Genomic DNA, 48,784 nt, shown 5'->3' with positions numbered 1-48,784 from the left:
ATATTGACAGTTTATAAACAAAAACCGCCTCAAGGAAAATGAGACGGCTTCTTTTTTATTTCTTATCCATCCAGCTTTTCATTCCGATTTCCAAATACCGGTTTTTAAAAATAGCATAAAGATTCCTGCGGAGTGATAAAGGTTTTAAAGAAATTATGGAGGTAAAATAAATCAGGTATCACAAATGAAACGTTCTCGGATCCGGATACTGAAATACATAGTTCAGCTCTGAAACCAACTTTGAAGACAGAACCTTCTTCCCTTTCACCTCAAGCTCTTCATCATCCGTTATATTTTTCTGAGCATTAATCACCTGACTTTTTGCCGGATGAATGGGAGCTGTAACATTATATAGTTTTGATTGAGTTTTCTTTTCAATCATTTCAGAAATAATACCGCTGATATCGGCATAATGAATATGATTTACCACATGATCCAGATTACCCACATTATAGTTTTTCAAAAGTCTGTTATCTCCCATCAGACCACCAAGCCTTAAAATATTAAGCTGCGGATATTTATTTCTCAGCATTCTTTCACCTGGTACACTCTCCCAAGGAACATCTTCTTCTGTAAATTCTTTGGAAAAATCTGGATAAACGCCCGTAGAACTCATGAGGAACATCTGTCCTTTAAAATCTCCGACAAATTCTGACAAATTCTGAATTCGGTTGTACAAAGAGCTTACACAGCATCTTTTTTCAGAAATATGGACTGTAATAATCAAAACATCAATATTTTCAATATCTGACCATTGAGAATGAGGCTCTGTGAGCTGATAATCCGGGAAAGAAGCCATTACCGTATGGATTCCTTTATTATTCAGCTGATCTGCTTTGTTTTCTGTTGTGGTTGTTGCTGATAAAGCGTATTTTCCGGATAAGGAGGATGCTATTCTCTCACCCAGCCAGCCATACCCTATAATTCCTATTTTCTTCATATTTCAGAGAATATTTTCATTTTTTAATAACACAAAAATAGTCTATTTACCCGTGTACAATATCTTATTCAAACAAAATTCAAATAAGTAATCCCCGGGGCAAGCCCACGAGGTATTCATATGCTTTTAATTATTAAAATTATATAATTAACAATAAACTTTACTAAATTCTGAATAAAAAGCAACTATTTTTCCCGGGTAAAACATTCTTGTATGTGATCATTGACCATTCCGGTAGCCTGCATATGGGCATAAATAACTGTAGATCCAACGAATTTGAATCCTCTTTTTTTAAGCTCTCTGGAAATAAGATCAGAGATCTCTGTTGTGGCAGGAACATCGGACAGTTTTTCAGGGTAATTATCAATTGGTTTTCCACCAATAAAATTCCAGATATAATTGGAAAAGCTTCCAAACTCCTTCTGAACTTCCATAAATCTTTGAGCATTGGTAACCGCTGCAAGAATTTTAAGTCTGTTTCTTATAATTCCTGGGTTGCTCATTAATTCTTCAATCTTTTTGTCAGAATAGGCAGCTACTTTTTTATAATCAAAATGATCAAAGGCCTTTCTGAAATTTTCCCTTTTGGATAAAATGGTATACCAGCTCAGGCCAGCCTGAAAGCACTCCAGAATCAGGAATTCAAATATTGTTTCATCATCATAAACGGGTCTTCCCCACTCTTCATCATGATACTTTCTGTAGAGATCATCTTTTTCGCACCAGCCACACCGGATTTTTTCCATAATTATCATATTTTACAGGTTAAAGTTACTACCGATTTTGAAAGAATATAACAAAAGATTATGAAAAGTTTAACACAGGTGTTTAGTTTTAGGAATGGTTATTGTTTATTTATTGATACCAAACTAAAATTTATACTATTATGAACAATTCAGAGTACAACAAAGCGGAAAATGCAGTAAACAATGTAGAAGATTCTTTACAGAATGCAACGGACAAAGCCAAATGGAAAATCAATGAATTGGCAGACAAGGCTAAAGATTATATCAATGAGAAGAGGAACAATGATCAGGAAGCCAGCCAGGAAGACTGGCTAGACAGGGTAAAAGCTAATGTATCAGATGCCTGGGAGGATATCAAAGATAAAGCAGATGAAGCATGGGAAAAAACCAAAGATGCGGCGGAAGATGTAAAGGCAGAATGGAATAAGAAAACCAATTAGTATTTCAGTCATATAAATATTTTCAATAAAATGGAGTCTTAAATTGATAAGGCTCCATTTTTATTATGCCATAAGCACAATTATTGTTACATTTGTAGTATAATAAACATTAAAAAATTATGTCATACGGTTTACTTAAAGGCAAGAAGGGAATTATTTTTGGAGCCCTTAATGAACAATCTATCGCATGGAAAGTTGCTGAAAGATGCCATGAGGAAGGTGCTGAATTTATTTTATCTAACGCTCCTATTGCTTTAAGAATGGGAGAACTTAATGGTTTAGCAGAAAAAACAGGTTCTGAAGTAATAGGTGCTGATGCTACTTCTATAGAAGATCTTGAAAAACTTTTTGATGCCGCTGTTGCAAAATTTGGAAAAATCGACTTTATCCTTCACTCTATCGGTATGTCTATCAACGTAAGAAAAGGAAAACACTATACAGAAATGAATTACGACTGGTTGGAAAAAGGCTGGGATATATCCGCTGTTTCTTTCCATAAAGTAATGCGTGTAGCCTGGGAGAAAGACTGTATGAATGAATGGGGAAGCATTTTGGCACTTACTTATATTGCAGCTCAGAGAACATTCCCGGATTACAATGATATGTCTGATAATAAAGCGTATCTTGAAAGCATCGCAAGAACTTTCGGAAACTATTGGGGAGAAAGAAAAGTACGTGTAAATACGGTTTCTCAGTCTCCAACAATGACTACTGCTGGTAGTGGTGTGAAAGGTTTCGGAGGATTCCTTGGATATGCAGAAGATATGTCTCCGCTAGGAAATGCTACCGCTCTTGAATGTGCAGACTACTGTGTAACTTTATTCTCTGATCTTACTAAAAAAGTGACCATGCAGAACCTGTTCCATGATGGAGGTTTCAGCAGCTCAGGAGTTACTCAGAGAGTAATTAGTAAATATGATGCTGAATAGTCATTCATTAAAAATATAACGAACATACAAAGTTCCGTTCAAAATAAATAAAACCCATGAAGCTTTTCATGGGTTTTCTGTTTTTATCATCCGGGAACTCTTCCTTTACAAATAAATCCGGCGGCCTCTTCGAGGCCGCCGGATCTGTCAAAAATAATGTTGATATGAAATTATAAAATTACGGTCTGTATAGAGTGTGCGGGGGCATTCAGTTTGGCAGCCATTCCTTCTATCCATAGATTCGTTTCAATATCATTATCTGAATCGTTCATGATAACGGTTACCAGCTGGCCGTTTTCGTTCATAAAAGCAGAAGATGTAAGCGCTGCTCTGTTGGATGAACTTCCGATTCTCTGCGCATTTGGCTTGATATATTTTGAAACGTGGCCTATATAATAGTATTCATAAGTGTAGAATACCTCGCCTGTTTTGGTATCAGCAATAATTGGGGCAAAGCAGAAATTTCCTTTATGATTAGGTCCTCCGGTTTCATCCAATAGAATATTCCAGTCTGTCCATAATGCATTTCCTTTATTGAAGTCGTTCAGCATATTTTTGCTGTATAATTCTCCCAGGCTTACATCATAGATTTTATCCATACTGAATTGTTCTTTACATCCTTCAGTAAAAGCCAGGAATTTATCAGGAAAAGCTCTGTGTGTTTCTGCTAAATTATCAAAAAGCTGAGTTTTGTTATTCCATGTTTCATACCAATGATAGCCAATTCCGTGAGCATATTTTGATGTTTCAGGATCACTCAATGTGGTGGTTGCTCTTTGGTAGATAAGATCTCTGTTATGATCCCAGATCATTACTTTTTTATCTTTATATCCGTTTTTCCAAAGGGTTGGTCCAAGGTTTTTTCTCAGAAACTCTCCTTCTTCTTCAGCGGTATAGATACATGATTCCCAGCTTTGGGTAGCCATGGGTTCGTTCTGAACGGTCAATCCCCAGATATTGATTCCTCTTTTTTCGTATTCTTTAATGAATTTGATATAATAATCTGCCCACGTCTGATAGTACTGATTTTCCAATCTTCCTCCCTTGTATAAACTTTTGTTAGATTTCATCCATGCCGGTGGACTCCATGGTGAGAAATAAAATGTAAAATTACTCCCAATAGCTAGCTGAGCTTCTTTAATCATTGGAATTTTATATTTCTCATCGTGAGCCACATTAAAAGTCTTGAGTGAAGCATCATTATCCTCTACATACGTGTAAGAATCACTGGAGAAATCACAGGAATTCATATTGGTACGAACAACGGTATATCCCAATCCGTTTTTCCCAAAATAGGCATCAAGAATTTCCTTTTGCTTATTCTTTGGCATCTTATAGAAAGTCTCTGCTGAAGCATCTGTAATAGCACCACCAATTCCTATCAGTTTCTGATATTTAAAATTAGGAGCCACAAAAATACAGGCTTCAGTTTCTTTAGGCTGCCCGAATTTTTCAAATGTAACGGCTCCTTTATCCACCATTTTCTCATTCACTTTCGAATTGGTAAGGATTACTTTAGCTGTTTTCCCTGCATTTTTCTTCCAGTAATTCTGAGCATTGACATTGATGGCAACACCTATTACAAAACAACTTACAATTAGTTTTCTCATGATTTTTTCTGTTTCCGGACCCTTCTGGTCCTCATTTTCATTATTTATTCTGGTAGACTCTTACGTAGTCTATATAATACTTCTGTGGAAAAATAGAATCATCAATTCCTTTTTGTCCTCCCCACATTCCACCTACAGCGAGGTTTAAAATGATATAGTAAGGTCTGTCAAAAGGCCATGCTTCATTACTTTTCTCTTTATTTTCATAGGTGAAAAATTTCTTATCATCGATGTAAACATCAATCTTTTCGGGAGTCCAGTCTGCTTTATAGACATGGAACTTTTCGCTGGCATCTTTTACAAACAAGGTATCTGTTTTCTGTGTTCCCTGGATATGGTTGTATTTTTTGGTGTGGACAGAAGCATGTATAAAACCCTGATTGTATCCTACATGTTCCATAATATCCAGTTCACCGTCATCCGGCCATTTCTTCATATTTTCGCTCATCATCCAGATGGCAGGCCATGTTCCGCGGCCTTTGGGAAGTTTTGCTCTGACTTCTACTGTTCCATATTGAAAGGCAAATTTTCCCTTGGTTAAAAGTCTTGCAGAAGTATATTTATTATGTTCCCAATTTTCTTTTCTGGCCTCAATAATGAGATTTCCCTTTTCCATTCTGGCATTTTCAAGCCTGTTTCTGGTATAAAACTGAGCTTCTTCATTCCCAAAACCGTTTCCTCCGGTATCATAATTCCATTTTAATGAATCCGGAAGTCCTTTACCATTAAATTCATCATTCCAGATCAGGGTTCTGTGAGAATCAGGTTTGTGTGAGACACAGTTTATAACAGAAAGGAAGAAAGCTCCTGCTGCACATATTCTGATAATATTTTTAACTTTTAAATTCATGTTTATTAGGTTTTGGCTGAAGCCATTTTCTAACTTCTTTATTAAGCGGACTAAAGTCCGCTTCTATTGAATTCAATGCAAATCAATTATTTTGTCCAGTTGATTCTTTTGGTCTGAACATGTTGAGAATCGGTTCCAATCATAATCTCAAATTCTCCGCTTTCCCAATCAAAATTCAGATTATCATCAAAGAATTTCAGATCTTCCGGTGTCAATTTAAAATCTACTTTTTTGCTTTCTCCTTTTTTGATGAATACCTTCTGGAAACCTTTCAACTCCTTCACCGGTCTTACTACTTTTCCGAAAAGATCTCTGATATAAAGCTGCACCACTTCTTCTCCGTCATATTTCCCTGTATTGGAAATCGTAACGCTGATGTTCAGAGTCTGGTTTCCTGTAAGGCTTGCAGAACTTAAGACCATATCAGAATATTTGAAATCTGTATAGCTTAAACCATATCCAAACGGATATTTAGGATCATTATTAAGATCTATATACGCTGAAACATAGTTTCTGTCTGTATTATTTTTTGCCGGTCTTCCGGTATTATAATGATTGTAGTATACAGGAATCTGACCTTCTGTTCTCGGAAAGCTCATAGGAAGTTTCCCTCCGGGATTCACAGAACCAAATACAACATCTGCAATAGAGTTTCCTGCTTCCGTCCCAAGCCACCATGTGTACATAATGGCAGGAATATTGTCGGATGCCCAGTTGAAAATCAGAGGTCTTCCGGCATTGATCATCAGAATGATAGGCTTACCTGTTTTGGCAATTTCCTTCAATAAATCTTCTTGAACACCTGTAAAGCCAATGCTACTTCTGCTTTTTGCTTCCCCGCTCATTGCATGGCCTTCACCCAGCGTCATGATGACAACATCTGCTTTTTTCGCCGTTTCTATCGCTTCTGCAAACTGGCTTTTATCCTGATCATCAACATTACAACCTTTTGCATATAATAAAGTGGAGTTTTTATCCAGCTGGTTTTTAATTCCGTCAAATTGAGAAACAATTCTTTGATTGTCATCTTTGAAAGCAACAGACCAAAATCCATGGTTCGCTACCGTTTCTTTCCCAAAAGGACCGATCAGTGCAACTGTTTTTGTAGTTTTTGAAAGAGGAAGAATATTTCCCTGGTTTTTAAGAAGAACAATACTTTTTGAACCGAATTCTCTTCCGAATTTTCTGTTTTCCTGATTATCAGTCTGCTCTTTTTGTCTTTTTTCATTGCTGAATCTGTAGGGATCATCAAAAAGTCCCATTTCGAATTTCTTCGTTAAAATTCTACCCGCTGCATCATCTACCAGTTTGGGATCTACTTTTCCTTCTTTCACCAGTTTAGGAAGTTCTGCTATGTATACACGGCTTTCCATATCCATATCACTTCCCCCCTGTATTGCTTTTTCAGCGGCTTCAGCACCATCTTTTGCATAACCGTGAGAAACCATTTCTCCGATGCTTCCCCAGTCTGAAACAACAAAGCCCTTATAATTCCATTTTCCTTTTAAAAGATTTCTCTGGATATATTGGTTGGCCGTTGCGGGAATTCCGTTAATATCATTGAAAGAATTCATGAAAGTGGCCACTCCTGATTCTGCTGCAGCTTTGAACGGAGGAAGATACGTTTCATTAAGCTGTCTTAGACTCATATCTACAGAATTGTAATCTCTTCCACCTACGGCTGCTCCGTAGGCTGCGAAATGTTTCGCACAAGCCATCACGGCATCAAGACTTCCCAAACCTCTACCCTGAAATCCTTTGATTCTGGCTAAACCTATTTTTGTTCCAAGGTAAGTATCTTCACCTGAACCTTCCATCACTCTTCCCCATCTCGGATCTCTGGCAATATCCACCATCGGAGCAAACGTCCAGTGAATGCCATACGCAGCAGCTTCCGTTGCAGCGATTCTTTCTGATTTCTCAATCATTCCAAGATCCCAGCTCGCTGCCTGCCCCAGATTTACAGGGAATGTGGTGCGGTATCCATGGATAACATCCTGCGCGAACAATAAAGGAATTTTCAACCTTGACTGCATGGCCAGTTTCTGAAAAGCTCTGGTTTCTTCGGAACCTGCTACATTCAGCATAGAACCTACTTTTCCCTTCCTGATTTCTTCTAAAACAGCTGCGGAATTGGATTGCTGTGGTCCTGTGGCATATTCAAAACCACTATATTGTACCATCTGCCCTACCTTTTCTTCCAGGGTCATTTTAGAAAGGAGCTCTGCTACTTTCTGATCGATTTTTTTTTGTCCGTAAGCATTCAGTCCCAATGCGGAAAATGCCAGTAAGAAATATACTCTTTTCATGGTATCAAATTAAAAAATGTAGGTTGCTGTAGAACGCCCTGAAATTGTTACAGCAGCGGTTTTACCAGCAAATTTAATATTAAAATTCTCATCGGCCTGATTATCGTTCTGTACAATTAAAACTATTTTCCCAAATTGAGTCTTAAAGGCAGCCGTAGAAAGTTTATCTGTTTGTGTGGAAGCGATGCGTTGAGATCCCGCAGGAATGAATTTCGAAGCGTGGGCAATAATATAATAAGAGACATTTCTGGTGAAGTTTTCACGATCAGAAACTGTAATAGCGCCTTTACATTCCGTACATCCGCCATCTGTATGCGGTGCAAATCTCGGATCATTGGCAAGATTCCATTCTAAAGCTATCTTGCTCCAGTTTCTCATAGAGCCAATAATTACATTCTTCGTATGCCAGTTGAGGTCTTCAGTAAAAGTCCCTTTTGAACCTGTCCACTGTTCAGTAAAGTATAAATTTTTGTCTGGGAAAGCATTATGTACCGTACTTAATGCAGAAATATCACCTTCATACAGGTGAAAAGCAGATCCGTCTACATATTGGTTGGCTTCGGCATCTTTTAAAATATCAATCGCATATTCAGGTTTATTGCAATTGTGATCATAGACAACAATTTTGGTGATAATTCCGTTGGCTTTAAAAACCGGACCCAAATGATTTTTGATAAAATCTCTCTGTTGCTCGGAAGGCATATATAAACTAGGGTTATTTCCCGGATGCAAAGGTTCATTCTGCGGAGTTACAGCATCAATGGTGATCCCTTCTTTTTTCATTCCCTGGATGTATTTTACAAAATATTGAGCATATGTTCCGTAGAATTCGGGTTTTAAACTTCCTCCTTTTGACTTTCCATTGTCCTTCATCCAAACCGGAGCAGACCACGGTGCTGCAATGATTTTAATTTTCGGATTGATTCCTAAAATTTCTTTCAACATAGAAATCAAAGCTTTATCTTTTGCCAGACTGAATTTTGAAAGAGAAACGTCAGTCTGTCCTTCGGGAAGATCATCATATGAAAATACTTCACCATCAAGATCGGAAGCTCCTATGCTCAATCTTAAATAACTGATGGAGATTGAATTTTTATTATTTCCAAAAAGTTCGTTAAGCAGTGCTTTTCTTTTGGAGGGCGATAACCGGTTGATTACCTCAACACTTCCTCCTGTTAATGTATATCCAAAGCCATCAACATATTGAAACTTTTCAGTGTCATCAATTTCAATATTCTGAAAGCTGTTGGTCTTATTTACAAATTTAACAGAGGTCTGCTGCTGTAATTTCACACTTTCATTACCTTTTGTAAGCCAGTACTGCACTTCATTTCCTTTATTGGATGCCATTGATGTGCATGATAAAGAAAAAAGGGCCACACCACTAAGCAGTGCGGCACCTCTAAAGAAACTATATAAGTTGTGAAACTTCATATTTAGTAACCAGGATTTTGTTTTAAAGCTGTATTCGGCAATTCATTGAACGGAATTGGAAGAATTTCATTTTTATTAGCTTTAAATCCTTTGAAGGCAAGCTTAGAAGGCGCATCTCCCCATCTTACAAGATCAAACCACCTGTGTCCTTCACCAGCAAGCTCTCTTCTTCTTTCATCTTTAATAGCCTGCAAAGAAACAGGAACTGACGGTAAGCCTACTCTTGTTCTTACTGCATCTAATAAAGCCTGAGCTCTTGCTCCTGAAGCCCCTAAAGCTTCAGCTTCCATCAAGTAAGTATCCGCAAGTCTTATAACGATATAATTTTGTCTGAAATTAAGTTCTGTTGTTCCGGGAAGTGAGCTTTTTAAAGCATTCGTTGGTAAATATTTATTAAGAAAATATCCGGTATCTGCAAAAGCAGGACTATAAGAAATTTTTCCTTCTGCCACCAGCTTTTTCGCATTAAAAACGGTCACGTTCAGCCTTGGATCTCCCTGCATAAAACTGACCAAATCCTCTGTCACTGTATTGAATGACCAACCGGAATAAATATCCGGTGCATCATTATTCTTAATATTTTTTAATGAGTAAGAACGAGGACCTACCATTACATTGATAGAGTTTCCTTCGTCTTTGCCCTGCCCCCAAAATCCCCAGTCGGAGCTTCCTTTATTGGTATGCATTACTTCAAGGATAGATTCTGATAAAAATTTGTATTTGTTTGGCTCCTTGTCAGTTTCCAGTGCAACTTTAAATAAATCTGCATAATCTTCCACAAGCTTATAGCCATACTGGCTGGTTCCTCCAGGCGTGCCATTCACCTGGGCAAATTGTGCAGCTGCTTCAGGCATTTTTTTATCGTAAAGATAGATTTTACCCAATATAGCTCTGGCTGTTCCCTGGGTAATTCTCCCTTTATCATTAATACTTGGTGTCATCATCAGATCCGGAATAGCAGCATTGATATCGCTTTCTATCTGTGCATAAACATCGCTTGGCTTGGCCTGTGGAATATTCCAGTAGTCATCATCAAACTTTATGGTTTTAAGAATCAAAGGAATATTTCCAAACATTCTTAATAATTCAAAATAATATAATGAACGAAGAACTTTAGCTTCTGCGATATATCTTTTTTTGAGATCTTCATTCATATTCGCTCCCGGAACTTTTTCTATTAACAGGGTAGCACGCGCAATTCCCTGGTAGTAATCTCTCCAGTAGCTGGCAGGCATTGTATTTGGATTAAGTGAATAATTATTAATCCCTTGTATACCTGGCCCGTCATTAGAACTTCCTCCACCGGAATAAAAATCATCAGATCCTGCATTAAAAAATGTAACTGTATTCTCAAATCCCGATGAATATTTTCTTAAAGCATCATATACAGAAATCAGTGCACTGAAAGACTGCTGCTCATTCTGAAAATATTCTTCACTCTTAAAAGCTCCTGAGTTTTTAACTTCATCCAGATAGGAATCACTACAGGCAATATTACTAAAACTTAGCCCTGTCAGAAACGCAACGGCAAGTCCTTTATATATAAAATTCTTATTTTTCATTTTGTTGGGTATTAAAATTGAATATTAGCTCCTATAAGGAATGTTCTGGCTTGTGGATAATACGCTCTGTCGACACCGATAATATCCTGTTCAGAGTTATTTCTTCCTGCAATTTCCGGATCATATCCTGTATATTTTGTGAAAGTAAGCAGGTTTTCTCCTGTGATATACAGTCTTACTTTACTCATTCCAAAACGTTTGGTAACATCCTGTGGGATAGTATAGCCTAACTGAACAATTTTCAGACGTACATAATCTCCTTTCTGAAGATAATAATTAGACATCCATGAATAGTTATGGTTAGGATCATTACGGGTAATTCTTGGATTATCATTGGTAGATCCTTCACCTGTCCATCGGTCTAAGATTCTTGTCTGATAATTGGCATCAGGTAAATCCAATCTTCTTAACCCCTGAAAAATTTTGTTACCAGCCTGCCCTTGTGCAAACATCATCAGATCAAAATTCTTATAGCTCATATTCACGGTAAGTCCAAAAGTATATTTTGGTATAGAGCTTCCTAAGTTTACTTTATCATTGTCATCAATTTTACCGTCTCCATTATTATCCTGCCAGATAAAATCTCCAGGTTTTGCATCCGGTAATAATTTCACACCGCTGGCATTTACATAATTATCAATTTGTGCCTGATTCTGGAAGACTCCACTATAGGTCTGTCCGTAAAATGATCCGTAAGGCTGTCCTACCGCTACTCTGGATACTGCTCCCATGGTCTGGAAAGAAGCTAGGTTGAAGTATTCAATATCATCTTCTAATCTAAGAACCTTGTTTTTTATGGTTGCGAAGTTACCATTAACCGAGATGCTGAAATCTTCCCAGTTCTTTTTGTATCCCAGTTCAAGTTCGAGTCCGGTATTTTCCATATCTCCTACATTTGACCAAGGTAAATTAGGAACTCCTACATAACCTGGAATATTGAATTGTCTGAGGATATCAGTTGTTTTCTTTTTGTACCAATCTGCTGTCAAAGTAAAATTGTTGAATAATTTTAAATCCGCAGCAATATTCAGCTGACTGGTTTGCTCCCATTTCAGATTTGGATTTGCCAGGGTGCTCGGAGCATAGCCAATGATGATATCATTACTGGAGTTGGTATAATTACTTCCGGAAACCATAAAATTCGCAAATCTGAAGTTTTCCATCTCATCATTTCCCAGCACTCCATAACCTCCTCTTAATTTTAAATTATTAACCACTTTATTCTCCGGCCAGAAGTTTTCCTTATGAACATTCCATCCCAGGGACATCGATGGGAAAGTTCCCCAATGCTGGTTGGTTGCAAATTTTGAAGATCCATCTCTACGAATCGTTCCTGTAAATAAATATTTATCTGCGTAATCGTAAATAATTCTACCAAAATAAGATGCTTTACGGGTTTGAATCCCATCCCATCCTCCTGCAGTAATATTATCCTGAGAAGTATTAAAATTGAAGGAAGCATCCTGCCAATTGTCTATAGGCAGATTACTATAGGTCAAACTGGTTCCCCCGGCAATGTTGTATCGGTAAACTCCCTGGCCTATCATGATGTTCACATTGTGATCACCAAACTTATTCTGATAGGTCAATGTATTTTCCATACTCCATTCAAATTTATTTTCGTCCACCTTATTCAGACTGTTGAAGTTGGTATTGCTATAATTAGGACTTAAATAATATTTCGGTGTAAAAGAGCGGCTTCCCCAATAGGATTTTTTGCCATTTAAACTTGTTTTGAATGTAAAGTGATCAAGAAACTTTAATTCCGCAAAAACATTCCCCACAAAATCATCTGACCAGTTATAATTTCCCTGTTGTATGTGACGGAAAGCCTGGGGATTGGTCATTTCCTGATTTACATATCTTGAAATTCCATAAGGATTGCCATTGGAGTCCCTAATAATGTAGGGATTTGTATAACCACTCGGATCTACCATAGACCAATCTGTTACAACAACCGGCGTGGTAGGATCCAGGTTTACTGCTGAAGCTAACGGTCCTCCAAATTCTTCGTTTGCACTTACCCCCTGAGATTTTACGTGTGTATATGCAAAGGTTTGCCCAATCGTCAGGTAATCTGTAACTTTATGCGTTGAATTAAATCTCGCATTGATTCTTTTGTAATAAGAAATATCACTCAGTACAATACCTGACTGATCAAAATATCCGAAGGATGTATAGTATGTTGATTTTTCGTTCCCTCCTGTAATGCTTACTTCATGAGAGGATTTTTCACCAGTTCCGAAAATGGCATCCTGCCAGTTTGTCCCTTTTCCAAATGATTCAGGATTTGTAAACCTGGGTGCTTGTCCATCATTAACGAAACCTTCATTGATGATTTTAGCATATTGTGTGGCATCTAAGAGATCCAGTTTTTTGGAAGCATTGGAAAAACCATAAAATCCATTATAAGAAAGAGTAAGTTTTCCTTTTTTCCCTTTTTTGGTGGTAACCAGAATTACTCCCTTCGCAGCAGAAACTCCGTAGATGGCAGATGAAGCACCGTCTTTTAAGACTTCGATACTTTCTATATCAGACTGGTTAAGCCATCCGATATTATCAACAACGATACCGTCTACTACCCACAAAGGGCTGTTACTTCCCGCCCCAAAACTGGTAATCCCTCTTACACGTACAGTGGCAGCAGCTCCTGGCTGTCCGGAATTGGTTACCACAGAAACTCCTGCGGCCCTTCCTTGTAAAACCTGTTCCGGCTTACCAGACGGAATATTTTCAATGTCGCTGGCTTTAATACTCGCTATAGCTCCGGTTACGTTACTCTTTTTCTGAGTACCGTAACCAATGACTACCACTTCGTCTATTTTGTTTTCTTTAGTAAGTGTGTCCTTCGCCTTGTTGGTCTGGGCACTGAAGTTGGCCGTAAAATAGAGGACGGCAACCACTCCTACGCTTCTTGATATTCTTACATTCATATACAGCTATTGTTTATTCTCAAATTGAGACAATAAAAATATATTTTTTTTCAATTAATTAACATTCTATTCACAAATATTTTAATTTTTCTTTTATTTCTAAGGGTTAGAAGCCCTATATTCGTACCATTATTTCATAAAAAATCATAAAAAAAACAATAAAGAATCTCCCAAAATGATCCTCAGGCTTTCAAAAATATCTCTTCCCTTAAAGCTTACTTTTCTTATTTTCTCAATGGTTTTAAACTGTATGGGATTAATCATCCTGCAACTATCCGAAGAGAAAATCACCTATGGAGAATTGGGGTTTTTAGAATCTTTTAAAGACTTACCGATTGCCTTTATTTCTCTTTTTGCGGTACGTTTTATTAATAAAACAGGAACAAAGAGAGCGTTAATTTCGGCTTTGGTCATTGTCGGATGCTGTTCATGCCTTCTTCCGTTTGTAGAAGTTTTCTGGTTTTTTAAACTCTGGTTTGCCATCATTGGTGCCTGCTTTGCCATTGGAAAAATATGTGTTTTCGGGATTATCAGGAGTAATATTTTGGATGAAAAATCACTGGCAAAGACTATGAACAATGTAGAAGCTTCTTTTATGATCGGAATCTTTGTTGTCAATACCTGCTTTGGCTGGGTGCTATCCAGCGAATATTCCGGATACTGGAAATTTTGTTTCTTATTGATCGCTTTTTTATCTGCACTAACGATATTCCTGCTTTCAAAAATTACAATTTCCGAATCCAGCCCCCTTGAAAACAAAAATATTTTTACTGAGCTGTCCGGATTTATAACTCCAGCAATAGCTTTATTCCTTGGGGTTATATTTTTCATTGTTTTCGTAGAGCAGGGATTCAATTCATGGCTTCCCTCTTTTTATAAGAACCACCTGAAAGTCAACTCATTTTTTGCCCTCCAGGCAACATCATTACTTGCGTTATTTTCTTATGCAGGCAGAACAATAACAGCCACTATCATCCAAAGATTTTCGCTGCCAACCTACTATATTGTATGCATGGCTTTCATTATTGCTTTATTGCTGGCTATTATAGGAGTTCAGTATTTTGAATCAGCGGATTCGAGAGTAATTCTTTTCTTATTTCCGGTGATCGGTTTGTTTTTGTCACCACTTTATCCTGTTGTCAACTCAAAAATGATTTCACAGATCGATAAAGAAAAAGTGAATCTTTTTACCTCGCTTATTGTTATCTTCTCTTCTTTAGGCAGCTCTGTCAGCTCTATTATTATGGCAATACTGTTTGAAAAACAATTGTTAAATTTCTATACTATATATATATTATGTCCTATAATTCTTCTTTTTGGGATTAGTTTGGTATTTTTTAATGTTTCAAAAAGAAAATAGTTTTATTTTTACAGCCATGAAAATCAAAGACACAAAAAGTAAAGAAACGCTACAGGAACTTATTGACACTAAAGATTTCGTAGCACATATTTCTGTTGACTGCACCATATTCGGCTTTCATAATAACATTCTGAAAGTTCTGCTTTTAAAATATCATGATCTGGATCTATGGTCACTTCCGGGAGGTTTTGTTTTCAATGATGAAGATTTAAGAGAAGCTGCTGAAAGAGTTTTGTTTGAAAGAACACATCTTAAAGGATTATTTTTAAAACAGTTTCACACCTTTGGAAGAATAGACCGTACAGAGAATAATGTACATCAGATTCTCCTTAAAAATAAAGGGATAACCGTTCCTGAAGATCACTGGATCTTTCAACGATTTGTAACGGCAGGCTATTGCAGCCTTATTGATTTTTCACTGGCTGACACTTTCCCTGACGCGTTTAATGAAAGTTGTGAATGGTTTGAGGTCAGCAAATTGCCCAAGATGGCATTTGACCATGATAGGATAATAGAAACCGGGTTGGAGTATCTGAGAATGAATATCAATACAGAAGTAGCGGCCAGCAATCTGCTTCCGGAAAAGTTTACCATGAAGGACCTTCAGGCTCTTTATGAAACCATTTTAGGTCAGAAATTCAGAAGAAATAATTTTCAGCGAAAAATTTTAAGTTTAAATATTCTGGACAGAATGGAAAAACTCTATGATGGTTCTGCCAATAAAGCACCTTATCTGTATAAATTTAAAACTGAAGTTCATAATTCTACCAATCAGTATCCCATCTCTAATGATGAGGAGTCATAAAGGACCAAATTTATCTTAATAAATAAAGTAAAAAACCATTATCTGTCTGAAAACCAATACCAAGATAAGATTTCAAAAAAATTTTCAGGACACCACGAAAAATGTTACTTTTAACCAAATCAAAAAATCATGTCATATTATCCTCTTACAAGCATCCCTGATTATTATGGAATTGATGCTTTACTTACTGAAGAACATAAACTAATCCGCCAATCTGTAAGAGACTGGGTTGAAAGTTTTGTAATGCCACAGATAGATCAGGCCGCTCAAAATCATACAGATCTTCCTAATCTTATGAGAGAATTGGGGAAAATCGGAGCATTGGGACCTTATATCCCGGTTGAATATGGCGGTTCAGGTTTAGACCAGATTTCTTATGGTTTGATTATGCAGGAGTTGGAAAGAGGAGATTCTGCAGTACGTTCTGCAGCTTCGGTACAAAGTTCATTGGTGATGTTTCCTATCAACGAGTTCGGTTCTGAGGAACAGAAAAAAAAATATCTTCCTAAGCTTGCTGCCGGAGAAATGATCGGATCTTTTGGATTGACTGAGCCTAACCACGGCTCTGACCCGGGTTCAATGGAGACTTATTTTAAAGATATGGGAGATCATTATCTTTTGAACGGGGCTAAAATGTGGATCACCAACTCTCCTTTATGCGACATCGCAGTAGTATGGGCAAAAAATGAAGAAGGAAAAGTACAGGGATTAATCGTTGAAAGAGGAATGGAAGGTTTCACTACTCCTGAAACCCACAATAAATGGAGCCTGAGAGCTTCCAAAACCGGAGAACTGGTATTTAACAACGTAAAAGTTCCAAAAGAAAACCTGCTTCCGGGAGTAACAGGCCTGAAAGGACCTTTATCTTGTCTGAATTCTGCAAGATACGGAATTTCATGGGGAGTAATCGGTGCTGCTATTGACTGCCACTGTACTGCTGTTCAATACTCTAAAGAAAGAAAACAGTTTGGAAAGCCGATCGGTTCTTATCAGCTTCAGCAGAAAAAATTAGCTGAATTCCTGACAGAGATTACAAAAGCTCAGTTATTATGTCTTCAGCTGGGAAATCTTAAAAATGCCCACAAAGCAACTCCTGCTCAGATCTCTATGGCTAAACGTAACAACGTACATATGGCGATAGAAATAGCCAGAGAATCCAGACAAATTCTTGGAGGTATGGGAATCATGGGAGAATTCCCAATGATGAGACATGCTGCAAACCTGGAATCTGTAATTACTTATGAAGGAACACATGATGTTCACTTGCTAATCACCGGATTGGATATTACAGGAATCAACGCTTTCTAAAAAGATAAAAATACAAATAGAGAGTCTGGCCAATGGTCAGACTCTTTTATTTTACTCACTTTTTAGAGAAATGATATTCAGTGAATAATTATTGATCTTCTAAAGTTTTTGTTGTTTTATTAAAATTATTACTTTAATACCACACAAAAACAAACAATATGAAAAAAATAACCACTTTTTTACTAAGTCTTACAGCTCCATTTTACTTTGCCCAGCAGGCTGGTGATGTTGTAAGTGCCGAACAGAAACTTGATTTAACGCCTCAAGGAGTCATCAATTTTATCGCCAACAATCTTGGTGATCAGAATACTCCGGAATTTGCAAACTACCTGAACAGCTTCAATCTTGGGCTGAAAGGATACAAAATCACTTATTACACGAAAAACGAAAACAATGTTCTTGTAAAAGCAACTGGATTGCTGATGTATCCTAATGTACCCTTCAAACTCTCAACAGTAGTGTCGGATCACGGAACTACAGACAGCAGGCATAATGTTCCGTCTAATTTTAAAGGAGCATTAACCGCTGGATTTGTTGTTGAGCTATCCTATGTACTCAACGGTTATATTTTGATGGCACCCGACTACGTAGGGATGGGAACCGGAGACGGAACTCACCCTTATGTAGATTATGCCACAGAAGCCGGAGCTACCATAGATTTTATAACGGCCGCGAATAAAGTATTGGCCCAACTGAACATTAAACGTTATGATGAATATTTCCTGGCCGGATATTCGCAAGGTGCTCACGCTGCTATGTCTACGCTAAAAAGATTAAGCATTTCAAATCCCACTCAAATAAAATTCAAATATGCTTACATGGGAGATGGGCCTTATGATTTTTCCGGAGTAACGTTAAATAAAGGAGTCCTGGAAAAAGATATTTATCCGTTCACTTCATTTCTGGCAAATGTTCTTCATACCTGCAACAATACAGGATATAAAACGTATAATAATGATATTTCAGAAGTTATATCTGCTGAATATCTTGACAAATACAATTATCATGTGGTTCAGGATAATGGCGGACTTCTATGGGGCCCTGTTATATGGAGAAAGCTCTTTACAACCAGCTTTGTTAATGATGTTACTAATAATCCCAATAACAAGCTCAGACTATGCATGAAGCCTAAGGATGTCTACGACTGGTATAATAAAACACCTATGACACTGGGACATTCTACCATAGATTTAGCTATTCCACCAGAAAACACCTCCAAAACTATTGATGTTCAGCGTGGCTATTATCCATGGTGGGATCTGAATAAATATAAACTGGATTCCTTTTACTGGGGACCATTAGGGCATGTGGGAGGAATTCTGCCATTCACTTTAGCTTCCAATGCTAAATTCAATATGCTGAGAAGTGGCGGACTTCTTAATGAATGGGCGATTGCAGGATCAATTTTCAGTAAACAGCCAGCAGAGAAAATTTCTGACAGCCCTACCCTTTTATCTTCACAAATAAAACCGGATCTGGGCAATATGCAGCTGGTTGAAATTACAGATTTCAATAAAGAAAAAGCTCAGAACAGAACAGCCAATGACCGCAGCTTATCAACTTTAAAAGACGGAGTATATCTGTTGAAAGTATCAGAAAACAATGAAAATAAAATAATTCCATACATCAAAAACACGCCTCAGCAAGTTGCCGAAAACGAAATTGTACAATCTGTGAATGATTCGGTTTTACAATTAAAAGTAGATCAGGAAGAACTTACTGTTGTACATATTTTTGATGAAAATAAAACGCTGATCAAAAGTATTTCGCAAAAACAATATCGTGAAACCGGAGGAATCAACATTCAGGATATGGAAAACAAAAACTATACGTTTGAAGTTGTTACTCCTTATTACAATCTTCAGTTCAGCAAGGTTGCTGGAGGAACCATATCATCAGAAAACAGTACTGATATTTATACTCTCAGACAACAAATTATAGCTAAATCCGGGAATGGTATTAAAAACATTAGCATTTACAGTATTTCTGGTGCTCTGATTGTTCAGCAGGAAATTAACAAAACATTATTTGAATCCGGAAACCTGGAATCAGGAGTATATCTTGTGCAAGTCACACTTTCTAATGGAAAAACTATCAGCAAAAAGATAAAACTGTAAAATCAATCACTCTTCATATCTCATTTCAAGTTAATTTTTGGCACTTCAGCAATGAAGTGCTTTTTGCTTCAGTAATTTAATTATAGATGGTACATTCCCTTAAAACTTAAATCCGACACTAAAATAGATTCTTGAGAAATCAAGCTGGCTGTTTCGGGAAATATTCAAACCAATAGGACCGATAAGAGATTCGTAACCAAGGTTCAATCCGTACCCAAACATATCAAAACTGTCATTAAAAGGCGAAAGCTCTTCACTTACCTTTCCATAGCTGAAAGAAGGGGTGATATAGAGTCTTTTCATAATTCTGTACTGAAATGAAATGGCTGCCTTCGCCACCGAAGTCATCGGAAGCTCTTTCTGACGAAGACCATTGAATTCAGGGCTTAACAGATCGTAATTGTATTCGCTGCCTCCCAGATTATACTTTTGATTCAAAAACAGATAGGGAACCTGATCTTCTTTCTTTGATCCAAAACTTGTCCCCAAAAATACATTAGCCTTTACCGTCAGCCTTCTTGTGATTGGATAGAAAAAATTCTCATTTAATGTGAATGAAACAAGGTTTTTAGGCTCAGAATAGTAAGACTCTTTCGGGTTAAGGATCAGATACAGAAGAGGTTGGACGGTATTCAGGTCATAAAGTTCATACTGATCTCCATAGTAAAATCTTGTGCTCACCTGAAGATGATTTCCTTTTGTAGTAAAATATCTTTTATTAAGATTGTTCTGTTCAAATTTCAGGAAAGTATTGAAATTACTGTGGTTATATAGCTTTTTACTGTAATTATCCACTTTCGACTGGTCTACTTTATCCAGTAAGCTGTACATTCTTTCTGTACTGAATTCCGTTCCCAGAGACAGATAAGAGTTGGGGGTGATATTATAATTCAGCGCAATTTTTCCGGTTATGTTACGATACATATGGTTTGGAAAACGGTCACCTCCATCTTCATTTATATCATACAGCCTGAAATTAAGATCATTACTTTTAAGATGAACCATTTTAGCTTCCAGATCCAGCCATAAACGTTCACCACTGTCTAAGAATTGCTGGTAGGCAACTTTAGCTTTAAAACGTTCGGAGATATCTACCGTTGCCAGAAACCTGGATCTGTTCAGGAGAATATTTCTGTACGTATAATTGACGATAATTCCTACAGACTGTTCTGTATCATAGTGCAGCGCCAGTTTAAAAGCTCCTTTTTTTGCTCTTTTCACAAATATATTCATCACAAGGCCATCATTTACATTCGTGTAAGTATAATACACCTTTACATATTGACGCATTCCAAAAACACGGTCTATGGCTTCATTAACGGTTTTTACATCGTAATACTTCCCTTCCGTAAGCCCCATCTGCTTTTTCAGCACTTCAATTTCTGCAGCATCTGTAATGGGTGTTCCGTCTTCTTCGTTAAAAGTAAATTTTGTTGTAGGCAGTTTCACCTCTTCAATCATCTGGTGCTCATATTGGATTCCGGCTTTTCGCTGAGCTTCTGCCAGAGCAACAAACTCAGGAAGATGCTTTCTTGCTTCAGTCTCTCCTATTTTGATAATCTTTCTGAATCTGGCAAAATCCTTCGTGGTAATTTCTCCCAATGGATCTACAAAGTCTACAAGAATATTAGACAATTCCTTTTGATGTTTAAAGTCTTCCACGGAACGGATGGCATGAGTCTGATAAATCATCTTCATCGGATTCTCAATCTCTTTTTTCGTAAAAAGCCTGAAACCGGTATAGCCTCCAATCACAAAATCTGCCCCCATCTCACGAACTTCATTGGCCGGATAATTACGATCCAAACCACCATCAACCAGAAGCTTTCCATCAATATAAACAGGAGCAAAAGCGGCAGGAATGGCCAACGTTGAGCGAATCGCTAACGGTAATGATCCTTCTTTCTGCATTACCAGACCTCCGTTTTCAATATCGGAAGAAGTAAGCTGAACAGGAATTCTTAGTTTACTGAAATCATTGATATGCTTTGCATTAAAAGTAAGGGTATTAAGAACCTCTCCCATGTATTGTCCCTCAATATAAGAACCTGGAAGAGTCGGAAACCCTTTCACTACAGGAAATTCAAGAATATATTTATCGTATTCGTCTTTTTCACTGATATTAACTTTATTATAAGGAATTTTATTGCTTAAAATCCTGTTCCAGTCCACTTTATAGATCGTATGCTTCAACTGGTCAGCATTATACCCCATTGCATACAGACCACCCAGAATTCCTCCCATACTGGTTCCCGTAATATAATCTACTTTGATTCCCAATGAGTCAATCATCTTCAAGATCCCAATGTGCGCAAAACCTTTTGCACCGCCGCCACTGAGAGCAAGACCAAACTTTGTGTCTTTGGTCACTTGCTGAAGGGCAATACTTAGAGAATCATTCTTTTGCTGAGATTTGACAATAAGAGAGAAAGTGATAGCTAAAAATATCAGGATCTTTTTCATTCGTGGTGCTTAATGTATCTATTTAAACTTTATAAGTTTTTAATAAGTAGTAAATATACACAAAAAGTTACCTGCTTAATGGACTATTCTGAGAGTAAATCAATGTATTTCAGCTTATAACTTAAAAATAAATTAACAATTATCTTTCAGGTCAAACATGTTCTCTAACAATGCTGGCTGTTTTAATACGTTTTTATGGTTTCCACAAAATTGATATCAGGATTAAGAATTTCAAGAATAAGACTTTTGACAGATTTCATGGCATCATCAATATTTCCTTTGTCAAACTGCAGGGAAACCATTCCCTTTTTAGCGTCTGCAAAACTCCAGATTCCTGTTTCAATCGGGAATCCCCAAAACTCAGGAAGGTGCTGAACAACGTAATGATAAATACAAAGCTGAAGGGCCTGCTTTCTTTCGCTGTTATGAAAATATTTATCTACATTATCCTGATCAATCTTTACATTGAGATTTTTAATCTTCGCTGTTTTATAATCAATAATTCTTAGAGTCCCGTTCAGTTTATCAATCCGGTCAATGAATCCGAAGAAAGAAATCTTATCATTTCCTTCCAGAGGAAAATCTATATTTTCAAATCTTCTTTCGATATCAATAATCTCCAGTTTATTGCCTTGTTTTATCAGCTCAAGATCATGATTTAACACGTTTTCAATTACTTTTTTGGCAATGGCTTTATGGATATAATTCATCCCTTTTTCATAAAATTCCGGCTGGTGTTTCAGCTTCTCAATGGCAATATTTATATATTCATCTATTGCTTTAACTGAATTCTTTAAATCACTTTCCTTTAAAACCTTACCTTTCAACACCTCATATACTTCTTGAAGTGAATAATGGACCAGATTCCCGTAATTTTTTATCGACAGTTCTTCTTCAATTTCATCTGTTTCCGAGGTATTTAAAATCTTGGAAAGGTAGAAATCTATCGGATTATAAAGATAACTGGTTAAGTGGGAAGCTGATACTTTTTCCTTCCATTTCTGAAGGCGCTCCTGCACAATCTGTGTCTTTGTAATTTCGATAGGTTTGGTAGTAATAGGCTCTGAAGAATTTTCAATAATGAGATGTTCGATGTCATGAGAACTTTCCATTTCGATCTGTGTAATGAAACGGCTTTTTTCTCCGGTATTTACTCCTGAACTTAATGCATTGTACAGCAAATGTACATTCTTCGCATCCTGAATCAGCCTGTAAAAGTGATAGGCATAAATGCTGTCATTTTCCAGGAAAGTATGCAGGTCAAAGAACCTTCGGATATCAAAAGGAATATAGGTATTCTGAGAGTTTCCAAGCGGAAGTTTTCCTTCGTTTACGGAAAGCAGAATAACATTCTCAAAGTTCAAAAGACGTGTTTCCAGCAATCCCATGATCTGTAATCCTCTCAATGGTTCTCCCTGAAAATCGATACTTTCAGAGTTGATATGCTGGTTGATCAGAATTTCCAGCGTTTCCATTTTGATCTCAATATTGTAGGGAGTCAGCTGGTTTTTGATGATTCTGAATGCATTTTCAAAGTGAGAGACATTCTCATACTGAATATCGTCTATTTCAAGCCATTTTACCTGCTGGCAGAACTCAATAAGCATATCCAGGTAGCCATTGGTTCCTGTTGCTTTTTGAAGAAGCCCGTAGTAAGACAGGCCGCCCAGCAGTTCATGTAAAAGTTTCCTGGAAATATAAACAATATTTCTCTCTTCTATTTTAGCTTTAAAATCATTGATAATCTGTTCATCTTCTACAGATTTTGGCAGTTCTTCCAAAATAGGGAAAACATCTCTGTAATAATAAGACAGTTTGTTTTTCTCCAACTGTTTCTGCAGGTAGAAAAGACGTTTCACGGCATTGGAGAAAGATAAATTTTTCAACGGAAATCCCATTGTAATATTCAAATTATCAACACCATGCATTACATCAAGACTGGCAGGAAGAAGATTTTCATCCAGGAGTACCACTGCCGTATTGGAATAGGTTTTATTATTGATCTCTTTAAAGATCTCAGGTAATACTTTGGTCTGGGTTACATTCCCTGACACTTCGTACACCTTAATTTTTTTAGGCTGATTAAAATCGTCTTCTATCCACTGAAAAGCTCTGTCATCATCAAATTCTTTCCAGGTTTTATGATTCCTGAGAAATTTTCCGGCCTCCTGTCTTTCATCATTGAAGTAATAGCGGTCTGCCTGAAAGAAACACTGAGCTTTATTCCACTGCAAAAGGCTTCTTACAAGCTTTTCCTCTACCGGAGTAAAGGCATTGAAACCACAAAAGACAAATTCTTCTTTGGTATTTTTAGCAAAGTCTACAATCCTGGCTTTAGCCGCCTCGTGGATCATTCCGGTAGTTGCCCAGTTTTTCTCCTGTAGTTTTTCTTTTAAAACAGGGAGAAAAACGTTCATATTCTGCCAGAAATTAAGAAACTTCTTTCTCGGGACATCATCATCTTCTCCAAGGTCCTGCGCCCATTCTTTGATTCTTTCCTCATCAAACATATACTGCAGAACTGCCTGATCACTATCTGAGAATTTGAGAATATCATCCCAGTCTTTCTGTAAGGTGGGAAACCATTTCAGAAAATCTGAAAAATCATCTCTTGGAATAAGATTCAGGCTTCGGTACACATCAAAAGAGAAAAGCCACAGCGGAATTCCCTGAATCGTCTGTTGATCAGCAATTTTGTTGATGAGTTCCTCAATCGTAAAAAAGTTGGGAAGAAACCCTGAATAATTATTTTCTTCCAGGATCTGTCTGATAAAAACAATGGGACGTTTTCCGGGCAGAATGATATTAAACGCAGAAAGGTCAGTGTTTTGTGCCAGCAGTTCGTGGATGATTTTATTGAGGAATTTCAAAGGGTTTGGTAGCTTTTTAAGTTGTTGAGTTGTTCAGAAATTGAATGATTATATTCGGTTTGTTTTTCTTTATCAAGTCCATGACGGGTTTCTCTGTCATATGCCATCTGAAAGCTTTTATAATCAACGGATATCACGTTATAAATTGTTTTGAAATATTTGTTGTAGTCTCCGGAATTTTTAATTTTTTCAGCGACTGCTTTTCGGAATTTTCTCACAAATAATTCTGCAATATCAAAATGCATCTGCTCATGGAGGAGAATATAATCATCCATTCTTTTGACATCTTTCCATGATTTATCTTCATGAAACAGTGTTTTAATAGTAATGGCAACCGGTGCTTTTGGATCGGAAGATTTTTCAGCATAAAATTCCCATCCACAATGGGTGTATGCTGCTACATCAGGATTCTTTTTTTTGTTAACCGGACTTTTAAAGTTATCCCAGGTTAGCTTTTTGCCTTCCTCCCAGAAAATTTTCTGCCCGTACACCACCTGCGCTGCCAGTAAACACAATACAAAAGTCAATCTCATTATTCCACTACAATTGTTTTGGTAATCCAGTTGTTTCCTCCATTCCAGAATTTAAAAGTATAAGTTCCTTTTCTTTGCGGGCTGAAGTTAATCTGATTTGCTCCTACATATTTGCCTTGTGTACAAGGTCCGTCGGTAATGTATTTGTAGGAAGTAACCGTTCTTTCCAGACTGGTATTGTAAATATAATCATATCCATAAAAGCCCTCACAATGAGACGGATACGTGGAATACGTTTTGATGCTTTGTATCGCAAAAACACTCATGGTATCATGAACAATCTTTACGCTGTCTATTTTGATTTTATCAATAGATTCAATGGTATGATAATCATCATCATTACACGAAACCAGAAGCACGCTCAACACGAATACTGAAAATCCAATATTTAAAAGTTTTTTCATAACCTTTACTTTTCTGATTATTAAAAAATATTAGCAAAAATTATTCCTTATTTACATAAAAATCAGGAATTAAAATTACCTTTTGATACATAAACTACTTTCTTGGTATCAAAAAATTCTTCATCAAAATAGTGTTTGAGATTGAAAATTTCACATTTAAGTCCGGCAAGCTCTTCTGCAAGATCACCGCCTTTTAAATATAAAATTCCGTTATGTTTAGGGTTAAACTGTTCTTTTTCAAACTTCCCTTTCAGCCATCTTAAAAATTCAGGCATTTGGGTTACCGCTCTGCTGACAACAAAATGGAATTTTTCTTTCAGCTTTTCTGCTCTTCCATGGATAGCCGTTACATTGGTTAATCCTACTCCTTCCGACACAGCCTGTACTACACTGATTTTTTTACCAATAGAATCAATCAAGGTAAATTCTGTTTCAGGAAACAGGATCGCCAGAGGAATCCCCGGAAAACCGCCTCCGGTTCCGATATCCAATACTTTGGTTCCCGGTGCAAATTCCATCACTTTTGCAATTCCCAAAGAGTGCAGAATATGCTTTTCATACAGTGATTCCATATCTTTTCTGGAAATTACATTGATCTTTTCATTCCATTCATTGTACAGATTTTCCAGTTTTGAGAACTGCTCTTTCTGTTTTTCAGTAAGATCCGGGAAATATTTTAATAGTAACGATGCAGACATGTGAATTATTATAAACCGCAAAAATAAGTTTTATTTCTCTTGTATTCAAATCTACTTTTCCTGATATGACTGTAAATTCTGGTTTTTATTAAAATCCATTACTCTGCAATACCCGGAATTACAGGCACACTGAGATTCCCGATTAGCTGACCATCTGTATAGCAAAAATTTCCCACTCTTTCCCTTGGAAGAAAACAGCACATGAAATCAGCAATAAAAAAACAGAATATTTCATAGGCTCAATCTTAGATTATTTAAAGATACAAAACCCTTCGCTTCATTAATCATTTTTTATCTCCGTGATTATGAGTACCTATTGCTGTTTGCTGAATTGCTGTCATTTATCAATGAAACCGAATAGCTTTTCAATATCATCTTTTGTCCCAAACCTGATAAAAATCTTTAAAACACCCTTATCTTTATTACCTCCACAAGACGTTTTTATTTATATATTTGTTAAAATTCAAAAAAATACAATGGATAAACTTTCAGATAGAGTAAAAAGATTAGGATACTCCCAGACATTTGTAATGTCTAACAAAGCCAGAGAAATGAAAGCAAGCGGAATAGATGTGATCAGCTTAACTCTTGGTGAACCGGATTTCGATGTTCCGGACAATATCAAACAGGCCGCATTCGATGCCATCAATCAAAATTACAGCCACTACTCTCCTGTTCCAGGATTTCCGGAACTGCGTGAGGCTATTGCAGATAAATTAAAAAGAGATAATAATCTGGAATACAAACCTACCCAGATTTGTGTTTCCAATGGAGCTAAACAGGCAATTATCAATGTTCTGGCAGCTATTATCAATGATGGTGATGAAGTTCTTCTTCCTGCACCTTACTGGGTAAGCTATGATGAAATGGTAAAAATGATGGGTGGAACTTCTGTAATGCTTTCTACATCTTATGTTACCGATTTCAAAGTAACAGCAGAACAAATTGAAGAAGCTATTACAGAGAAGACCAAAGCAATCCTTTTCAGCTCACCGTGCAATCCGTCAGGAGGATATTATACTTATGACGAATTAAAATCTATCGCCAAAGTAATTGCCAAATATCCTCAGATCACGATAATTTCTGACGAAATTTATGAATACATCAATTATGAAACGAATACCACTTCAATTGCTCAGTTTCCTGAAGTCTATGAGCAGACGGCCGTAATCAACGGAATGTCAAAAGCATTTGCTATGACCGGATGGAGAATTGGGTATTCTGCATGTCCTGAATGGCTGGCAAAAGCTTGTGAAAAAGTTCAGGGTCAGATGACCAGCGGGGCTAATACAGTAGCACAGAGAGCTTCTATCGTTGCATTGAAAACAGATCCTTCTGAATACAGATACATGATTGATGCTTTCAAAAAAAGAAGAGATCTTGTCTATGAACTGATCAAAGAAATCCCAGGATTCAAAGTAGTGCTTCCCAAGGCAGCTTTCTATTTCTTCCCGGATATTTCGTACTACATCGGAAAAACCCTTGATGGAACAGAAATTAAAGACTCTGACGACTTTGCCATGTTCCTCCTGGAAAATGCTCATGTTGGCTGCGTAGGCGGATTCTCTTTCGGAAGTCCGGAATGTATCAGGTTCTCTTATGCTGCTTCTGAGGAAGATTTAAGAGAAGCTATGAAACGAATTAAAGACTTATTGGAGAAATTCAATTAACAAATTAATAACCCAAAATAAAACACGACAGCAATGAATCTGTTAAAAAAACTAACCATTGTTACAAGTATTGCCGCTGCAAGTTTTGCAGGATATGCTTTTGGCCAGGATTTTCAGTGGAAAGAAGCTACTTCCAATGGCTACAAGTACAAATACGTAACCAATGACCCTACTTCTGCAAGGTACTATACTTTGAAAAACGGACTAACGGTCATTTTAAGTCCTACAAATAAAGATCCGAGAATCCAAACGTATATTGCCACAAAAGCCGGAAGCAAAACCGATCCTGCAGATCATACTGGTCTTGCCCATTATCTGGAGCATATGCTTTTCAAAGGAACAAACCAGTTCGGATCTAAAGACTGGGCAAAAGAGAAGCCTCTGTTAGATCAGATTGATGCTCTTTACGAAAAGTACAATCAGACCAAGGATGAGGCTAAAAGAAAAGAAATCTACAAAGAAATTGACAAGGTTTCCGGAGAGGCAGCAAAATTTGCAATCGCAAATGAATACGATAAAATGATGGCCGGGATGGGAGCTGATGGAACTAACGCCTTCACTTCTTTTGAACAGACAGTGTACACGGAAGATGTGCCAGCAAATGTTCTTGACAAATTCCTTGCTGTACAGGCTGAAAGATTCAGAGAACCGGTTTTAAGGCTCTTCCACACGGAACTTGAGGCAGTATATGAAGAAAAAAACAGATCACTTGATGATGACGGAGATAAGGTTTTCGATACCATGTTTGCCAATCTTTTCCCTAACAACAATTATGGTAAGCAAACCACCATCGGAACCATTGAGCATCTGAAAAACCCTTCTCTACACGCTATCAGAGAATATTATAACAATTATTATGTCCCTAATAACATGGGAATCATTATGTCCGGAGATTTTAATCCGGATGAAGTAATTGCAAAGATTGATAAGGCTTTCTCTTATATGAAGCCTAAAGCCATTCCTGAATATAAAGTGGGACAGGAAAAACCTATCACTGCTCCGATTGTAAAAGAAGTGGTGGGACCGAATCCTGAAAACGTAATGCTTGGGTTCAGATTTCCGGGAGCCTCCACAAAAGATGCAAGAATGCTGAATCTTGTCGGAAATATGCTTACCAACGGACAAGCAGGATTAATTGATCTTGATCTGGTAAAAAAACAGAAATTACTGGGTGCTTACGCCGGATCTTATGCGTTAAAAGATTATTCCGTTTTACTCTTACAAGGAAAACCAACCGAAGGACAGTCTCTGGATGAAGTAAAGAATCTTCTTCTTCAGGAAGTGGATAAGTTAAGAAATGGAGAGTTTTCTGATGATCTGATTCAATCTATTGTCAACAACGAAAAGAAAAGTATTATTCAGAAAGATGAAAAATATTCGTCAAGAGCAAGTATTCTGATGGATGAATTTACTTCGGATGTTGATCACAAAGCATCGCTTGAATATGTGGATGAGATTTCAAAACTGACGAAAAAAGATATCATGGATTTCGTATCCAAATATCTTCAGAACAATAACTATGTTGCTGTTTACAAAAGAAAAGGAGAAGACAAGAGCATTGTAAAAGTTGATAAACCAACGATTACTCCGGTTTCTGTTAACAGAGAAGACCAGTCTCCTTTCCTTAAGAAGATTGACGAGATGCCTGAAAACCCTATCGCTCCGGTATGGCTGAATTATGATAAAGACATTGCCAAAAATAAATTAGCAGATGTGGATGTACTTTCTGTAAAAAATACAGACAACGCTTTGTTCAGAATGTATTACCACTTTGATTCCGGAAAATGGAACAACAAAATTCTTCCATTGGCAGCTGAATATCTTCAGTACTTAGGAACGAAAGACAAATCTTCCGAGGTAATCAGTAAAGAATTTTACAAACTTGCTTCAAGTTTCAATGTAGGAGCCGGAAATGAAGAAACGTATGTATCTCTGGAAGGCTTAAATGAAAACTTCGATAAAACAATTGCTTTATTTGAAGATCTGATTAAAAACTGTCAGGCAGACCAGGGAGCTCTGGATGCTTACAAAACAAGGCTGAAGAAGGCCAGAGCCAACGCTAAACAAAATAAAGGAACCATTATGGCCGGATTGAGAAGCTACGCTCAATATGGTGCACAGAATCCTTTCAACAATGTACTGAGCGATGCTGAACTTGATGCTTTAAAAGCAGAAGATCTGATCAATGTTCTTCATGATCTTTTTAATTTCAAGCATAAAGTATTGTATTACGGACCAAAATCAGGAAATGAAGTGGTAGCATCTTTGAAACCTGTCCACAAACTTCCTGCAAGTTTAAAAGATCTCCCTAAGTCTAAAACTTTCGCTCAGATTCCAACTGATAAGAACAAAGTATTATTTGCTCATTATGACATGGTACAGGCAGAGGTTTTCTGGGTAAGAAATTCTGACCAGTATAATCCTTCCACAACTCCAACGGTAAGTTTATTCAACAACTATTTCGGGGGCGGAATGGGCTCTATTGTTTTCCAGACGATCAGAGAATCTAAGGCACTGGCCTACTCTACCTATTCTTATTTTGCGCTTCCAAGCAAGAAAATAGATAAAGATATGGTTATGGCTTATGTAGGAACACAGGCGGACAAGTTCAATGAGTCTACAACGGCCATGAATGAGCTTTTAACTACCCTTCCGAAATCTGAGCAGTTATTTGAAACCGCGAAAAGCGGATTGAAAAAATCTATTGCTTCTGAAAGAATCACACAAGACGGAATTATCTTCTCTTATCTGAAATCTCAAAAGCTTGGAAACAACTTTGATATGAGAAAAAATGTCTATGAACAGGCACCAAAACTGTCTTTTACAGACATCAATTCTTTCCACGACAAGGAAATGAAGAATAAGAATTACACATATTGTATTGTCGCTTCCCAAGACAAAGTGAACGAGGCTGATATGAAGAAATTAGGTGAAGTAAAAAAACTTAATTTAACTGAAATATTTGGTTATTAAAATAAACAAAAAGCCCTGATATCAGGGCTTTTTTATTTAACAGTATACCAAAAACAATTATAGATTTTATTTATCGATTTCAGTTTGTTCGATAGATGAATCTTTCGTATATTTGCATAAGAAATTTAAATATAAAAACAGAAAAATTATGTCTTTAGTAGGAAAAAAATTCCCAAACTTAACAATTGACGCAATGTCTGAGATGGGTGACGATTTAAGAATCAACATCCTTGATGAAGCAGTAAACAACCAGCAAAAAGTTCTTTTATTCTGGTACCCTAAAGATTTCACTTTCGTATGTCCTACAGAGCTTCACGCTTTTCAGGAGGCTTTAGGTGAATTCGAAAAAAGAAACACTAAAGTAATCGGTGCATCTTGTGATACTAACGAAGTACACTTCGCTTGGTTGAACACACCAAAAGATAACGGAGGAATTGAAGGAGTAACTTACCCACTTTTAGCTGATACTCACAGACAATTGGCTAATACGTTAGGAATTGTTGATCAGGATTTCGAATATGATGAGGATGGAAACGAAGTTTTCACAGGTTCTAATGTAACTTACAGAGCAACTTACCTTATCGACGAAACTGGAAAAATCTTCCACGAAGCGGTAAACGATATGCCTCTGGGAAGAAACGTAAAAGAATTCTTAAGATTAATCGACGCTTACACTCACGTACAGAAACATGGTGAAGTATGCCCTGCAAACTGGGAAGAAGGAAAAGAAGCAATGAAAGCTGACAGAACTTCTACAGCAGAATACTTAGCTAAGAACTAATATAATGTGTTAATTTGAAAATGAGATAATTGGAGAATTATCAAAAATTATCTCATTTTCTTCTTTACAAAACATTGGCACACTTTCAAATTAATAAATTTTCAAATTACAATCATGTACACAGAATTAACCGAAGATACATTACAGAATATAGTTAATGACAACGAAAAAGTAGTTGTTCAATATGGCGCAACATGGTGCGGAAACTGCAGAATAATGAAGCCGAAATTCAAAAAATTAGCATCTGAAAATGATTCTATTCCATTTTTGTATGTAGATGCTGAAAAGCTTCCTGAAAGCAGAAAATTAGCAAAAGTAGACAACTTGCCTACTTTCGCCATCTTTAAAAACGGAGAACTGGTGAACCAGGTTCAATCTAACCAGGCAGAAAGTTTAATTAACCTTTTTAACGAATTAGCATAATGAAATTACCCGTAATCAGACAGTTTTATCAGAATCAGACTCCTGAAAACCTTGAAAAAACATTAGAAGTACTGGAAAGTTTCTGCGAGTTCAGAGGAACAAGTGAAGAAGATCTGAATGTTGCAGGAGAGTTGATTACCAACATCTGCGGAGCTTTGGAAGTTCACGCCAACGTACAGAACGGAATGAGCGAGAAAGATGCTTTGAACTCATTTGCACAAAAGGTTTTAGGATCAATCGACAAATAACATCCTGCGATTGTTCCTAATCAATAGATGATAAAAAACACAATATACAATACCTGAGGTTTTCCTCATTACTATACTTTTTCTATTCTTTAGAATCTTTATTTCAACTGTAAAATGTACTTCAAAGGACCTTAACCAGTCACATGAAGCTGGAAGTTGTATGAAAATTTCAAAAGAATAACCAATTAAAATCCCGGTGATATTTTCATCAGGATTTTTTGGGTTTACGGTTTACAACACGAATAGCACAAATATTTTTCACAAATTTCACCAATAAATACACGCAATCATCCGTGTCAACCTGTGGAATCTGCGGGATACTTATTAGTTTCAGCTAAAACCGTTGAAAGGCATCCATACAATATAATACGAGCTAAAGCCCATTCCTATTGATAGTATTCAATTCGTGTTATTCGTAAAAAATATTTGTGAACTTTGTATTTAAATTAAAAAAAATCCCGATGAAAAATCATCGGGACTATATTTTAAAAGATATGGCCTATCTATTAGTTTCTTCTGGTCATCAATACGCTAAGAATATACCAGAATAAAAACATAATAGAAGCAAAAAGCTGCAAAGCTGCTTCCTACATACTGATTGGTAGCATAAGAGTCTTTTCAGCTTACTGGTTTGATTATAAAAATTTTCATAGGCTACCTTGTCAATTTTTACCCGAACTACACCATCAGTATCTTTTATTTTATTATAAAAATTACCTTTTTCCAATACCTTTTGGGCAGAGCAGGAAAAACTTACAATTACTAATAAATATTTAAAATATTTGCTTTCATTTTGATGGTACTCCATTGACTATATTAACACCAGATACATGATTGAAATTAATTTCTTTGACAATCATATCTTTATAAAAGTTAATTGTATTTTCATTCCAACTTCCTCTATAATCATGGGTTAATTTTTCAGACTGTTTTCCATCAAAGAATTGTTTGAAAGTAATAACTATGTTTGGTACAGCTTGCTTATTTTTTCTAGCATTATGATTGGTTTCCCAATCATTTAAATATAGCTTTAATACATTATTATTAAAGGCGTCTCCATTGTATCCCTCAATTATATTAATATTATTTTTTTTTAAACTATCTAAAAATACAGACAGGGGTTTGCCATAAAAAATTCCCTTTTTATTAATTTCAGGATTAAGTTTTGCAACCGTATTTGCGTAAAAATTTTCATATTCTGTTTTCTGAGCATTACATGAGAATAAATAAAATAGCAGAAACAGACTTAAAGTTTTATTTTTCATTTTGATTATTTTTTAATTATTACATGGTTTTGAAATATAGCCATCTTTTGGCTCATTGGTCACAGCATCGGGTACTTTTCCTTGTTGAGTGGTAATCCCCTTAAAATTCCCATCTTTATCTCCTTTAAGCAAACTTATTCCTGTGTTGTATTTTTCCAAAACATAGGCTAGCCCAGCCTCCATTCCTGCATTTTGATCAGAATTATTTCCGCTATTACATCTTCCCGAAGAAAAACATATTCTAATATCATTATAATCTTGTCCAATATCATTTTTATCATTAAACTCTGCTTTTCCCGGATCTATATTATCAGCCATCGAATATTTTTGTAAGAAATCTTTAGCCGCTTCTCTATCATTAATTGCCAGTACATAGACATCTCCATTATTGGCAAAAATATAACTTCCCATATAATAAGGGGAATAAGAATTAACGTTTAATGTAGAATAGAGATCCGCTACAGAAGGCGGAGCTGCTCCGCTTTCCGGATGGGTATGGGCATTGGCAATATAATCACCAGGTGGAGGAGGTATGCTCGTTTCTCCTACCTTACCTTGTTTCAGATCTGAATAGGTATAAAAGTTATTATTATCTCTTCCTATACTTATACTATATTCAGTGGCTGCAGATTTGTATTGATCCATTTTGTCCGTTACATTCATTTTTACATACTTTTCCACCATTATTCCGTTCATCAAGCTACTCACAGACTTTGCTTTACTACAGGGATCATGATCTGAATAGGGATCAGCGGGATTATAGGTCCCTCCATCATCGTGTCGGGTAGAATCGCCATTCATATCATGTAAGTAATCATATTCATAAGGATGCTCATCCATAAACCTGGCCCAGTCATCTACACCGCCATCACCTCCGTTATGTCCCCACGGATTCATTTTTATAATGGTCACTTCGGGAATTTCCTGATGATACGGATCTCCATATTCTGCAGCCGTATTGGTATTGCCCTTTTTATTTTTTCCATTGTAATATTGCTGGAAAGTATTGATAAATACCTTACTGTCTTCAGAACCTCCGTGAAGGTATACGAAATCTACCCAGGTTCTCTCAGGGTTCACTCTTCCAACCCAGGAACCAATCACTTTGTTTGAGTTATTCTCAGTGACCGGAAAAACGACAATCTTTGCCTTTTCCCCAAAGGTCTGAGAGGAGACATCTAATCGAATTGTACCGATTTTTTCATGAAGTTTTTCTTCATATTCGGGATTCTTTTTCAGAAAGCTGGAGATAATGTGAGCAAAAGGCTCAGCATAGCTAATGTAGGACTTTTTTTCAGCTGATCCCGGAACAGATTGATTAGAGTTGTTTGCCTTTTCAAATCTTTCAAAAGCTGCGATTTTTTCCTTTGATGTACTTTGTTGTTCACTCACAGGATCATCAATTCTGCAGCTGTTAAGCAGTAAAAGCAATATTCCCAATAACAGGGGAATCCGCAATAATTTTTTTACCATATTGTGTGTTATTTAAGCACCAAAAGTAAAACAAAGCTTACCTCTGTGTGTTTACAAGATGATAATTCAATTTGAATTTTTATTAACACCCATTTATGTGAAATAATTAACACAAACAGGGTAGAAAAAATTTGATAATCCTGTGGTATATTATTCTATATCGTTTATTTCAGGTACCTGTTGAAAATGAGTAATTTGGTGGTGATAAATATTTTTTTATTATCATCTGTATTTAGTATCCACCGTACTTCTAAAGCAGTTTTTTTTTAAGAAAGTAGAATTACATATATTTTTTTGTGAGTTTTTGATATTAACCAACTATAGAATATAGCTGTTTTTTACTTAGTGTATATTGGGTATTAAAAGTTTACAGGATATACTATTGGGTAATTATACCAAAAGTATGTTAAATAAATTTGGATTATGACTAAAAAAAATCAATTATTCATAAAATAGGGAATCTCTTATACAACTTAAAGTTTATAGGATAAAATTTACAGCAGACACTGAAAAACTGACGATGAGTTACTAAAGATAAGTAGAGACAAAACTCTTTCAATATAAAATAAAAAGAGGTTAAAAATTAACCTCTTTTATTTTTCAATAAATCTGTTGTATCAGTTTCTTCTGCTCATCAGAATACTTAGAATATACCAGAATAAAAGCATAATGGAAGCAAAAAGCTGTAATGCCGCTCCTACATATTGGTTCGTTCCATACGAATCTTTCAATTTACTTGTCTGATATAAAATAGTAGCTGAAGCTAAAATCACCATTCCAACAGAGAACCACAATCCAAGGTTAAAACCGAAGATCATCCCTCCTACAATCAGTCCGATAGAAATAAACCCACCGATTACAATGATATTCCTTAAAAAAGAAAAATCTCTTTTAGAAGTGAATGCCACTGCAGAAATACCTGCAAACATCGCAATCGTTAAAGTAGCAGCCTGAAATATTACGTTGGTACCACCCGTCATATTCGTTGCAATGAAAAGCAGAGGCATAAAGATAATCGCTTCCAGCAAGATATAAAATCCTAATCCCATGTACTGAGTGGATTTACTTTGTGAAAGAGACCATTTGGAAGCCAATACAGAAGCTAACCAGAAAACTCCGATAATCAGCAGCCAGATATATCTCTGACCAAACATCATCGCAATAAGTTCTACCGGAACAGTTTTTAATAATATGGTTTCAACTCCAATAAATGCAAGAATCGATAAAGCAACATGCAAATACGTCTTCTTGTAAAAATTCGCTTTCTCCACATCCGAAGAATGAGCGACTAAAACATCTGTCATCATAGTTAATATTTTTTTTATTTAATCGAAAATAAGTTTATTTCGCAGGCAATATACCCAATATTTTTCCATCATCCTCAAAAACAGCCGTAATAGCTTCTTTCAAAGAAGATTCTCCTGCATATTTATATTTAATACTCGGATGATTGATTCCATCCATTGTTTTATAATATCCTGCTTTTAAGATTTCAAGCTTTTTATTGGGATCAATGCCATCTTTAACTTTTTTAAGAACATTATCCGTTACAATTTCCTTCACTTTCTCAGAAAGCAGCCCATCAATAGTCTTTCGGTCAGATGCCTGTAAAGCATCAATAAACTTAAGGAAGTTATCATTATACAAACTGATATTTTCCTTACTGATACTAGCCTGCTGCTCTTTTTTGGGTCCGTTTTCAACCTTTGCACCGGCTACTTTCTGTGCAAAAATCAACTGCCCGCCCACAAGAGCAAGTCCCAGCAATAATTTTTTCATAGTATTCATTTTGTTCTGGTGAAATAAGTGATGGAAGATACGAAAATCAGACCAGTTCTAAAAATTTCATTGTATCTACGTTATCTGCATACGTATCAAGTCCCGGATTTTGTGCTTCACCAAAAGGAATAGCATTCATTTTCAATTCCTCTTTTGCCACTACACACTGAATATTTTCTTCATTTTCTGCAATAAAGTTTTTCACATCATCCAATGATTCATATCTGCTGAAATTGATGACAGAAAGCGGGCTGAACAGCTTATCATCCTCTTTCAGCATGACAAAATTATTATCCCAGAACTTATCCTGGTTTAAAAGATAAACCGCTCTGTTATAATCATAATTGTTGGCATATTTATTATGGTTGATAATATCCTGGTATCCTAAGAAATTTTCAAACAATTTGTCTATCACAAAATCCTGCGGAATGAAAATTCTCGTCACATTTCTGCATCCTAATCCAAAATACTGGAAAATATCTTTCGCCAGAAGCTGCAATTCTTCATTCGTTTCGTCACCTTTCAGTACAGCAACAGAAGTTCTGTTTTTACGGATAATACTTAAATGATTCTTGAAATAATATTCCAGATATCTCGCTGTATTATTACTTCCCGTAGCAATAACTGCATCAAAATTCTCCAATTTTTCAACAAATTCAAAAGCTACATTTCCATTGGAAAGCTCATTCCACTTCTTTAATAAAAACGGAATCATATACTTGTCTTTTGAAGACAGCTTAATGACAGGAACATGATTGCTTACAACAACCGAAATCACATCATGAAACCCTACTAAAGGGATGTTTCCGGCTAAAATAAGTCCAACTCTTTTTGAAATTTTTGAGATTGAATAATTTCCAAGCCAGTTCTTAATGTTTTCTTCAGTGAGAAGATCTGTCCATTGCTGTAAAGCAAATTTCTGATTATCAATGGTAAACCACGGATTCTCTATTTCTGATCTTTTCAACAATAATTCAATATCAGAATCATCTTCATTGTGATCTTCCGGTTTCTTCGCTAAAAATGCTTTTATATAATCACTTAATTTAATAAGTCCTAAAACTTGATTTTCGGTATTCATAATTACTTTAAAATTGGGTAAAATTTTGTAATTTTGTGCAAATTTAAAAAAAATTAGCGATGGCTATTAAAATAACTGATGAATGCATTAACTGCGGGGCTTGTGAACCAGAATGCCCAAACAATGCAATATATGAAGGAGCTGTAGATTGGAAAGCTTCTGACGGTACGGCTCTTCAAGGTACAATTACTCTGCCGTCCGGACTTACTGTAGACGCCAATTCACCACAGGAACCCGTAAGTGATGATGTATACTTCATTGTAACAGATAAATGTACAGAATGTAAAGGATTTCACGAAGAACCCCAGTGTGCAGCGGTATGTCCTGTAGACTGCTGTGTGCCTGATGAGGATCACGTAGAATCTGAAGAAGCTCTTCTTAATAAAAAAGCATTCTTACACGGCGAATAAAAAATTCCGTCTCATTTCCGTGAGGCGGTTTTTTTGACCCAAAATCCAATAAATCAAAATAAAGCAGAAGGAATTTAAAATCCTGAAGCATCAAAAAAAATAAAATATGAACAAAAAGCACAACTTCAGCGCAGGACCATGTATTTTACCACAAGAGGTATTTGAAAAATCAGCACAGGCTATCCTTGACTTTAACGGTATCGGATTGTCTCTTCTTGAAATTTCTCACAGAAGTAAGGATTTCGTTGCGGTAATGGACGAAGCGCGTGCCATTGTAAAAAGATTGATGAATCTTGGTGATGATTATGAAGTACTTTATTTAGGAGGTGGTGCCAGCCTGCAGTTTGCAATGGTTCCTTACAACCTGATGAAAGTAGGAGGAAAAGCAGCTTACCTGGATACAGGAACATGGGCAGCCGGAGCTATTAAAGAAGCAAAAAAAGTAGGAACAGTGGATGTAGTTGGTTCTTCAAAAGAAGAAAACTATTCTTTTATTCCTAAAAATTATACGGTAGGTGCAGAATACGATTATTTCCACTGTACTTCCAACAATACCATCTACGGAACTCAAATGAAATCTTTCCCTGAAGTGGATACTCTGATGGTATGTGATATGAGTTCTGATATTTTCTCAAGACAGCTGGATTTTTCCAAGTTTGACCTGATCTACGCCGGTGCTCAAAAAAACATGGGACCTGCAGGAGTTACTCTGGTAGTTATCAAAAAAGAAATTCTTGGTAAAACAGGAAGAGAAAATATGTTTTCTATTCTGGATTATTCCCAGCACATTGCTAAAGAATCTATGTACAATACTCCACCGGTATTCCCTGTATATGCTTCTTTACTTACCCTTCAATATCTTGAAAGAAATGGAGGAATTGCTGCTGCGGAACAAAGAAATGAAGCTAAAGCACAACTTTTATATAACGAGATTGACAGCAACCCGTTTTTCGAAACTTTCTGCGTAAAAGAAGACCGTTCGCTCATGAATGTTTCTTTCAAAATTACAGATGAAAGCAAGAAAGAGGAGTTTGACAACGCATGGAAAGCAGCCGGGATCAGCGGATTAAACGGACACAGAAGCCTGGGCGGATACAGAGCTAGTTTATACAATGCTTTACCTATCGAAAGCGTACAGGTTTTGGTGGATGTAATGAAGTCAATAAAATAGCTTATATTAGGCGACCGAAAAATAAAAAGGATATCAGACAAAAGATGTCGGATAACAGACCTCAAAATCTAACTTCTGACACCTTCAATCTAACATCAATAAAATACTCATGAAAGTTTTAGCAAACGACGGAATTTCAAAAGCAGGAGAAAATACTCTAAAAGAAGCAGGAATTGAAATTCTCGACAATAGAGTGGCTCAGGATCACGTTATTAATTTTATCAACGATAATAATGTGGATGTTCTTCTGGTAAGAAGTGCAACGAAAGTAAGACAGGATCTGATAGATGCATGTCCCGGCCTTAAAATTATCGGAAGAGGCGGTATCGGAATGGATAATATTGATGTAGAATATGCTAAAAGTAAAGGTATCAAAGTAATCAATACCCCTACAGCATCTTCAAAATCAGTGGCAGAACTGGTTTTTGGGCACTTTATTTCATTGGCGAGATTCCTTCACGAATCCAACAGACTGATGCCTCTGGAGGGAGAAACTCATTTCAACGCCATGAAAAAGTCATTCAGCAATGCCTATGAACTTTCAGGAAAAACATTAGGAGTTATCGGCTTTGGAAGTATTGGCCAGGAAGTTGTAAAAATAGGAATTGCTTTAGGAATGAAAGTAACCGTTCTGACAAGAAGCCCGAAAACAGAAGTTCTTACGCTGAACTTCTTCGACGGGCAGTCTGTGAACTTTGAAATCACCTCCACCAATGATATGGATGCATTCCTTAAAGAGGCGGATTTCATCAGTATCAATACGCCGAAAACGAATGAGTATATTATAGATACCCCTCAGTTTGAAAAAATGAAAGATGGCGTCTATATTGTAAATACTGCAAGAGGAGGTGTCATCAATGAAGTGACCCTTATCGATTATATCGAGTCAGGAAAAGTAGCAGGAGCAGCATTGGATGTTTTTGAAAATGAACCGAACCCTGAACTACCGCTGCTGATGAACCCTGCATTATCACTTTCACCTCATGTAGGAGGCAATACAGTGGATGCGCAAGAGAAAATCGGTATCGAACTTGCAGAACAAATTATTAAGCTACAAAAAGAAACTATAAGATAAATATGCCTGTTTTTAAACCTTTCCGTGGAATAAGACCTCATAGAGACTTTGAGAGTACTTTCCCTACCCATCCACTGGATAATTTCACCCAGGAAGAGATCGCAGAGAAGGCTCAAGTTGAAAATACTTACATCAATATGATTAAACCTTATGTTGTAAGTAAATCCAAAGATATTGACCGAAACCTTCGAAAGATCCGTTCTACCTTTGAAGAACTTCTGGAAGAAAAGAAATTGGTCCAGGACAATTCGTCTTACTATCTTTATGAGCAGATCTACCCCAACAAACAAATGTTCAGAGGACTTCTGGGGTTGGCAAGTATTGAAGATTTCTGGAATGGAAAAATCAAAAGACATGAAAGTACCATCCCTCAGAAAAAGGAAAAACTGGCTCACTACCTTGAAAAAGTAAACCTGCAGGCAGAACCTGTACTTCTTACCTACCCTGCCAATTCAAAAATTGAATTGCTGATGAACCATGAGGAAAAAAATGTTCCTATCTTCAATCATGTGGATTCTATGGGGATCAGACATAAAATCTGGAGAATAGACAATCGTCTGAAGCTACAGCAGTTTAAAGAAGTTATTGATCAGATTGATTCATTTTATATTGCTGACGGACACCATAGAATCGGTTCTACAGCAATGAACGCCAAACATCATAAGGAGAAAAACAAAAAACATAATGGTACAGAGCTTTACAACTTTGTATATAGTTTCATTGTTTCCAACCAGTCGATAAAGATTCATGATTACAACAGAATCTTACATGATCTGAATGGTATTTCTCCGGCAGATTTCCTGAAAGAACTTGAGAAATATTTCCTGATTCACGAAAAAGGAGAAGCCTCATACTACCCTTCTCAAAAATTCCATATTTCAATGTATATGGATGGGAAGTTCTATTCTCTTCACGTGAAGCACGATCTTCGTTCCAAAGAAATGTCTCTGGATAATCTGGATCACCATCTTTTAGATAAGTATATTTTCAAAAACATTCTGAAAATTGAAGATCCGGACAGCTCTGAGCTCATCTCTTACGTAAAAGGAACGTCAAACATTAATGGAATCAATCTTTTAAAAGAAAAAGTAGACAATGGTGAAGGTAAGATTGGTTTCGGAATTTATCCTGTAAGTTTTAATGATATGATTAAAATTTCAGACCTGAAATTAAGCATGCCTCCGAAATGTACATTTATTGAGCCAAAATTAATTACAGCACTTTTAATGTACGATATGAAACCTTAATAAATTCCTATTTTTTCCCTACTTTTATCAACGGAAAAGATAAGTAAATAATAAATGAAAAAAATATTCATTATACTTCCACTCTTTTTGAGTGGATTTTTATTTTCTCAAAAAAAGCCACAAAAAAGCCCGGCAAAAAAAGGGACTATTGCCAGATTTAATTATCATGATGAATTCAGAAAAATTTCAGATGAAATTATGACCCACGGCACTGCTTATGATAATCTCGGGGAACTTACCAAAGGCATAGGTCCACGTTTCAGTGCAACTCCCGGATATGCAAAAGCCGTAGAATGGGCCGAAAAAAAGTTCAAAGAAATCGGGATTAATATGATCTGGAGACAGGAAGCTAAAGCACCAATCTGGATCAGAGGAAAAGAATCTTTACAGATAAAGGCGGGAAACGGAGATTGGAAAAACATCAGAATGCTTTCTTTCGGAAATTCTGAAGGAACAGGCGGAAAAGATCTAGTGGGCGAAATCGTTTTAATCAATTCCACATCAGAGCTGAATGCCATGTCAATAGGCCAGTTAAAAGATAAAATAGTTTTTGTGAATGTTCCTATGGACCCGAAAATTATTAATACAAGTGATTCCTATTTACAGACCGCAAAATCAAAACTAATTTCCGCTTCAGTGATTGCTAAGACAGGTGCAAAAGCATTAATCATAAGATCACTAACAACAGCCAATGATGATACTCCCCATGCCAAGATGATTTACTACGAACCTGATGATAAAGTTAAAATTCCCGCTTTATCAATTGGAGTAAGATCTGCAGATGAGTTGGAGAAGACATTAAAGAAGCAAAAAGTTACAGCCAAAATCAACATGACCGCCGAATCAAAAGGTGATACGACCAACCCCAATATCATTGCTGAAATTCAGGGTAAAAAAGATTCTAAAGTAATTGTTTTAGGTGCTCAGCTTGATTCTTGGGACGTTGGTGAAGGTGCAGTGGATGACGGAACAGGAGTTGTGCAGTGCATCGAAGTATTAAGGACACTGAAAGCGCTTGGATATGAAAACAACCATACTATCCGTGTCGTTTTGTACGCCAACAGTGAAAACGGAGGACAAGGCCGTGAGATGTATGCTGCTTATGTAAAAAAGAAAGAGGAAAAACATGTATTTGCCTTAGGAACTGATGCGGGAGGATATTCTCCACGAGGTTTCTCTTTGGACATGTCGCCTCAGAGAAGAAGACTGGTGTATCCCTGGAAAGAATATTTTCTTCCTTATGGGGTTTATGATTTCGACCAGACAGAAGCCATTCAGGATATTTCACCTTTAAAAAAACTGGATATTCCTTTAGCAGAACTTGTCGTGGACACACAGAGATATTTTGATTATCACCACTCCGAACAGGATACTTTTGACAAAGTAAATAAAAGGGAGCTTCTTCTCGGAGCAATCGCCATCACACAGATGATTTTTATGGTTGATAAAAACTGGTAACAATGAAAAAGATAGCAGGAACGGCATTCTTATTTTTCGGAATGGCTGTTTTTGGCCAGACTAAAGAAGATTCTATCCAGTTCAGAAAAATCTCAACAGAAATCCTGAACAACGGCAAAGCTTACCATGAGCTGAAAGAGAAACATATTTTCGCCTTGAATCTGATGCCGGAGGTTTTTCTCCAAGTGGAATGTATACGAAAACGAATGAACCTCAAATAAACCAGATCAAAAGATTGCTATTTTGACAGTCACCATACAGAACAGGATACTTTTGAAAAAGTCAACCGAAGAGAATTACTATTGGGTTCTGCGGTGATAACACAACTTATTTATATGATTGATAAAAATTGGTAAACAATGAAAAAGATACTAGGAACTTCATTATTGCTTTTTGGAATGGTTGCTTTTGGCCAGTCTAAAGAAGATTCTGTCCAGTTCAGAAAAATTTCAACAGAAATCCTGAACAACGGAAAAGGATATACAGAGCTGAAAGAGCTTACAAAAAATATAGGCCACCGTTTAAGCGGATCCGAGGCCTATGAAAAGTCTGTAAAATGGGCAGAACAGAAACTTCGTGATGCCGGAGCTGATAAAGTATGGCTTCAGGAAGTCATGATTCCGGTTTGGGTAAGAGGAAAAGAATCTCTGAACATTCAAACCTCCAATGGAAAATGGAAAAGCCTTAAAATGCTTTCCCTTGGGAATTCTGAAGGAACCGGCGGAAAAGATGTTTCCGGAGAAATCATCATGGTGAAATCTATGGAAGAATATGACAGACTTCCTGCTGAAAAAGTGAAAGATAAAATTGTGTTCTTCAACTACCCTTTCAGCCAGTCATTTGTAGAGACCTTTAAAGCCTATGGTGATGCTGCAAAATACAGAACAACAGCAGCTTCGTTAACCGCTAAAAAAGGGGGTAAATTTGCCATCGTGAGATCCCTGTCTTCTGCTTTTGATGATGTGCCTCACACCGGAGCAATGCGCTACGAAGATAAGGTTTCCAAAATACCTGCGGTAGCCATCGGAAGTACGACCGCAGATGAACTGGAGGCTTTACTGAAAAGCCAGAAAGTTACGGCAAAACTTAACTCCAACTGTGGAATGAAAGGAGAAAAACTATCCCATTCTGTGATTGGGGAAATCACGGGTAAAAAGGATCAGAGTGTGATTGTTGTTGGTGGACATCTTGATTCCTGGGATGTTGGTGAAGGTGCTCATGATGACGGAGCCGGAATTGTACAAAGCATTGAAGTATTAAGAACCTTTAAAAAGTTAGGCATTCAGAATAACCACACCATCAGAGTGGTCTGCTTCGCCAATGAAGAAAACGGAGTAAAAGGCGGAATTCAATATGGAAAAACCGTAAAAGAGAAAAACGAAAAACATCTCTTTGCGATAGAAACAGATGCCGGAGGTTTTGCACCGAGAGGAATTGCCCTGGATATGGATGATGCGAAAAGAAATCAGATCAAAAGCTGGTCGAATTTATTCCTTCCCTACGGAGTTTACAATTTTGAAGAGCGATTTTCAGGAACAGATCTTTATCCGCTTCACGACATGGGAATTCCAGCAGCCGAGCTAATGCCGGATTCTCAGCGATATTTCGATATTCATCACACGGAAGAAGATACTTTCGAAAAGGTGAACCGAAGAGAACTTTTACTGGGAGCCACTGCTTTGACCCAGATTATTTATATGATTGATAAAAACTGGTAAAATATGAAACCGTCTGTAAAGGCGGTTTTCTTATTCTAATATTATATGACTCTTTAATTCAATAGGAACGGGCTTTACTGTATACGTATATTTTTTAATCAATGAATTTCACATTATTCCATTAGTGAAATTTGTGGAAAAATATTGGTGTATTTGTGGTTCTTAAAATTAAACACAAAATACACTTGTGATTTCACGAATAACACAAATTCAATAGGAACAAACTATAGTCCTCAGCTTACACGAAGGAAGCCTGTTTATCTTTATAGAAATCTACCATCGGCTTTAACCAAAACATAGAACTAACTTCTTTAAAAAGCTGGGATCTTTCAAAAAAAATTACTCCAAAATCTACGTGATATTATTTCACAATCAGTAGTTACCTATTAAATGATCTTTTAAATATTCCTAATTCATTTTTTCATTATTCTATGAATGTTTTAAGTTACATAAAAATATAATCTCACCGTAATATTTTCTTCACTTCAGATCATTCAAGCTTAAAAATAGAAAATTTTTCTTTGTTTAAGGAAATAACAGATGAAAACACCCTTCACCACTTATCTCACCAATCCCGTGAAACAAAGTGTTAATCGCCAAAACAGAACTTTGGCATGATATTGGCATCTGATTTTGTGAGAAAAAATTAAAAAAACACTAAGGATGAGAAAAAAGGTTTTCTGTGGATTTTCAGTTTTTCCACCGATTCAAGTTCATATCTATTATATGAATCCTTTTTTTTCTACGATGCCGTAAAAGATACGGGTCCGTGATTAGCTAACCCCCGTTAGTTTTTCACAGCAATTTTGCACCCCGTATCTAACTGGTATCACAATAACCAAGAATCTTTATTGATTCGAAAAAACAAAAATATCCCGGACTTTGAGTCCGGTGTTATGATATAAATAAATGGCAAAGTCATCGTGAACCTTAGCCCAGTAAAGGAATTTATTCTTTTTACCGTGATGAGTGTGCCTTTATGCTATAAATTAATGTATAACCCTTAAAATGTTAGTAATGATGAGAGACTTTTTTGAAATGATTTTTAAGAGAAATGAAGATGCTGCAAAATTGCATATATGGAGCCTATTGCTGGTGTTGAGTTTTGCTGCATTTTCAGTGTTGGTATACGCCTTAAAACCAAGCTTTAACAGCTTAATTATATACCTGACGGCATTTGCCGCTTATATCGGGTTTGGCCTTGTATTCATCAGTTCTTTAGCGGGAACTCGTATGAAGAAAAGATAACAAAACATATAACTTTTCAATTTATTTTACTGAGAAAACCGTCCTTTTTGGGGGCGGTTTTTGTTTACAGCCTTGCCTCATTTTGTATTATAAATAACAATCCAGTAATTCCTAACAAAAAAAGCTACTCCTTCCAGAGCAGCTTCCGATAACAAAGTTATCTTAACATCGTAAAAACTTGTTATTTAAACAGATCCTTTCTTATTTCTTCAAGGATCTTCTTGATTTCTGATTTCTTCTTCAACCTTTTTCAACAGGCTCTTCTCTGAAAGGTCAGCAGAGGGCTTTCATTCCAAAGCCTTCATCTGTTTTTACAAATTCCGGATGCATACCGTGTTCCTTGCAAACTTCAGATTCTATTTCACTCTTTATCTGGTCATAATTCAGGTCAAACATATTCTTTTATTTTGTTCTTTTAAGTGCATGATAAAGATAGAAGTTATAAAGCCTTGCCGAAATCCGTATTTCTACGGTATTTTGAGGGAATAAAAAACCGTCTTTTTCGGGACGGTACTATTCAATGTAAAAATTATTGTTTATTCATTAGAACTTATCCAGAATTTTCCTGGGTAAGATCTTCACCAGTTCTTTTTTGTATTCCTTTTCAAGAATCACAAATTTCCATGTCTTTTTATCTTTTGAAACCGCACAGGCTTTCATAGTAGCGTTGATGAGATACGAACCTTCATTGGCCAGATATTTCACATTATTTGTACCATATTTGGCTGTTAAAGCACTGTTCATTTTCTTTTTCATCTCATCGTTTAATGAACTGACATTACATTTCAGTTTCAAAAAATAATGGGTAATGGAAAAATATTCACCGGTAATGAGTTCAGGTTTTTCAATATTTCCAAAATTTACATCCTGTACTTCAATTTTCATAAATGGATTATTGTAAGTCATATTTAAAATCTGCGTCATCTGCTCTTTTGAAATTATGGTGAAGAATTTGGGATATATACAGCTTACCGCCTGATCTATCTGTTTAGATTGAATACTGTTAACAAAATAAGTAAGCGACTTTTTTATCGTTGGGTCGTCAGGATTAGCCTTAGTCTGCGAAAAAGTCATCAACGACAGCATAACGAAGAGAAACAGAAGTAATTTGGTTTTCATTTTTTTGATTGTTACAAGTTTTAAGATTAATTTGTATCAGAAAAACAATTAGCCTTTCCAGATAGTAAATGGGTCGTAACCTGTACGCCAATCGTTACAGAATGTATTTAAAACCAATAAAAAAGCCATTCTTTCGGACGGCTTTTGATAATATCATGAAGATTCAATTATTTCACTTTTACAAGCTGAACATCGAAAACTAACCAGGAATTTGGCGGGATCACTCCTCCTGCTCCTCTTTCCCCGTAAACCATTGCAGGCGGGATCAATAATGAGTTGAAAGATTTTCCCTAAATCAAATCTTATCGACCCCCCCCGTTTTCCTCTGCTCAAATGAGAAATTATCCATTTTTCAACTTTATCTTTGCTTATGAGTTCCAGATTTTAGTCCTTTTAAATGCAATCCAAAATTGCTAATTTTCTGGATACTCTTTCTTTAAAAAAGTTTAAACAGGTTTAAATAAAAAACTACCCCTTTTAGCTACAACATATATACAACATACATCCAATGATGTACATTTGAAGTATATACAATTTATCAAAAACTAAAAAATATTAGCAAATTCGCAGGCTTAAAAATTACCCATAGCTGGTATAAAATAAAACACTAAAAAAGAATAGGATGATTTCGAAAAAATTATTAGTTGGTTTACTATTTGTGAACCTATCTCTCTTTGCACAAAAAGGTAATGTCGGTATCAATACCGCAAACCCAGGAACAACACTGGATATCAATGGAGCAATCACTACCCGCGAAACAGTTTTAATGGTGAGTGGTAATGCTGTTACCATCCCAAGCAATGTAAGTCAGATACAGCTTACCGGAGCAGCTACAGCTACAGTAATCGTTACTGCATTTGCGGCACCTAACCCTGGCCAGCGCCTGATTGTCTATAACAATACTACAGGAGGATTCGGGGCTACATTGAATGGAGTAACTGTTCCTAATGGCAAAATATTGGAATTTGTTTTCACTAATTCATTCTGGAGACCTACTACAGATGGTGCTGAAACCTCTCCCGTTAATATTTATACAGCAGATGGCAGTCTTTCAGGAAACAGGACTGTAAAACAGGGATCAAATACGTTAACATTTACCGGCAACAAGGTTAATGCTTTTTCTGTGGATGGAAATACAGTTTCTGTTGATGCGGCAAATCACCTTTTTGGTGTAGGAACAACTACTCCGGATACGAAACTGACTGTGCAGACACCGGATAATAGTTTTGGGATCAATCACACCAATGGTTCGATTAATCTGAAAACCTATATCGGGGGTGGAGCTGCCTATATGGGAACCGTTACTCCCAATGATTTTAATTTGACGACCAATA

At 36.5% G+C, this 48,784-nt stretch carries 39 protein-coding genes and 3 pseudogenes; 20 read left to right on the top strand and 22 right to left on the bottom strand.

The features are described from left to right. Positions 1 to 178: 178 nt before the first annotated feature. Positions 179 to 940, bottom strand: a complete 762-nt coding sequence (locus ACODR7_RS18390; protein ID WP_488841334.1) for a Rossmann-fold NAD(P)-binding domain-containing protein — start codon at positions 938 to 940, stop codon at positions 179 to 181. Between the two features lie 185 nt (positions 941 to 1,125). Then, on the bottom strand, positions 1,126 to 1,686 hold the full coding sequence (locus ACODR7_RS18385) for a DNA-3-methyladenine glycosylase I (protein WP_488841332.1): 561 nt from the start codon (positions 1,684 to 1,686) through the stop codon (positions 1,126 to 1,128). 140 nt (positions 1,687 to 1,826) lie between these two features. On the opposite strand from ACODR7_RS18385, the gene ACODR7_RS18380 reads away from it, so the two are divergent. Continuing rightward, on the top strand, positions 1,827 to 2,126 hold the full coding sequence (locus ACODR7_RS18380; protein WP_488841330.1) for a hypothetical protein: 300 nt from the start codon (positions 1,827 to 1,829) through the stop codon (positions 2,124 to 2,126). Between the two features lie 119 nt (positions 2,127 to 2,245). Beyond that, a complete protein-coding gene (locus ACODR7_RS18375; protein ID WP_062670284.1) occupies positions 2,246 to 3,055 on the top strand; it encodes an enoyl-ACP reductase FabI in 810 nt (269 codons plus the stop codon). Between the two features lie 170 nt (positions 3,056 to 3,225). Here the strand turns inward: ACODR7_RS18375 and ACODR7_RS18370 are convergent, their stop codons facing one another. From ACODR7_RS18370 to ACODR7_RS18345, 6 genes are all read right to left on the bottom strand, one after another. Next, entirely contained in the window at positions 3,226 to 4,665 is a 1,440-nt protein-coding gene (locus ACODR7_RS18370) for a glycoside hydrolase family 30 protein (protein WP_488841328.1), read from the bottom strand. 40 nt (positions 4,666 to 4,705) lie between these two features. Next, the gene (locus ACODR7_RS18365) at positions 4,706 to 5,515 is read right to left on the bottom strand and encodes a glycoside hydrolase family 16 protein (RefSeq protein WP_488841326.1); all 810 of its coding nucleotides are present in this window, start codon (positions 5,513 to 5,515) and stop codon (positions 4,706 to 4,708) included. Between the two features lie 86 nt (positions 5,516 to 5,601). Then, entirely contained in the window at positions 5,602 to 7,824 is a 2,223-nt protein-coding gene (locus tag ACODR7_RS18360) for a glycoside hydrolase family 3 N-terminal domain-containing protein (RefSeq protein WP_488841324.1), read from the bottom strand. 9 nt (positions 7,825 to 7,833) lie between these two features. Further along, complete coding sequence (locus ACODR7_RS18355) at positions 7,834 to 9,258, bottom strand: glycoside hydrolase family 30 protein (RefSeq protein ID WP_488841322.1); 1,425 nt, start codon at positions 9,256 to 9,258, stop codon at positions 7,834 to 7,836. 2 nt (positions 9,259 to 9,260) lie between these two features. Next, on the bottom strand, positions 9,261 to 10,820 hold the full coding sequence (locus ACODR7_RS18350) for a RagB/SusD family nutrient uptake outer membrane protein (protein ID WP_488841320.1): 1,560 nt from the start codon (positions 10,818 to 10,820) through the stop codon (positions 9,261 to 9,263). Positions 10,821 to 10,831: 11 nt separating this feature from the next. Further along, the gene (locus ACODR7_RS18345; RefSeq protein WP_488841318.1) at positions 10,832 to 13,753 is read right to left on the bottom strand and encodes a SusC/RagA family TonB-linked outer membrane protein; all 2,922 of its coding nucleotides are present in this window, start codon (positions 13,751 to 13,753) and stop codon (positions 10,832 to 10,834) included. A gap of 175 nt (positions 13,754 to 13,928) precedes the next feature. Here ACODR7_RS18345 and ACODR7_RS18340 point away from each other — a divergent pair, with 175 nt between their 5' ends. The 4 genes from ACODR7_RS18340 (at position 13,929) to ACODR7_RS18325 (ending at position 19,343) form a co-directional block, all read left to right on the top strand. Next, positions 13,929 to 15,113 carry an MFS transporter gene (locus tag ACODR7_RS18340; RefSeq protein WP_488841316.1) on the top strand — a complete coding sequence of 395 codons (1,185 nt, stop codon included), beginning with the start codon at positions 13,929 to 13,931 and terminating at the stop codon, positions 15,111 to 15,113. A 16-nt stretch (positions 15,114 to 15,129) separates the two neighbouring features. Next, positions 15,130 to 15,918, top strand: a complete 789-nt coding sequence (locus tag ACODR7_RS18335) for an NUDIX hydrolase (protein WP_488841314.1) — start codon at positions 15,130 to 15,132, stop codon at positions 15,916 to 15,918. 129 nt (positions 15,919 to 16,047) lie between these two features. Beyond that, positions 16,048 to 17,226 carry an acyl-CoA dehydrogenase family protein gene (locus ACODR7_RS18330; RefSeq protein ID WP_488841312.1) on the top strand — a complete coding sequence of 393 codons (1,179 nt, stop codon included), beginning with the start codon at positions 16,048 to 16,050 and terminating at the stop codon, positions 17,224 to 17,226. A gap of 158 nt (positions 17,227 to 17,384) precedes the next feature. Continuing rightward, positions 17,385 to 19,343 carry a T9SS type A sorting domain-containing protein gene (locus ACODR7_RS18325; RefSeq protein WP_488841310.1) on the top strand — a complete coding sequence of 653 codons (1,959 nt, stop codon included), beginning with the start codon at positions 17,385 to 17,387 and terminating at the stop codon, positions 19,341 to 19,343. 99 nt (positions 19,344 to 19,442) lie between these two features. Here ACODR7_RS18325 and ACODR7_RS18320 read toward each other — a convergent pair whose 3' ends face one another. The 5 genes from ACODR7_RS18320 to rsmG all read right to left on the bottom strand — a co-directional run bounded on the left by ACODR7_RS18320 (position 19,443) and on the right by rsmG (position 26,311). Continuing rightward, the gene (locus ACODR7_RS18320) at positions 19,443 to 21,806 is read right to left on the bottom strand and encodes a patatin-like phospholipase family protein (RefSeq protein WP_488841308.1); all 2,364 of its coding nucleotides are present in this window, start codon (positions 21,804 to 21,806) and stop codon (positions 19,443 to 19,445) included. A 182-nt stretch (positions 21,807 to 21,988) separates the two neighbouring features. Continuing rightward, positions 21,989 to 24,676: a PD-(D/E)XK nuclease family protein gene (locus tag ACODR7_RS18315; protein ID WP_488841306.1), complete on the bottom strand. Its 2,688-nt coding sequence runs from the start codon at positions 24,674 to 24,676 to the stop codon at positions 21,989 to 21,991. After that, entirely contained in the window at positions 24,673 to 25,209 is a 537-nt protein-coding gene (locus ACODR7_RS18310; protein ID WP_488841304.1) for a DUF922 domain-containing protein, read from the bottom strand. Before ACODR7_RS18310 ends, ACODR7_RS18315 begins: the two co-directional genes overlap by 4 nt. Beyond that, positions 25,209 to 25,613: a hypothetical protein gene (locus tag ACODR7_RS18305; protein ID WP_488841302.1), complete on the bottom strand. Its 405-nt coding sequence runs from the start codon at positions 25,611 to 25,613 to the stop codon at positions 25,209 to 25,211. The genes ACODR7_RS18310 and ACODR7_RS18305 overlap by 1 nt, the downstream gene beginning before the upstream one ends. A 62-nt stretch (positions 25,614 to 25,675) precedes the next feature. Further along, complete coding sequence (gene rsmG, locus ACODR7_RS18300; RefSeq protein WP_047431370.1) at positions 25,676 to 26,311, bottom strand: 16S rRNA (guanine(527)-N(7))-methyltransferase RsmG; 636 nt, start codon at positions 26,309 to 26,311, stop codon at positions 25,676 to 25,678. Positions 26,312 to 26,787: 476 nt separating this feature from the next. Here rsmG and ACODR7_RS18295 point away from each other — a divergent pair, with 476 nt between their 5' ends. The 5 genes from ACODR7_RS18295 to ACODR7_RS18275 all read left to right on the top strand — a co-directional run bounded on the left by ACODR7_RS18295 (position 26,788) and on the right by ACODR7_RS18275 (position 32,406). Next, entirely contained in the window at positions 26,788 to 27,981 is a 1,194-nt protein-coding gene (locus ACODR7_RS18295; RefSeq protein WP_488841300.1) for a pyridoxal phosphate-dependent aminotransferase, read from the top strand. Positions 27,982 to 28,014: 33 nt separating this feature from the next. Continuing rightward, entirely contained in the window at positions 28,015 to 30,954 is a 2,940-nt protein-coding gene (locus tag ACODR7_RS18290) for a M16 family metallopeptidase (RefSeq protein WP_488841298.1), read from the top strand. A 148-nt stretch (positions 30,955 to 31,102) separates the two neighbouring features. Beyond that, positions 31,103 to 31,735 (top strand): peroxiredoxin, encoded by a 633-nt coding sequence (locus ACODR7_RS18285; RefSeq protein ID WP_002980000.1) that lies wholly within the window; start codon positions 31,103 to 31,105, stop codon positions 31,733 to 31,735. A gap of 114 nt (positions 31,736 to 31,849) precedes the next feature. Next, entirely contained in the window at positions 31,850 to 32,158 is a 309-nt protein-coding gene (locus tag ACODR7_RS18280) for a thioredoxin family protein (RefSeq protein WP_034698499.1), read from the top strand. Then, positions 32,158 to 32,406 carry a DUF6952 family protein gene (locus tag ACODR7_RS18275; RefSeq protein WP_002980002.1) on the top strand — a complete coding sequence of 83 codons (249 nt, stop codon included), beginning with the start codon at positions 32,158 to 32,160 and terminating at the stop codon, positions 32,404 to 32,406. The genes ACODR7_RS18280 and ACODR7_RS18275 overlap by 1 nt, the downstream gene beginning before the upstream one ends. A gap of 506 nt (positions 32,407 to 32,912) precedes the next feature. On the opposite strand, the pseudogene ACODR7_RS18270 reads toward ACODR7_RS18275, so the two are convergent. The 6 genes and pseudogenes from ACODR7_RS18270 to ACODR7_RS18245 form a co-directional block, all read right to left on the bottom strand. After that, positions 32,913 to 33,024, bottom strand: a pseudogene (locus ACODR7_RS18270) (permease); the annotation flags it as partial. Positions 33,025 to 33,194: 170 nt separating this feature from the next. Continuing rightward, entirely contained in the window at positions 33,195 to 33,671 is a 477-nt protein-coding gene (locus ACODR7_RS18265; protein ID WP_488841294.1) for a hypothetical protein, read from the bottom strand. 12 nt (positions 33,672 to 33,683) lie between these two features. Continuing rightward, entirely contained in the window at positions 33,684 to 35,144 is a 1,461-nt protein-coding gene (locus ACODR7_RS18260; protein WP_488841292.1) for a hypothetical protein, read from the bottom strand. A 617-nt stretch (positions 35,145 to 35,761) separates the two neighbouring features. Then, entirely contained in the window at positions 35,762 to 36,451 is a 690-nt protein-coding gene (locus tag ACODR7_RS18255; protein ID WP_488841290.1) for a Bax inhibitor-1/YccA family protein, read from the bottom strand. 34 nt (positions 36,452 to 36,485) lie between these two features. After that, the gene (locus tag ACODR7_RS18250; RefSeq protein WP_488841288.1) at positions 36,486 to 36,923 is read right to left on the bottom strand and encodes a peptidylprolyl isomerase; all 438 of its coding nucleotides are present in this window, start codon (positions 36,921 to 36,923) and stop codon (positions 36,486 to 36,488) included. A 46-nt stretch (positions 36,924 to 36,969) separates the two neighbouring features. Continuing rightward, a complete protein-coding gene (locus tag ACODR7_RS18245) occupies positions 36,970 to 38,004 on the bottom strand; it encodes an acyl-CoA reductase (protein WP_488841286.1) in 1,035 nt (344 codons plus the stop codon). Positions 38,005 to 38,063: 59 nt separating this feature from the next. On the opposite strand from ACODR7_RS18245, the gene ACODR7_RS18240 reads away from it, so the two are divergent. The 8 genes from ACODR7_RS18240 (at position 38,064) to ACODR7_RS18205 (ending at position 46,331) form a co-directional block, all read left to right on the top strand. Beyond that, complete coding sequence (locus ACODR7_RS18240; RefSeq protein WP_076594473.1) at positions 38,064 to 38,414, top strand: 4Fe-4S binding protein; 351 nt, start codon at positions 38,064 to 38,066, stop codon at positions 38,412 to 38,414. A gap of 106 nt (positions 38,415 to 38,520) precedes the next feature. Further along, positions 38,521 to 39,585 carry a 3-phosphoserine/phosphohydroxythreonine transaminase gene (serC, locus tag ACODR7_RS18235; protein WP_488841284.1) on the top strand — a complete coding sequence of 355 codons (1,065 nt, stop codon included), beginning with the start codon at positions 38,521 to 38,523 and terminating at the stop codon, positions 39,583 to 39,585. 109 nt (positions 39,586 to 39,694) lie between these two features. Then, the gene (locus ACODR7_RS18230) at positions 39,695 to 40,660 is read left to right on the top strand and encodes a D-2-hydroxyacid dehydrogenase (protein WP_488841282.1); all 966 of its coding nucleotides are present in this window, start codon (positions 39,695 to 39,697) and stop codon (positions 40,658 to 40,660) included. Between the two features lie 2 nt (positions 40,661 to 40,662). Beyond that, a complete protein-coding gene (locus tag ACODR7_RS18225) occupies positions 40,663 to 41,907 on the top strand; it encodes a DUF1015 domain-containing protein (protein WP_488841280.1) in 1,245 nt (414 codons plus the stop codon). 54 nt (positions 41,908 to 41,961) lie between these two features. After that, positions 41,962 to 43,365, top strand: coding sequence for a M28 family peptidase (locus ACODR7_RS18220; RefSeq protein ID WP_488841278.1), 1,404 nt, complete (start codon positions 41,962 to 41,964; stop codon positions 43,363 to 43,365). 2 nt (positions 43,366 to 43,367) lie between these two features. Then, positions 43,368 to 43,586 carry a hypothetical protein gene (locus tag ACODR7_RS18215; protein ID WP_488841276.1) on the top strand — a complete coding sequence of 73 codons (219 nt, stop codon included), beginning with the start codon at positions 43,368 to 43,370 and terminating at the stop codon, positions 43,584 to 43,586. 138 nt (positions 43,587 to 43,724) lie between these two features. Beyond that, positions 43,725 to 45,083 (top strand): M20/M25/M40 family metallo-hydrolase, encoded by a 1,359-nt coding sequence (locus ACODR7_RS18210; RefSeq protein WP_488841274.1) that lies wholly within the window; start codon positions 43,725 to 43,727, stop codon positions 45,081 to 45,083. A gap of 1,017 nt (positions 45,084 to 46,100) precedes the next feature. Continuing rightward, positions 46,101 to 46,331: a hypothetical protein gene (locus tag ACODR7_RS18205; RefSeq protein ID WP_488841272.1), complete on the top strand. Its 231-nt coding sequence runs from the start codon at positions 46,101 to 46,103 to the stop codon at positions 46,329 to 46,331. Positions 46,332 to 46,604: 273 nt separating this feature from the next. Here ACODR7_RS18205 and ACODR7_RS18200 read toward each other — a convergent pair whose 3' ends face one another. The 3 genes and pseudogenes from ACODR7_RS18200 to ACODR7_RS18190 form a co-directional block, all read right to left on the bottom strand. Further along, positions 46,605 to 46,727, bottom strand: a complete 123-nt coding sequence (locus tag ACODR7_RS18200) for a hypothetical protein (protein WP_488841271.1) — start codon at positions 46,725 to 46,727, stop codon at positions 46,605 to 46,607. 147 nt (positions 46,728 to 46,874) lie between these two features. Then, the gene (locus ACODR7_RS18195) at positions 46,875 to 47,450 is read right to left on the bottom strand and encodes a hypothetical protein (protein ID WP_488841269.1); all 576 of its coding nucleotides are present in this window, start codon (positions 47,448 to 47,450) and stop codon (positions 46,875 to 46,877) included. A gap of 167 nt (positions 47,451 to 47,617) precedes the next feature. Then, positions 47,618 to 47,725: pseudogene (locus ACODR7_RS18190) on the bottom strand (FKBP-type peptidyl-prolyl cis-trans isomerase); the annotation flags it as partial. 347 nt (positions 47,726 to 48,072) lie between these two features. Between ACODR7_RS18190 and ACODR7_RS18185 the strand changes: the two are divergent. Further along, positions 48,073 to 48,784: pseudogene (locus tag ACODR7_RS18185) on the top strand (hypothetical protein); the annotation flags it as partial.

The sequence above is a fragment of the Chryseobacterium sp. FG46 genome (assembly GCF_057809135.1).
Note: the sequence above shows the minus strand (reverse complement) of the source record. Positions and strands in the feature narration are given on the sequence as shown.

Coding starts and splice junctions, on each gene's coding strand:
- ACODR7_RS18260 (WP_488841292.1), bottom strand. CDS start 35,144: ATGGTAAAAAAATTATTGCGGATTCCCCTGTTATTGGGAATATTGCTT.
- ACODR7_RS18200 (WP_488841271.1), bottom strand. CDS start 46,727: ATGTTTGACCTGAATTATGACCAGATAAAGAGTGAAATAGAATCTGAA.
- ACODR7_RS18275 (WP_002980002.1), top strand. CDS start 32,158: ATGAAATTACCCGTAATCAGACAGTTTTATCAGAATCAGACTCCTGAA.
- ACODR7_RS18255 (WP_488841290.1), bottom strand. CDS start 36,451: ATGATGACAGATGTTTTAGTCGCTCATTCTTCGGATGTGGAGAAAGCG.
- ACODR7_RS18335 (WP_488841314.1), top strand. CDS start 15,130: ATGAAAATCAAAGACACAAAAAGTAAAGAAACGCTACAGGAACTTATT.
- ACODR7_RS18390 (WP_488841334.1), bottom strand. CDS start 940: ATGAAGAAAATAGGAATTATAGGGTATGGCTGGCTGGGTGAGAGAATA.
- ACODR7_RS18295 (WP_488841300.1), top strand. CDS start 26,788: ATGGATAAACTTTCAGATAGAGTAAAAAGATTAGGATACTCCCAGACA.
- serC (WP_488841284.1), top strand. CDS start 38,521: ATGAACAAAAAGCACAACTTCAGCGCAGGACCATGTATTTTACCACAA.
- ACODR7_RS18245 (WP_488841286.1), bottom strand. CDS start 38,004: ATGAATACCGAAAATCAAGTTTTAGGACTTATTAAATTAAGTGATTAT.
- ACODR7_RS18365 (WP_488841326.1), bottom strand. CDS start 5,515: ATGAATTTAAAAGTTAAAAATATTATCAGAATATGTGCAGCAGGAGCT.
- ACODR7_RS18240 (WP_076594473.1), top strand. CDS start 38,064: ATGGCTATTAAAATAACTGATGAATGCATTAACTGCGGGGCTTGTGAA.
- ACODR7_RS18330 (WP_488841312.1), top strand. CDS start 16,048: ATGTCATATTATCCTCTTACAAGCATCCCTGATTATTATGGAATTGAT.
- ACODR7_RS18250 (WP_488841288.1), bottom strand. CDS start 36,923: ATGAAAAAATTATTGCTGGGACTTGCTCTTGTGGGCGGGCAGTTGATT.
- ACODR7_RS18340 (WP_488841316.1), top strand. CDS start 13,929: ATGATCCTCAGGCTTTCAAAAATATCTCTTCCCTTAAAGCTTACTTTT.
- ACODR7_RS18285 (WP_002980000.1), top strand. CDS start 31,103: ATGTCTTTAGTAGGAAAAAAATTCCCAAACTTAACAATTGACGCAATG.
- ACODR7_RS18350 (WP_488841320.1), bottom strand. CDS start 10,820: ATGAAAAATAAGAATTTTATATATAAAGGACTTGCCGTTGCGTTTCTG.
- ACODR7_RS18310 (WP_488841304.1), bottom strand. CDS start 25,209: ATGAGATTGACTTTTGTATTGTGTTTACTGGCAGCGCAGGTGGTGTAC.
- ACODR7_RS18325 (WP_488841310.1), top strand. CDS start 17,385: ATGAAAAAAATAACCACTTTTTTACTAAGTCTTACAGCTCCATTTTAC.
- ACODR7_RS18345 (WP_488841318.1), bottom strand. CDS start 13,753: ATGAATGTAAGAATATCAAGAAGCGTAGGAGTGGTTGCCGTCCTCTAT.
- ACODR7_RS18280 (WP_034698499.1), top strand. CDS start 31,850: ATGTACACAGAATTAACCGAAGATACATTACAGAATATAGTTAATGAC.
- ACODR7_RS18230 (WP_488841282.1), top strand. CDS start 39,695: ATGAAAGTTTTAGCAAACGACGGAATTTCAAAAGCAGGAGAAAATACT.
- ACODR7_RS18215 (WP_488841276.1), top strand. CDS start 43,368: ATGAAAAAGATAGCAGGAACGGCATTCTTATTTTTCGGAATGGCTGTT.
- ACODR7_RS18210 (WP_488841274.1), top strand. CDS start 43,725: ATGAAAAAGATACTAGGAACTTCATTATTGCTTTTTGGAATGGTTGCT.
- ACODR7_RS18385 (WP_488841332.1), bottom strand. CDS start 1,686: ATGGAAAAAATCCGGTGTGGCTGGTGCGAAAAAGATGATCTCTACAGA.
- ACODR7_RS18205 (WP_488841272.1), top strand. CDS start 46,101: ATGATGAGAGACTTTTTTGAAATGATTTTTAAGAGAAATGAAGATGCT.
- ACODR7_RS18380 (WP_488841330.1), top strand. CDS start 1,827: ATGAACAATTCAGAGTACAACAAAGCGGAAAATGCAGTAAACAATGTA.
- ACODR7_RS18305 (WP_488841302.1), bottom strand. CDS start 25,613: ATGAAAAAACTTTTAAATATTGGATTTTCAGTATTCGTGTTGAGCGTG.
- rsmG (WP_047431370.1), bottom strand. CDS start 26,311: ATGTCTGCATCGTTACTATTAAAATATTTCCCGGATCTTACTGAAAAA.
- ACODR7_RS18195 (WP_488841269.1), bottom strand. CDS start 47,450: ATGAAAACCAAATTACTTCTGTTTCTCTTCGTTATGCTGTCGTTGATG.
- ACODR7_RS18370 (WP_488841328.1), bottom strand. CDS start 4,665: ATGAGAAAACTAATTGTAAGTTGTTTTGTAATAGGTGTTGCCATCAAT.
- ACODR7_RS18355 (WP_488841322.1), bottom strand. CDS start 9,258: ATGAAGTTTCACAACTTATATAGTTTCTTTAGAGGTGCCGCACTGCTT.
- ACODR7_RS18225 (WP_488841280.1), top strand. CDS start 40,663: ATGCCTGTTTTTAAACCTTTCCGTGGAATAAGACCTCATAGAGACTTT.
- ACODR7_RS18265 (WP_488841294.1), bottom strand. CDS start 33,671: ATGAAAAATAAAACTTTAAGTCTGTTTCTGCTATTTTATTTATTCTCA.
- ACODR7_RS18360 (WP_488841324.1), bottom strand. CDS start 7,824: ATGAAAAGAGTATATTTCTTACTGGCATTTTCCGCATTGGGACTGAAT.
- ACODR7_RS18290 (WP_488841298.1), top strand. CDS start 28,015: ATGAATCTGTTAAAAAAACTAACCATTGTTACAAGTATTGCCGCTGCA.
- ACODR7_RS18320 (WP_488841308.1), bottom strand. CDS start 21,806: ATGAAAAAGATCCTGATATTTTTAGCTATCACTTTCTCTCTTATTGTC.
- ACODR7_RS18375 (WP_062670284.1), top strand. CDS start 2,246: ATGTCATACGGTTTACTTAAAGGCAAGAAGGGAATTATTTTTGGAGCC.
- ACODR7_RS18220 (WP_488841278.1), top strand. CDS start 41,962: ATGAAAAAAATATTCATTATACTTCCACTCTTTTTGAGTGGATTTTTA.